The 52,700-nt window shown below is 68.4% G+C and carries 54 protein-coding genes and 2 tRNA genes; 33 read left to right on the top strand and 23 right to left on the bottom strand.

Annotation, left to right across the window (positions count from 1 at the left end; all coding sequences use genetic code 11):
• Positions 1-202: 202 nt before the first annotated feature.
• Positions 203-1,663 (bottom strand): helix-turn-helix transcriptional regulator, encoded by a 1,461-nt coding sequence (locus ACTJK8_RS23715; RefSeq protein ID WP_440761956.1) that lies wholly within the window; start codon positions 1,661-1,663, stop codon positions 203-205.
• 214 nt (positions 1,664-1,877) lie between these two features.
• Between ACTJK8_RS23715 and ACTJK8_RS23710 the strand changes: the two genes are divergently transcribed.
• Entirely contained in the window at positions 1,878-2,552 is a 675-nt protein-coding gene (locus tag ACTJK8_RS23710) for a sigma-70 family RNA polymerase sigma factor (RefSeq protein WP_063111458.1), read from the top strand.
• Positions 2,553-2,620: 68 nt separating this feature from the next.
• Here the strand turns inward: ACTJK8_RS23710 and ACTJK8_RS23705 are convergent, their stop codons facing one another.
• The gene (locus tag ACTJK8_RS23705; protein ID WP_012322534.1) at positions 2,621-3,118 is read right to left on the bottom strand and encodes a DUF6894 family protein; all 498 of its coding nucleotides are present in this window, start codon (positions 3,116-3,118) and stop codon (positions 2,621-2,623) included.
• Positions 3,119-3,905: 787 nt separating this feature from the next.
• Between ACTJK8_RS23705 and ACTJK8_RS23700 the strand changes: the two genes are divergently transcribed.
• Both ACTJK8_RS23700 and ACTJK8_RS23695 read left to right on the top strand, forming a co-directional pair.
• Positions 3,906-4,862 carry a class I SAM-dependent methyltransferase gene (locus ACTJK8_RS23700; RefSeq protein ID WP_059409951.1) on the top strand — a complete coding sequence of 319 codons (957 nt, stop codon included), beginning with the start codon at positions 3,906-3,908 and terminating at the stop codon, positions 4,860-4,862.
• Between the two features lie 362 nt (positions 4,863-5,224).
• Positions 5,225-5,908, top strand: a complete 684-nt coding sequence (locus ACTJK8_RS23695; protein WP_306419126.1) for a hypothetical protein — start codon at positions 5,225-5,227, stop codon at positions 5,906-5,908.
• 79 nt (positions 5,909-5,987) lie between these two features.
• Here ACTJK8_RS23695 and ACTJK8_RS23690 read toward each other — a convergent pair whose 3' ends face one another.
• Positions 5,988-7,640, bottom strand: coding sequence for a hypothetical protein (locus tag ACTJK8_RS23690; protein WP_440762601.1), 1,653 nt, complete (start codon positions 7,638-7,640; stop codon positions 5,988-5,990).
• Between the two features lie 1,321 nt (positions 7,641-8,961).
• Between ACTJK8_RS23690 and ACTJK8_RS23685 the strand changes: the two genes are divergently transcribed.
• Positions 8,962-9,102, top strand: coding sequence for a hypothetical protein (locus ACTJK8_RS23685; RefSeq protein WP_164891333.1), 141 nt, complete (start codon positions 8,962-8,964; stop codon positions 9,100-9,102).
• A gap of 313 nt (positions 9,103-9,415) precedes the next feature.
• On the opposite strand, the gene ACTJK8_RS23680 is transcribed toward ACTJK8_RS23685, so the two are convergent.
• Positions 9,416-9,491, bottom strand: a tRNA-Glu gene (locus ACTJK8_RS23680).
• A 103-nt stretch (positions 9,492-9,594) separates the two neighbouring features.
• Between ACTJK8_RS23680 and ACTJK8_RS23675 the strand changes: the two genes are divergently transcribed.
• Positions 9,595-10,599 (top strand): RluA family pseudouridine synthase, encoded by a 1,005-nt coding sequence (locus ACTJK8_RS23675; RefSeq protein ID WP_440762600.1) that lies wholly within the window; start codon positions 9,595-9,597, stop codon positions 10,597-10,599.
• A gap of 237 nt (positions 10,600-10,836) precedes the next feature.
• Complete coding sequence (rpoH, locus tag ACTJK8_RS23670) at positions 10,837-11,730, top strand: RNA polymerase sigma factor RpoH (protein ID WP_012322527.1); 894 nt, start codon at positions 10,837-10,839, stop codon at positions 11,728-11,730.
• A 91-nt stretch (positions 11,731-11,821) separates the two neighbouring features.
• Here the strand turns inward: rpoH and ACTJK8_RS23665 are convergent, their stop codons facing one another.
• The 9 genes from ACTJK8_RS23665 to hemB all read right to left on the bottom strand — a co-directional run bounded on the left by ACTJK8_RS23665 (position 11,822) and on the right by hemB (position 20,694).
• A complete protein-coding gene (locus tag ACTJK8_RS23665; RefSeq protein ID WP_059409950.1) occupies positions 11,822-13,312 on the bottom strand; it encodes a hypothetical protein in 1,491 nt (496 codons plus the stop codon).
• A 279-nt stretch (positions 13,313-13,591) separates the two neighbouring features.
• Positions 13,592-14,884, bottom strand: a complete 1,293-nt coding sequence (locus ACTJK8_RS23660) for an adenylosuccinate synthase (RefSeq protein ID WP_012322525.1) — start codon at positions 14,882-14,884, stop codon at positions 13,592-13,594.
• Between the two features lie 157 nt (positions 14,885-15,041).
• Complete coding sequence (locus ACTJK8_RS23655) at positions 15,042-15,344, bottom strand: hypothetical protein (protein ID WP_012322524.1); 303 nt, start codon at positions 15,342-15,344, stop codon at positions 15,042-15,044.
• Positions 15,345-15,457: 113 nt separating this feature from the next.
• Positions 15,458-16,315: a D-amino-acid transaminase gene (locus tag ACTJK8_RS23650; protein WP_012322523.1), complete on the bottom strand. Its 858-nt coding sequence runs from the start codon at positions 16,313-16,315 to the stop codon at positions 15,458-15,460.
• An 80-nt stretch (positions 16,316-16,395) separates the two neighbouring features.
• Positions 16,396-17,703 (bottom strand): adenylosuccinate lyase, encoded by a 1,308-nt coding sequence (gene purB / locus ACTJK8_RS23645; RefSeq protein ID WP_029360123.1) that lies wholly within the window; start codon positions 17,701-17,703, stop codon positions 16,396-16,398.
• Between the two features lie 119 nt (positions 17,704-17,822).
• Entirely contained in the window at positions 17,823-18,569 is a 747-nt protein-coding gene (locus ACTJK8_RS23640) for an arginyltransferase (protein WP_024827982.1), read from the bottom strand.
• Between the two features lie 124 nt (positions 18,570-18,693).
• Positions 18,694-19,182, bottom strand: a complete 489-nt coding sequence (locus ACTJK8_RS23635) for an RDD family protein (RefSeq protein WP_012322520.1) — start codon at positions 19,180-19,182, stop codon at positions 18,694-18,696.
• Between the two features lie 88 nt (positions 19,183-19,270).
• Positions 19,271-19,639: a hypothetical protein gene (locus ACTJK8_RS23630; protein ID WP_012322519.1), complete on the bottom strand. Its 369-nt coding sequence runs from the start codon at positions 19,637-19,639 to the stop codon at positions 19,271-19,273.
• Positions 19,636-20,694 carry a porphobilinogen synthase gene (gene hemB / locus ACTJK8_RS23625; protein ID WP_440762599.1) on the bottom strand — a complete coding sequence of 353 codons (1,059 nt, stop codon included), beginning with the start codon at positions 20,692-20,694 and terminating at the stop codon, positions 19,636-19,638. The genes ACTJK8_RS23630 and hemB overlap by 4 nt, the downstream gene beginning before the upstream one ends.
• Before the next feature lie 224 nt (positions 20,695-20,918).
• Here hemB and ACTJK8_RS23620 point away from each other — a divergent pair, with 224 nt between their 5' ends.
• Together ACTJK8_RS23620 and ldtR are read left to right on the top strand one after the other, a co-directional pair.
• Positions 20,919-21,377, top strand: a complete 459-nt coding sequence (locus tag ACTJK8_RS23620) for a DUF6163 family protein (protein WP_012322517.1) — start codon at positions 20,919-20,921, stop codon at positions 21,375-21,377.
• Between the two features lie 160 nt (positions 21,378-21,537).
• Positions 21,538-22,050: a transcriptional regulator LdtR gene (ldtR, locus tag ACTJK8_RS23615; protein ID WP_024827984.1), complete on the top strand. Its 513-nt coding sequence runs from the start codon at positions 21,538-21,540 to the stop codon at positions 22,048-22,050.
• A 7-nt stretch (positions 22,051-22,057) separates the two neighbouring features.
• Here the strand turns inward: ldtR and ACTJK8_RS23610 are convergent, their stop codons facing one another.
• Positions 22,058-22,660: an exopolysaccharide biosynthesis protein gene (locus ACTJK8_RS23610; RefSeq protein WP_210383480.1), complete on the bottom strand. Its 603-nt coding sequence runs from the start codon at positions 22,658-22,660 to the stop codon at positions 22,058-22,060.
• 293 nt (positions 22,661-22,953) lie between these two features.
• Between ACTJK8_RS23610 and bcsS the strand changes: the two genes are divergently transcribed.
• Positions 22,954-23,679, top strand: a complete 726-nt coding sequence (bcsS, locus tag ACTJK8_RS23605) for a cellulose biosynthesis protein BcsS (protein WP_063111453.1) — start codon at positions 22,954-22,956, stop codon at positions 23,677-23,679.
• Here bcsS and ACTJK8_RS23600 read toward each other — a convergent pair.
• A complete protein-coding gene (locus tag ACTJK8_RS23600) occupies positions 23,646-25,250 on the bottom strand; it encodes a cryptochrome/photolyase family protein (protein ID WP_063111452.1) in 1,605 nt (534 codons plus the stop codon). The two genes, bcsS and ACTJK8_RS23600, sit on opposite strands and share 34 nt — an antisense overlap.
• Positions 25,251-25,469: 219 nt before the next feature.
• Here ACTJK8_RS23600 and ACTJK8_RS23595 point away from each other — a divergent pair, with 219 nt between their 5' ends.
• Both ACTJK8_RS23595 and ACTJK8_RS23590 read left to right on the top strand, forming a co-directional pair.
• Positions 25,470-26,333: a formyltransferase family protein gene (locus ACTJK8_RS23595; RefSeq protein ID WP_029360117.1), complete on the top strand. Its 864-nt coding sequence runs from the start codon at positions 25,470-25,472 to the stop codon at positions 26,331-26,333.
• Between the two features lie 83 nt (positions 26,334-26,416).
• Positions 26,417-26,758, top strand: coding sequence for a hypothetical protein (locus ACTJK8_RS23590; RefSeq protein WP_024827988.1), 342 nt, complete (start codon positions 26,417-26,419; stop codon positions 26,756-26,758).
• 15 nt (positions 26,759-26,773) lie between these two features.
• Here the strand turns inward: ACTJK8_RS23590 and ACTJK8_RS23585 are convergent, their stop codons facing one another.
• A complete protein-coding gene (locus ACTJK8_RS23585) occupies positions 26,774-27,817 on the bottom strand; it encodes a hypothetical protein (protein WP_063111451.1) in 1,044 nt (347 codons plus the stop codon).
• Positions 27,818-28,233: 416 nt separating this feature from the next.
• On the opposite strand from ACTJK8_RS23585, the gene ACTJK8_RS23580 reads away from it, so the two are divergent.
• Complete coding sequence (locus ACTJK8_RS23580; protein ID WP_012322508.1) at positions 28,234-28,524, top strand: PilZ domain-containing protein; 291 nt, start codon at positions 28,234-28,236, stop codon at positions 28,522-28,524.
• 18 nt (positions 28,525-28,542) lie between these two features.
• Here ACTJK8_RS23580 and ACTJK8_RS23575 read toward each other — a convergent pair whose 3' ends face one another.
• Entirely contained in the window at positions 28,543-28,722 is a 180-nt protein-coding gene (locus ACTJK8_RS23575) for a hypothetical protein (RefSeq protein WP_024827990.1), read from the bottom strand.
• 251 nt (positions 28,723-28,973) lie between these two features.
• On the opposite strand from ACTJK8_RS23575, the gene ACTJK8_RS23570 reads away from it, so the two are divergent.
• Positions 28,974-29,912, top strand: coding sequence for an alginate O-acetyltransferase AlgX-related protein (locus ACTJK8_RS23570; protein ID WP_244413164.1), 939 nt, complete (start codon positions 28,974-28,976; stop codon positions 29,910-29,912).
• Between the two features lie 72 nt (positions 29,913-29,984).
• On the opposite strand, the gene ACTJK8_RS23565 is transcribed toward ACTJK8_RS23570, so the two are convergent.
• Positions 29,985-30,272 carry a hypothetical protein gene (locus ACTJK8_RS23565; RefSeq protein ID WP_012322505.1) on the bottom strand — a complete coding sequence of 96 codons (288 nt, stop codon included), beginning with the start codon at positions 30,270-30,272 and terminating at the stop codon, positions 29,985-29,987.
• A 1,461-nt stretch (positions 30,273-31,733) separates the two neighbouring features.
• Positions 31,734-32,876 (bottom strand): tyrosine-type recombinase/integrase, encoded by a 1,143-nt coding sequence (locus tag ACTJK8_RS23560; RefSeq protein ID WP_440762598.1) that lies wholly within the window; start codon positions 32,874-32,876, stop codon positions 31,734-31,736.
• 138 nt (positions 32,877-33,014) lie between these two features.
• Between ACTJK8_RS23560 and ACTJK8_RS23555 the strand changes: the two genes are divergently transcribed.
• From ACTJK8_RS23555 to ACTJK8_RS23465, 19 genes are all read left to right on the top strand, one after another.
• Positions 33,015-33,623: a hypothetical protein gene (locus ACTJK8_RS23555; RefSeq protein WP_440762597.1), complete on the top strand. Its 609-nt coding sequence runs from the start codon at positions 33,015-33,017 to the stop codon at positions 33,621-33,623.
• Between the two features lie 56 nt (positions 33,624-33,679).
• On the top strand, positions 33,680-33,880 hold the full coding sequence (locus ACTJK8_RS23550) for a DNA-binding protein (protein WP_440762596.1): 201 nt from the start codon (positions 33,680-33,682) through the stop codon (positions 33,878-33,880).
• Complete coding sequence (locus tag ACTJK8_RS23545) at positions 33,877-34,098, top strand: hypothetical protein (RefSeq protein ID WP_440762595.1); 222 nt, start codon at positions 33,877-33,879, stop codon at positions 34,096-34,098. The genes ACTJK8_RS23550 and ACTJK8_RS23545 overlap by 4 nt, the downstream gene beginning before the upstream one ends.
• A 372-nt stretch (positions 34,099-34,470) precedes the next feature.
• Entirely contained in the window at positions 34,471-34,698 is a 228-nt protein-coding gene (locus ACTJK8_RS23540; RefSeq protein WP_440762594.1) for a hypothetical protein, read from the top strand.
• Positions 34,698-34,820, top strand: coding sequence for a hypothetical protein (locus ACTJK8_RS23535; protein WP_440762593.1), 123 nt, complete (start codon positions 34,698-34,700; stop codon positions 34,818-34,820). The genes ACTJK8_RS23540 and ACTJK8_RS23535 overlap by 1 nt, the downstream gene beginning before the upstream one ends.
• A 53-nt stretch (positions 34,821-34,873) precedes the next feature.
• Positions 34,874-35,449 (top strand): hypothetical protein, encoded by a 576-nt coding sequence (locus ACTJK8_RS23530; RefSeq protein ID WP_440762592.1) that lies wholly within the window; start codon positions 34,874-34,876, stop codon positions 35,447-35,449.
• A 201-nt stretch (positions 35,450-35,650) separates the two neighbouring features.
• Positions 35,651-36,277, top strand: a complete 627-nt coding sequence (locus ACTJK8_RS23525; protein ID WP_440762591.1) for a hypothetical protein — start codon at positions 35,651-35,653, stop codon at positions 36,275-36,277.
• A 199-nt stretch (positions 36,278-36,476) separates the two neighbouring features.
• Positions 36,477-36,746, top strand: coding sequence for a hypothetical protein (locus ACTJK8_RS23520; protein ID WP_440762590.1), 270 nt, complete (start codon positions 36,477-36,479; stop codon positions 36,744-36,746).
• A complete protein-coding gene (locus ACTJK8_RS23515) occupies positions 36,743-38,014 on the top strand; it encodes a phage portal protein (protein ID WP_440762589.1) in 1,272 nt (423 codons plus the stop codon). The genes ACTJK8_RS23520 and ACTJK8_RS23515 overlap by 4 nt, the downstream gene beginning before the upstream one ends.
• Positions 38,011-38,553 (top strand): HK97 family phage prohead protease, encoded by a 543-nt coding sequence (locus ACTJK8_RS23510; RefSeq protein WP_440762588.1) that lies wholly within the window; start codon positions 38,011-38,013, stop codon positions 38,551-38,553. Before ACTJK8_RS23515 ends, ACTJK8_RS23510 begins: the two co-directional genes overlap by 4 nt.
• Before the next feature lie 8 nt (positions 38,554-38,561).
• On the top strand, positions 38,562-39,770 hold the full coding sequence (locus ACTJK8_RS23505) for a phage major capsid protein (RefSeq protein ID WP_440762587.1): 1,209 nt from the start codon (positions 38,562-38,564) through the stop codon (positions 39,768-39,770).
• 64 nt (positions 39,771-39,834) lie between these two features.
• Complete coding sequence (locus ACTJK8_RS23500; RefSeq protein WP_440762586.1) at positions 39,835-40,278, top strand: hypothetical protein; 444 nt, start codon at positions 39,835-39,837, stop codon at positions 40,276-40,278.
• A 474-nt stretch (positions 40,279-40,752) separates the two neighbouring features.
• Entirely contained in the window at positions 40,753-41,298 is a 546-nt protein-coding gene (locus tag ACTJK8_RS23495; RefSeq protein WP_440762585.1) for a head-tail connector protein, read from the top strand.
• Positions 41,295-41,693: a P27 family phage terminase small subunit gene (locus ACTJK8_RS23490; protein WP_440762584.1), complete on the top strand. Its 399-nt coding sequence runs from the start codon at positions 41,295-41,297 to the stop codon at positions 41,691-41,693. The genes ACTJK8_RS23495 and ACTJK8_RS23490 overlap by 4 nt, the downstream gene beginning before the upstream one ends.
• Positions 41,662-43,269, top strand: a complete 1,608-nt coding sequence (locus ACTJK8_RS23485) for a terminase large subunit (RefSeq protein WP_440762583.1) — start codon at positions 41,662-41,664, stop codon at positions 43,267-43,269. Before ACTJK8_RS23490 ends, ACTJK8_RS23485 begins: the two co-directional genes overlap by 32 nt.
• A gap of 11 nt (positions 43,270-43,280) precedes the next feature.
• On the top strand, positions 43,281-43,607 hold the full coding sequence (locus ACTJK8_RS23480) for a hypothetical protein (protein ID WP_440762582.1): 327 nt from the start codon (positions 43,281-43,283) through the stop codon (positions 43,605-43,607).
• The gene (locus ACTJK8_RS23475; protein WP_440762581.1) at positions 43,594-46,893 is read left to right on the top strand and encodes a phage tail length tape measure family protein; all 3,300 of its coding nucleotides are present in this window, start codon (positions 43,594-43,596) and stop codon (positions 46,891-46,893) included. Before ACTJK8_RS23480 ends, ACTJK8_RS23475 begins: the two co-directional genes overlap by 14 nt.
• A gap of 701 nt (positions 46,894-47,594) precedes the next feature.
• On the top strand, positions 47,595-48,269 hold the full coding sequence (locus ACTJK8_RS23470) for a hypothetical protein (RefSeq protein ID WP_440762580.1): 675 nt from the start codon (positions 47,595-47,597) through the stop codon (positions 48,267-48,269).
• Position 48,270: 1 nt separating this feature from the next.
• Complete coding sequence (locus tag ACTJK8_RS23465; RefSeq protein WP_440762579.1) at positions 48,271-48,717, top strand: hypothetical protein; 447 nt, start codon at positions 48,271-48,273, stop codon at positions 48,715-48,717.
• A gap of 516 nt (positions 48,718-49,233) precedes the next feature.
• Here ACTJK8_RS23465 and ACTJK8_RS23460 read toward each other — a convergent pair.
• The 4 genes from ACTJK8_RS23460 to aroA all read right to left on the bottom strand — a co-directional run bounded on the left by ACTJK8_RS23460 (position 49,234) and on the right by aroA (position 51,822).
• Positions 49,234-49,404, bottom strand: a complete 171-nt coding sequence (locus ACTJK8_RS23460) for a hypothetical protein (protein ID WP_440762578.1) — start codon at positions 49,402-49,404, stop codon at positions 49,234-49,236.
• Positions 49,405-49,660: 256 nt separating this feature from the next.
• A tRNA-Lys gene (locus ACTJK8_RS23455) sits at positions 49,661-49,736 on the bottom strand.
• Between the two features lie 92 nt (positions 49,737-49,828).
• Positions 49,829-50,467, bottom strand: a complete 639-nt coding sequence (gene cmk, locus ACTJK8_RS23450; RefSeq protein ID WP_012322504.1) for a (d)CMP kinase — start codon at positions 50,465-50,467, stop codon at positions 49,829-49,831.
• 5 nt (positions 50,468-50,472) lie between these two features.
• A complete protein-coding gene (aroA, locus tag ACTJK8_RS23445; RefSeq protein ID WP_053621804.1) occupies positions 50,473-51,822 on the bottom strand; it encodes a 3-phosphoshikimate 1-carboxyvinyltransferase in 1,350 nt (449 codons plus the stop codon).
• Positions 51,823-52,090: 268 nt separating this feature from the next.
• Here aroA and ACTJK8_RS23440 point away from each other — a divergent pair, with 268 nt between their 5' ends.
• Positions 52,091-52,477, top strand: coding sequence for a TIGR02300 family protein (locus ACTJK8_RS23440; protein WP_012322502.1), 387 nt, complete (start codon positions 52,091-52,093; stop codon positions 52,475-52,477).
• Positions 52,478-52,700 lie beyond the last annotated feature (223 nt).

Below are 52,700 nucleotides of genomic sequence, written 5' to 3'. Positions count from 1 at the left end.
CGCCGGCCCTCGGTCTGCGCCCGGGCATCGCCGGTCAGCTTGCCGATGGCCTCCTTCACCGAGCCCTTGAGGTGCTCGGCGGAGGGTGTCTTCCTGTCTTCGGTCATGGGCGCCCCGTCCTGCGTGAGAAAACCCTGGCCGACCGGAAGATGTGCGCCGGGCGTGGCCGATCAATGGTGTGGTTGTACCAGTATGGCGGTATCTATCCGTCAGAGATGTTCAGGGGAAAACCGTTCTCGCGCCCCCAGACGACCGCCTCGCTGCGCTTGTGGATGCCGATCTTGCGGTAGAGCGCGGCGCCGTGATTGCGCACCGTGTTGCGCGACAGGCCGAGCTTGCGCGCGATCGCGTCGTCGCTGAGCCCCGAGCAGATCAGGTTGAGGATCTGGCGCTCGCGCACCGTCAGGTTCGGCGCCACCGCGTCGCCCGCCTCCCGGCCCGGCCGGCGCAGGTTGGCCAGCTTCTCGATCAGCCCGCGGCTGAACCACGACGTGTCGGCCATCACCGTCTCGATCGCGTCGAACAGCTCCCGCTCGGTGTGCTTGCGCTCGGTGATGTCCTGCAGCACCAGCAGCACGAAGGCGGTCTCGTTGATCGTGATCCGCTCGGCCGAGACCAGGCAGTCGAGGTTCGCACCGCTCTCGTGGCGCAGGCAGACCTCGACGCCCAGCACGTAGCCCTGGCGCTCCAGCGCGGCCTCGACCTGCAGGCGCTGCTTGTCGGCGACCCACAGCCCGGCCTCCGCCAGCGAGCGGCCGACGACGCGGTCCTCGCCCAGGCCGAAGACCCGGCTGAACGCCTCGTTCACGCCCGTGACCTGGCCGTCGTCGGCGCGCACCAGCACGGTCGGCACCGGCGTCATCCGGAACGCCGTGGCGAAGCGCTCCTCGCTCTGGCGCAGCGCGGCCTCGGCTTTGCGGCGCAGCTCGAGGTCGGCGAAGGTGAACAGCATGCAGGGCTCGTCGCCCATCGCGATCGGCTGCCCGGCGACGATCACGAAGCGGCTGCCGCCGTCGGGCAGGTCGAGGCAGGCCTCCATCTGCGGGATCGTGCCGCCGGCGTTGAGGCGCGCGACGGCGAGGTCGCGGTTGCGGGCGCCGGCCAGGACGTCGACCTCGTAGACGCTGCGGCCGATGACGGCGTCGCGGGTGTGGCCGGTCATCTCCAGGAAGCCGTGGTTGACCTTGACGTGGCGCAGGTCGGACAGCCGCGTGATCACGGCCGGGGCCGGGTTGGCGTTGAAGGTGCGCTCGAACCGCTCCTCGGCCTCGAACTGGTCGGAGACGTCCTTGAGGATCAGGGCGAGGCAGCTCGGGTTGCCGTCGCGGTCGGTGGCCACGAGGCTGCGCAGGGAGTGGACGAAGTCCACGTCAGGTCTGTCGGCCCGCCGCACCTCGACCACGACGTCGTGGAAGCGCTCGCCGGCCACGACGCGCTCGATCGGGTACTGGTTGGGCACGATGTGGTTGCGGTAGCGCAGGCAGAAGCGGTCGCGGTAGGCGTCGACGGTGGGGCCGAGCTCGTCGAGGCTCTGGGCGCCGTGCATCGCCAGGGCGGCGGCGTTGGCGTAGGCGATGGTCTGGTCGGGCTCGACCAGGATCACGCCCTCGCTCAACCCGGCGATGATCTGCCGGAGCTCATGCCTGTCGACCCCCGCCGTCACAGCTCCCGCGCCCCCCGCCTGCCGTCACTGCCCTCGCGGCAGCGGGGCACAAACGGGTTGCGCACAAGCCGGTTCCACCAGATCCGCAATTTTCACTGGTATACCTGCACCATTGACGGCGTTGAGATCAACCAGAGATAAGTCCGCGTCCCTTCAGCGAGACATCTTGCCCGTCGCGGCGATGTCTCCGTCCCCACGAACCCAGAGCTTCACCGTGAAGCCCGCTGACGAAGAGTGCGATCCGACCGGCAGGTCCGATCCCGTCATCTCGCCTATCCACGCGCAGCTGGCTGAACGGCTGCGACAACACTATTCAGAAGTTGCACCGATCGAGATCGGCCCACGTCTCGCCGCCGTGCTGAACCGGCTGTCCGCGGCGCTGGATGCCGCCGAGGTCGGGCGGCAGGTGCCCCATGCCTTCAAGGACGATCTGATTGCCCTGGCGCCACGCCTGCGTCGCTACGCCCTGACGCTGACGTTCGACGGCGTCGAGGCCGACGATCTCGTGCAGTTCACGCTGCTCAAAGCCTGGGAGCATCGGCAGCGCTTCCAGCCCGGCACGAGCCTCGTGGCGTGGCTGTTCACGATCCTGCGCAACGGCTTCATCAACGGACGGCGCAAGCGACGCCTCGAGGTCCCGGATCCCGACGGCGTGCACGCCACGGCCCTCTCGGAACCAGCCGCCCAGGAACACTGCATGGGCTTGTCGGAGGTCCGAGCCGCGATCGACCGGCTCGAACCAGCCTATCGCGAGGCGCTGATCCTGGTCGCCGTCGACGGCCTTCCCTACGAGGCCGCCGCTTCCGTGATCGGGTGTCCCGCGGGCACCGTGAAGAGCCGCGTCAGTCGCGCCCGCGACCGGCTGCTTCAGGAGTTGGGCGAGCGCTGATCCGGGGCCGCATGCGTCGGCCGTGCCGGACGCTGCCGGGACGCGGGCGCCGTCAGATCACCCGATGATCAAGCCGACCGCCGATCGGACCGCGCCTGCACGGGCGCCCGCTCGATGGGCAGGCGTGCGACCGAGGTCCCTCTGGCATCGCGCACGACCAGCACCCAGTCCTCCCCGTAGCCTTCGTCGGCAAGCTCCTGCACCATGTCCCGGATGACGCTGCGGGCGTCGTCCAGCGCCTGATCGAGGCTCGTCGCCTCGATCCCGATCTCGTCCTTGATGATCTCGCGATCGTGCTCGATATCGAAGTAGAGCCGCCGCGGCACGAGCCGGAGGTCGCGGCGATCACCGCTCTGAAGGCCGGCGATAGCGAAGATCTTCGCGGGATCCTGCGCGTTTCGGGACGTTCCGATCCTCAGGAGCGCGAGTCCGCCACCCGCCAGCACGGCGGTCGCGCTGGCGACGCAGGGCGCCAGTACCAGAGTCTGGAAATCGAGCGATTGCCAGCCGAAAACAAGCACGGCCAGTCCGCTGCACAGAGCAGCCGAGATGACAACCAGCAGCATCCCCCCAGCCCCCGATCCCACGCCGGCTCAATCACATCGGGGTATACGCCAACATTCGGGTCCGCAAGAAGGGATAAGCAATAGGTGCGCACTCGTCCGATCCGCCTCGAAGAACCGCACAACCAGCAAATCGAACCTCAAGGCCCCGCAGCCATGACGCTGGCGCGCGTAAATTCCAGCCTCGGTCCTGCGCTGATCGATGGATCACCGACCGATTGGAGAAAAATTTAATATTCCACTCCCAGGGCCTCTCGCGCGCGTGCACACACTTTCGTGAACCCTCCGATCGACTGTCGCGATTGCGCGATCAGCGCTCCGTGCATCGCGACCCGGCGCCGGTCGGGATCCTGCGGTGAGCCGATCGAGCCAGCACGTGGCGCGACGATGCCGCGTTCAAGACCCAGCGGCCAGCGAATCATCGACATCACTCGCCACGACGGCAAAGCCCAATCCGCGCAGCGATGCGGTCGGAGTGTCGAAGGGAATCACAGTTGGCCACCTCAACAGTCGATTGACCCATCACGACGCCAGAAGACGCGGCGATAGGAGGCCGCATCAATCCCAGACGCGGCTGCAAGGCAACCACAATGCTCAGGTCTCGATTTTGATTGTCAACTTCTGAGTGAAAATTGACGAACAGGCAAGATTCCATTCACAGGCAAAGCAACCCAAGTCGTCGCGTAATTTTATGTTTTCCTCTGCTTGGCATGGTATCTTCTCGGACGCTGGACATATGCAACCATGCCTGTCGGCTCGATGGGCTCCGGCCCGGCAACGGAGAGAGTGAGTGGACAGCAGAGACGTGGCTCGTGAGCCGAGGTTCGAGACGCCCGACGACGCCCCCTTCGACCGTGTCGCGGCTATCGAAGCGAAGCTCGACGCGCTCGTAGAGCGGATCTCAGCGCTTCAAACGCACTTCTACTACGACGCACTCAATTGGAACGATTTCAGATCGCGCTTCGACCGATTCGTTCTCGAATGCGAGGATCGGCAGCGGGACATCTTGGAAGCCGTGATCAGGAGAAGCGAGGTGAAACCCGTGAACGTGCGTGTCGTGACCGCGAAAGCGCTGGCCGACGACACGCCCGATCATCTCTTTCCGAGAGGCACGGCCGTCGACAATACCCGGTCCCCGCGCTTCGTCGCAGCCTGCGAAACCCAGTTCGGCAGCCGCCTGCGTCACCTCGATATCGGTTCGGCCGGTGGAGGGCTCGTCTGGGATTTCACCCAACGCGGACATTTCTCGATCGGGATCGAAGGCTCGGACTGGTCGCGGAAGGAGCAGCGTGCGGAGTGGCGCACGATTCCGGATCGTCTCTTCACCGCCGACGTGCGCTTCCCGTTCCGCGTCGAAGACGAGGCCGGAGAGTGCCAGAAGTTCGATCTGGTCACGGCTTGGGAATTGTTCGAGCACATACCGGAAGCGGACCTACCCACGCTGCTGCATTCGATTTGCCGACACCTGAGACCGGGTGGGGTCGTCGTCGCCTCCATCGCGACCTTCGCGGATCGCGACGAGGCGGGCCACGACTTCCACGCGACGATTCGCGACCGTGCTTGGTGGGAAGACGTTTTCATGGCGTCAGGATTGATCCCGATCGAGAGCCCCTTCCAGCTTCGCGATTATCCGCGCGGATCAGGCAATCCCCGCGCCCACGATTGGGATGCGCGCGCCAATCCGGAACTCGGATTTCATCTCGTCGCGAGACATCGCCCGGAGCAAACACAGAGAATTTCCGAGTGAATCATACCGCCGTTTCGCGGTTCATCTGAATTAGTCAGACACTGCGAGAGAAAACCTTCCGCGCAAGGGCCGCGAAATCTGGTCCTCAGCGCGCTGCGGGATACGGGAACGGCACCCGATCTCGTGCTCGAACACGCACCCGATGAAGGCTCGGCGAAGCCACCGACACCTGACATCATCGGGGCAGCACACATGGCGCGCGTTTCCGGCGTCTATGCCGAACCGACCCAGCCGCCTCGTGCGGAGAGTCCGCGACACATATGGTGCTGCCACGCTCATGCCGGCTCGAATTCCGCGTGCCGGGCTTGCGACGTCACGCGCTATGGTAGACCGAGGACGATCGCTGGCTGCGCGGATTGCCCATGAAGTTTCGATTGCCGATCTCGTCCAATCAGCGCCGTCCGCTGTTTGCTAACCCGCTTCCCGGCTTCGATCCGGCCTACTACCTGGATCGTAACCCCGACGTTCGTAGGGCCGGTCTAGATCCACTTCAGCATTTTCTGAACCATGGGTGGACGGAAGGACGCGACCCCAGCGCCGGCTTCAGCACGGCGGGTTACCTCGCGGCGAACCCGGACGTCGCCGCCGCGGGACAGAATCCGCTGATCCACTTCTTGCAGAACGGCCTTGCCGAAGGACGGAGCGGTTACAAACCGGGCGCCCCGCCGACTCAGGTGGGGCAGAAAGAGACCTCACAGGCTCAGGGCGCGCCCGGCTCTCCGGAGTCGCACGATCACGTACCGCTGCAAGGCTTCATCGACGAGGCTGATCACAGCCGGATCCGCGGGTGGGCCTTCACACCATGTTCCCCGAATTCACCGACGGTGATCGCCATCGTCGTCAACCGATCACCCGTCAATACGGTCGTTGCTGGCAAATTCCGTCCGGATCTGCGCGAGGCTAATATCGGCAACGCGCATCACGGCTTCACATACGCGTTCTTTCCGCCCCTGAAAAAAGACGTGGAGCAGACGATCGTGATCCGCCGCTCCGCGGATGGCCAGGAACTGGCCCGGACGGTCCTGCCTCGGGAGAACCAGATTTGATAGACCAGTCATCAGTGCTCGGGGGAAACCTAGAGCTGGCCGGTCCGGCGTCTCTGACCGTCAGGAGATAGCATCGGCGTCAATCCTTGCATTCCAGATCGCCGGTGAGCAGCGGCTGAGCGTTGGCGCTCGCCGGCACTGTCCCGTCCATGCTGTAGATGTAGACCTTCGGATCGGCGAAACCGATCCGGCCCTGGACGGAGCGACCGGTCGCTCGGTCGAATCCAGTCAACACCGTGTCCTTGAACGGTTGGCAGGGAAGCGAGGCCGTGATGTAGCCCGAGCCGCCCGTGACTTTAATATCCAGCCGAATACCGAGGATCTCTCGACCGAATCGGCGGTAATCGGCCGTGGCCGAGACTGAGGCGGCGGCCGCACCGCCGCGTGCGACCGCGGGCGTGTAGACCGTTCGTGCGAGATTCGTCGTGAACCCAGTATTCCCGATGGACTGGCCGTTATCATCGGTGATGTTGACGCCCGCACCATCCTCCCATTTTGGCGGCGCCTCACCGCTCTCGGTATTGTACTTGGCCACGACATTCCTGACGCTCGGCCGTGGCCCGCCGCGCGCGACTAAGCCGCCCGTCGCCGAGATTGTCCCGAAGCGGTTGGCCCGGGCAGAGGACGGTGACGTCCAGACTCCGCCCTTCAGGTCGACCCCAATCCCGGTATGTCCTTCGCGATCGGCGCGTATGAAGATGAACTCGTTGGTATCCGCGTTGCCGATCTCGAACCCCGTCCCCTGTTGGGTCAATGTCAACACATTGATCCACTGGCTCGAGTTGGTGTCGAGCCACGGCGACCCCGGTCCGATGCGCACGCCCTGTGCCTTCAGGCTCGCTCTGCCTTGCTGCGTCACGCGGAGTTTCCACTCGTTCTGAGATGTGTCGAGGAACGAGGACGCGGCATTGCCGGAATTCGCGACGGTGATGGACACGTCCCGCGTTCCGCCGATGTCGGGGGGCTCGACGGTCAGGACGTCGCCCAGCACGTAATTGGCTCCCCCCTCCGTGACGTCGATCGCGGATACGGAACCGCCCTTGACCGTGATCGTCGCGCGGGCGCCCTCTCCGGCTCCCGCGCTCGCGTTCGCGAGGGGGACCCCGGTGTAGGTCCCGCTCCGTCCACCGGATCCCGGTGTGACCGCCGCCCAGACAGGTCCTGTGAGCGGGCCTTTCGCGAGAGGACCGCGGGCCTCATCGACATCGATATCGGCGCCCGGACCGGTCGTGTCCCGCACCATGATGTCGATTCTGGAATTTTTCAGCCCGCGCACGAACAATCCCGTCTTCGCGCGCCCATTCCCGTTGAGCGTCAGATCCGAAACCGCAACGGCGGTCACCGGTGTCTGAGCCGTCGTACTCCGCAGATCGACGATCACGGCTCCGGGCGCACCGACCCATTTCAACTCGGTTCCCGCGATGGAGAAGGCACCTGCACCCTGGCCGATAATCTTGATGCGGGACATGTTGGGCGCACGCAATGACGTCGCGCAGCGAGCCGCGCCGGGAGGCAGCACAAGGGTTCCTCCCCCGCGCGCGTTGAGGAAGGCGAACGCAGCGTTGAGAGCCGGACACACGTCGGCAGATTCCGTCCAAGCCTTGCCATCGCCGTGGGCGGCAAAGTCATCGTAGGTCGCCAGAACGGTTCTGAACTTCGAGACGAGCGGGCTGTTGATCGGGTCCGCGAGGTCGGCGCGACTAACGACGCCGCTCGGTGGCGTAAATCCCAAAGTCGCGTCTGAGCGAACGGCACTGGTCTCTCCCTGCCGATTGCCATCCTCGACGGGATGATTCTGCTTCGTTCCGGGCGTCGGCGGTGTCGTTCCAGAATCGACCCCCCCTGCGCAGACCGTGCCCTGAGCGAAGCAAAGAGCGATGAGAAGACCGCGACGCGTAAGTGAAATCCCGTATCCCAAGCGTCCCTCCGTGCGGCCTCGCGCGCCGCGTGGCGAGTCTTGCCGATCCCAGAGCGGCCCACCCATGATACGACGGGCCGCGGCGGTGCGACGAGGACTGGGTCGACCTGCTGACAGGACGCTGCCTTCCGTGAACAGCGTTCGACCAGCCGAATCGCCTCGGCAGACCGGCTGCGGTGGATTCGCCCGTCGAAGAGCCAGGCTGAGCCTCTCGCGTCGGGACGCGGAACCGGGCGATTTCCCGGTGACAAGGATGAGCGCGAACGGCGTCGCCGGGGAGGACCGCAGGCACTGGTTGTACGATAGCCGCCTGCTGGTCTGCGGCTTCTGCTTGGCCGCGTGTGTCGCCATCACTGGCAGGTCAGCCAGTTCGAGGCCCCCTGCCGCTCCTCTCCAGCGCCCACAGGGACGACACGGACGGTCAGTCGGTGCGCCTGAGGATGAATGCCTACATGCGCGACGCGCGCTCCCGGTCGACACGCGAGGGCTGCCCTCGGACCGCCTATGGGCTCACCTGCACGCACGAGCGGAGGATTAGATCGGCCAGGCAACGGACCCGAGAACTCTTCGGAGAGCTGCGTCGGAAGTGATCGCCTACAGGAGGCCGCTCGACGCTCCACCACTGAGCGAACGGCTAGCCCGCGCGACCAGCTCATCGAAGGCCAGGGCCGCCGCGAGGGCCTATGTCCGAGAAAGGAACGGCCGATGAGATTCGGCTACCGTCATCTCGGTCTCGTCGAGCACTTCCCAGGTCCAGAAATGCTGTCCGACGGCTTGGATCTCGAAGTGCGCGGTGATCGCGCGGGTTGAGGCACCGTGCAATCACGCCCGACGGAAACCTACTCGACACAGTAGGGTACGCCGCACAACATCCCGTTTTTGAGGCGACCCCGATTGATCCCTGATTGCGTCGCTGATCGCAGGCCGTGCAGCCTCGCGGCCGTCGGCGATGGACCCGCGCCACCGGCGCGACCGGCGGCCGGCCTCACCGCAACGCATCTTTTGATGGGGACATCGACGGCGGATGTTGGTCGTAACGCGCCGTTGTCGCCGATTGCAACCACGGGGGCCTCCCGGGCTCAGGGCGAGGAGCCTCCGTGCTTACGATCGGCAGGGGATGCCGTTCGCCACACCCATGGATCAGATCACTCACGTCCGCCCTAGCCGCACGCGCAGGAGGCCCCACGCGGCCCTCGTCGTGGCATCGCTCATCTTGGCCGTCGGGCTGTGGTTCGTCATCTACGCGGTGTCGGGCCGCGTCATCTGGTTCTGGTAGGCGGAACACCGATCCCGTCTCGCAGAGCGTGACCCCATCCGTCGGCTGCGCCGCGTGCTCGGCCCACGCCAAGTTAAACCCTCATCCGCGCCCTGATCACCACCATCGGGCTACATCGGCATGGCGACGGTTCGTGACTCGAGACCTCGCGGTAGAGCCAGCGCGATCGTTCGACCGGTAGCGCCAGCTCGGCGGTAGCCCGCGAAACGACGAGCAGACACCGAAGGCGCAGAGCGCCGGCAATACACCGGCCCATAAGCCGCTAGCAATTTCTGATAAAACGATGCGCAGCCCGCGACGGCTGCCAGCGCGCTGGCGCTCCCAAGGGGAATCGAACCCCTGTTTTCGCCGTGAGAGGGCGACGTCCTAGACCGCTAGACGATGGGAGCTTTCCGGCGGCGCGGGGCTGCTATAGCCACCACCCGGCGGCGGAGCAAGTGCCTTTGTCAGGAAATCCGCCGCGGCGGGTCAGATCGGGAGCGAATAGGGGTCGTGGTGGATAACGCGCAGGACGAGCGGGCCGGGATCGTGGCCGAGGGAGGCGTGCGGCTGGATAGGGCACTGGTCGCGCTGTTCCCGGATCTGTCCCGGGCCCGCCTGCAGGACCTGATCCGCACCGGCCAGGTCCAGCGGGACGGCCTCCCGGCGCTCGACCCGTCGGGCAAAGTCGCCGCCGGCGCGCACATCGTGCTCAGGGTGCCCCCGGCCGCTCCGGCAGAGCCGGTGGCCGAGGCCTTGGATCTACCGATCGTCTACGAGGACGACGACCTGATCGTCATCGACAAGCCGGCCGGCTTGGTGGTCCATCCCGCACCGGGTCACGAGAGCGGCACGCTGGTCAACGCGCTGATCGCCCATTGCGGCGCCAGCCTGTCGGGGATCGGCGGCGTGCGCCGCCCCGGCATCGTCCACCGCCTCGACAAGGATACGAGCGGCCTGATCGTCGTCGCCAAGAACGACACGGCCCATCAGGGCCTCACCGCCCAGTTCGCCGATCACGGCCGGTCCGGACCGCTGGAACGCGCCTACGCCGCCGTGGTCTGGGGCCTGCCCCAGCCGCGGGCCGGGACGATCCAGGCCAACCTCGCGCGGTCGCGCTTCCATCGGGAAAAGATCGCCGTCGTGTCGGACGCGAGCGGGCGCCACGCGGTAACCCACTACGCCGTGGCCGAGGCGTATGGCGAGGCCGCCCTCGTGCGCTGCCGCCTGGAGACGGGCCGCACCCACCAGATCCGCGTGCACCTCGCCCATCGCGGACACCCCCTGCTCGGGGACACGGTCTACGGCGGCGCCTTCCGGACCAAGGCGGCCCGCCTGAGTTCGGAAGCCCGCGCCGCCCTCACCGCGCTCGGGCGCCAGGCGCTCCACGCGGAACTGCTCGGCTTCAGCCACCCGCGCACCGGCACGACGCTGCGGTTCGAGAGTCCGCTGCCGTCCGACATGACCGCGCTCGTGCAGGCACTGAGGGCGGAAGAGAACGGAGCGCCGCGCCTGTAACCGCCCCGTCGCGGCGTGCGAAAGATCACCCCGTACCGCGTCACATCGTGACATGGTACGACCAAAATCGCCGGTGGCGCGTTGTTGACGACGTGGGTGTCATCGACCGCGACCGGCTCCCCGGCGTCCCTTACGAGATGGGGGGCCGGCAGGGTCGGCTCAAGAGCGGCCCGAGTGGACGGCACTGTTGTCCGTCGCGTCCGCCCGACAGGGGGACATTAGGTCCAGGAGAATGCCATGGCCGGTACGCTGCCCGTGCTCGCCAACGAAGGTGGCCTCTCGCGCTACCTCGACGAGATTCGCAAGTTCCCGATGCTGGAGCCGTCGGAGGAGTTCACGCTGGCGAAGGCTTGGCGGGACGCCGGCGACCGCGAGGCCGCGCACCGGCTCGTGACGTCGCATCTCCGCCTCGTGGCCAAGATCGCCATGGGTTACCGCGGCTACGGCCTGCCGATCGGCGAGGTCGTGTCGGAGGGCAATGTCGGTCTCATGCAGGCGGTCAAGCGCTTCGATCCCGACAAGGGCTTCCGTTTGGCCACCTACGCGATGTGGTGGATCAAGGCGGCGATCCAGGAATACATCCTGCGCTCGTGGTCCCTCGTGAAGATGGGCACGACCGCGAACCAGAAGAAGCTGTTCTTCAATCTGCGGAAGGCGAAGGGCAAGATCTCGGCCCTCGACGAGGGCGATCTGAAGCCCGATCAGGTGAAGCAGATCGCCACCCGCCTCGGTGTGCCTGAGCAGGACGTGATCGACATGAACCGGCGCCTGTCCGGCGACACGTCGCTCAACGCGCCCCTGCGCGAGGAGGGCGAGGGCGAGTGGCAGGACTGGCTCGTGGACAACAGCCCGAGCCAGGAGACCGTGCTGGCGCGGGAGCAGGAGGGCCAGAACCGGCTCTCCGCGCTCAAGGACGCTCTCGGCGTACTGAACCCGCGCGAGCGCCGCATCTTCGAGGCGCGGCGTCTCGCCGAGGACCCGATCACTCTCGAGGATCTCTCCGGCGAGTTCGGCGTCTCCCGTGAGCGCGTCCGGCAGATCGAGGTTCGCGCCTTCGAGAAGGTGCAGGAGGCGGTCAAGCGCAACATCGCCACCCGCGAGTTGCCCCGAACCGGCATCGAGGCCCGCTGACCCGCACGCCCGGCGCTCGCGAGGCGCCGGGCTCGCCCAGCCCGGTCAGGGCTCGGCGGTCAGGGCTCGAACGAATGCCGACGCCGCGCGGTCACTGCCAGGCGTCGAACGCGTTCTGCATCACTTGGGCGCCGGCTGCGCCCTTCTCGAAGGTCAGCACCGCCCGGCGGCCGGACGTGTAGCGCAGTGCGATGTCGAACCAGTTCCGATGCAGGAGCAGGTCGGTGTTGCGCTCGACGTCGTTCTGCAGCGACGACAGGCCGATCAGGAACAGGTTGTCGCGTACGCGGACGGGCAACCCCGAGACGGGCGAGCCGCGGGCGCTCTGCTCGTCCTTGGCCTGGAGCAACCCGACATCCTGGACGGTGCGGGACGCGCCGTTGCTGCCGGTCTGGCTGAACGCCAAGCTGACGGTGTGGGACGCCGGCAGCGTGGCGTCGAGATTGCGCTGGATCGTCATCACCAGCGTCAGGCCGGCATCCGGAATGGTCACGGTGGCGATCACGGCGTTCTGAACCGGCTGCCCCTGATCCCCGTTCACACTCTCGAGCCGCCAAGTCACACGCCCCGGCGTCACGGTCGGCTGCCCGCCCTGGGCGCCCGTCGCCTCCTCGACCAGTTCCGCCCTCTGCGCGACGGCGACGCCCGCATCGGCGGGCGCGGGCGTGGCCGCTGCCCGCGGCGGCGCGCTGTTCTCGACACGCGTCGGGGCCTTCGGGGCCGGCGCGGCGTCGCCGCCGACCCGGTCGCCGAACTTGGTCTCGCCCTCCGGCTGCTGCGTATCCCCGGCCTCCGTGCCGCTCGACGGCAGGTTCTGCGGCCTGTCGCGCAGCAGGAAGGCCGCGACGGCGATCAGGCCGATCACCACCGCCAGGACGCCGCCGACGAAGACGTTGCGCAGCACGCGGGACCGACCGGTCCGGGGCGGGACCACTTCGATCCGCGGCCGCTGACGCCCGCCGGCGCCCTCGGCGGCCTCGGCGTCCGGATCCTCGACGGCGGGCGCCTCCGTGGCCGATGTCTCGGCGACCGGCGGCGCCGCGTCGGGCGCGGCCGGCGGTGGCGTCCCGGGACGCGGCGGCGCGATCGGGATCGGCGGCTCGCGCGGACCGTCCTCAGGGTCCCGGTCACCCTCTCGGGCCGTGACCGCGAACGGCGGCCTCGCGGGCGGCAGGATGGGCGCCGGCACCGGTCCGGGTCCCGGTTCGGGGGGGGATGGCTCCGGGATCTCCGGCTCCGTGGCCGTGGGCACGATCGGCTCGGGCGCGGCGGGTACGGGCACGACCGGTGCCGCAGCGGGCGTCGGAGCTGGGGCCGTGGCCGGTGCGGGCTTCTCGGGCGCCCGCGCGGCATCGTTGGCGGGGGCCGGAAGACCGCCGTGATCGACCTCGAGCCGCTCGATCGCCGCGTCGAGCGCCCGGCGCTCGAGATCGATGTCGGCCTCTGACAGCGGCGGATCGAGGGAGCGCAGCTGGCTGATCAAGGCATTGCGCGCGCGGTCGTAGACCGCCTTACGGAGGGCGGGCGTTCGGTCCGGCAGCGCGTCGAGCGCGCGGGCCAGAAGCGGGTAGTAATCGGCCATGATACTCTGGTCCGCCCCTTCGGCCGCCGTCCGGCAACGCCGGTCGGAGGCCGGGGACCGAGGTCCGCGCCCGCCCGACAGGTCCGGTCGCGGCCGTCGGCCGGTTTGTCGTGTCCCGCGCGCGAGATCAGGGCCCGCGCGCCGGCTGCCTTCGAGGCGGCGGGCGGATCGCGATACGGACCGCCCGGCCGCCAGCCCGTTCTAGATCAAGCCCGCGCGGACTGGATACAGGCAGGGCCGCCGAAAACACGCGTCGTCAACGAGATAGCGCGCGGAGGGTCAATCCTCGAACGGGTTGTGCATGAGGATCGTGTCGTCGCGCTCGGGGGAGGTCGACAGCAGAGCCACCGGCGCCCCGATCAGCTCCTCGATCCGGCGGACATACTTGATCGCCTGCGCGGGCAGATCGGCCCAGGACCGGGCGCCCGCGGTCGTCTCCGACCAGCCCGGGATCACTTCGTAGACCGGCTCGATCCGGGCCTGCGCGGCCTGGCTCGCCGGGAGATGGTCGACCGGCTGGCCGTCCAGCATGTAGCCGGTGCAGACGCGGATCTCCTCGAACCCGTCGAGGATATCGAGCTTGGTCAGCGCGATGCCGTGGATGCCGGAGGTCCGGACCGTCTGGCGCACCAGCACGGCGTCGAACCAGCCGCAGCGGCGCTTGCGCCCGGTATTGACCCCGAACTCCCGCCCGCGGCTGCCGATGGTCTCGCCGATCTCGTCGAACAGCTCGGTCGGGAACGGCCCCTCGCCGACGCGGGTCGTGTACGCCTTGGCGATGCCCAGGACGTAGCCGATCGCCCCCGGGCCGAGGCCCGAGCCCGTCGCCGCCTGCGCGGCCACGATGTTGGAGGAGGTCACGAACGGGTAGGTGCCGTGATCGACGTCGAGCAGCGCGCCCTGCGCGCCCTCGAACAGGATGCGCTTGCCGGCCCGGCGCTCCTCGTCGAGCAGCGACCAGACGGTGTCGGCGAACGGCAGGATCTTCGGCGCGATCGCCTTCAGCTCGGACAGCAGCGCCTCGGCATTCACCTCGTCGATCCCGAGGCCGCGCCGGAGGGCGTTGTGGTGGGTCAGCACGCGCTCAATCTTGGCGGGCAGCGCGTCGGGGTCGGCGAGGTCGACGACCCGGATCGCGCGGCGGCCGACCTTGTCCTCGTAGGCCGGTCCGATGCCGCGCTTGGTCGTCCCGATCTTCAGCCCGGCATTGGCGGTCTCGCGGAAATGGTCCAGCTCGCGGTGGAGCGGCAGGATCAGCGTCGCGTTGTCGGCGATCCGCAGGGAGGACGGCGAGACGTCCACGCCCTGCGCCTTGATCCGCTCGATCTCATCGATCAGGTGCCAGGGATCGACCACGACGCCGTTGCCGATGACCGAGAGCTTGCCGCCGCGGACCACGCCCGACGGCAGCAGCGCCAGCTTGTAGGTCACGCCGTCGATCACGAGCGTGTGGCCGGCATTATGGCCGCCCTGGAAACGGACCACGATGTCGGCCTGCTCGGAGAGCCAGTCGACGATCTTGCCCTTGCCCTCGTCGCCCCACTGGGCGCCCACAACGACGACGTTGGCCATGCCTGCCTGCTTACCCGCGACGGAAACCGGGACGGCGCCGCCCACGGGTGCAGGCGGCGTACGTCGTGAGCCGTTTCCGCGATCCGGGCAGCGAAATCAAGCAAGGGGCCGCATGATCGGACCGCATGGCGGCCAGCCGGGGCCCGTCGCGACCGGCCTACTTGGCCTCGGTGCCCGGGTCCCGACCGGGAAGTTCGTGGGGCTTGATCACCGGCATGGAGCCCGACTGATCCGGCTTCACAACCGTGCCGGTCGTGCCGGAATCCGGCGGCTTGATCACGCCGTCGTTCTTCTGGAGCTTGTCGCTGAGCGACTGGTCCTGCGGCGGCGCGTCCGCGTTCGGGCGCACGCGCTCGGGCGGCGTCGGGGCCGGTCCGGTCGTCTGGGCGCGGACGGGCACCGCCGCGACGGCCGTCGCCAGGGTCGTCGCGAGGGCGACGAGCAGGGTCTTCTTCGGCATGAGGGCCTCCCCGGTTCGAGACACGAATTCGGGGAGGAACAGTCGGAGACGGGATCCGTTCCTGTCCGGCTGTCGGGCCCGATGCCCCAGCCTGTGGACGAGATACGACGGCCTCAACCCTGGCGGGCGGCCTCGATGTAGAGCTCCCTCAGACGCCGGGTCAGCGCACCCGGCCGCCCCTCGCCGATCGCGCGCCCGTCGATCTCGACGACCGGCATCACGAAGGCGGAGGCGCTGGTGTAGAAGGCCTCCTGCGCCGCGTAGACCTCGTCCACCGGGATCAGCCGCTCCTCGATCCGCAGGTCGGCCTCCTGCGCGAGGCGCAGCACCGAGGCGCGGGTGATGCCCGGCAGCAGCGCCGTGGAGAGCGGCCGGGTCACGAGCACGCGGTCGCGGCTGATGATGAACGCGGTGGAGGAGGAACCCTCGGTGACCGCGCCGTCCTCGATCATCCAGGCCTCGGCGACGCCGGCCTCGGCCGCCTGCTGCTTGGCGAGGACCTGCGCCAGCAGGGCCACCGATTTGATGTCCCGGCGCTTCCAGCGCAGGTCTTCGACGGTGATCACCCGGGCCCCGGTCTCAGCGAGCGGGTTGGCGAGCACCGTCTTGGCCTGGGTGAACATCACCACGGTGGGCTCGGTGCCGGCCTTCGGGAAGGCGAAGTCGCGCTCGGCCACGCCGCGGGTGACCTGCATGTAGACGAGCCCCTCGGCGACGCCGTTGCGGGCCACGAGCTCGGTCTGCAGGCGCTCCCAACCCGCCGCGTCGTGCGGGTTGCGGATGCCGATCTCGCCCAGCGAGCGGTCGAGGCGCGCGAGGTGCGCGGCGTTGTCGACGAGCTTGCCGTCGATGATCGCCGAGACCTCGTAGATGCCGTCCGCGAACAGGAAGCCGCGATCCATGATCGGCACCCGCGCCTCCTCGTAGGGGAGGAACTGGCCGTTGAGGTAGACGATGCGGGGAGCGGTCACGGGGAGCTGTCCTGTGTTCGTCGCGGGCCCGAGGTCTCAGGTCCGCGGTCGCGGGCCAAAGCAGGAATCGTGCGGGACCCTCAGCGGTCGCCGAAGACCCGCCCGAAGATCGTGTCCACGTGCTTGAAGTGGTAGCCGAGATCGAAGCACGCCTCGATCTGCTCGGGCGCGAGCGCCGCGGCGACCTCCGGATCCGCTTTGAGCAGCGCCAGGAAGTCGCCCTCGCCGCGCCAGACCGGCATCGCGTTGCGCTGGACCAGCCGGTAGGAATCCTCGCGGGAGACCCCGGCCTGGGTCAGCGCCAGCAGCACGCGCTGCGAGTGGATCAGGCCGCCGAGCCGGTCGAGGTTCTTCTGCATGTTGGCCGGGTAGACCAGCAGCTTCTCCATCACCCCGGTCATCCGCGCGAGGGCGAAGTCGAGGGTGACGGTGGCGTCGGGGCCGATCATCCGCTCCACCGACGAGTGGGAGATGTCGCGCTCGTGCCAGAGGGCGACGTTCTCCAGGGCCGGGGTGACGTAGCCGCGCACCATCCGGGCGAGCCCCGTGATGTTCTCGGTGAGCACCGGGTTGCGCTTGTGCGGCATGGCCGAGGAACCCTTCTGCCCCTCGGAGAAGAACTCCTCCGCCTCCAGGACCTCGGTGCGCTGCAGGTGGCGGATCTCGATCGCCAAGCGCTCCAGCGACGAGGCGACGACGCCGAGGGTCGCGAAGAACATCGCGTGCCGGTCGCGCGGGATCACCTGGGTCGAGACCGGCTCGGCGGTCAGACCCATCTTCTCGGCGACGTACTGCTCCACCCGCGGGTCGATATTGGCGAACGTGCCGACCGCGCCGGAGATCGCGCAGGTGGCGACCTCCTCGCGGGCCGCGACGAGGCGGCGGCGGTTGCGCTCGAACTCGGCGTAGGCCTGGGCGAGCTTCAGACCGAAGGTCACCGGCTCGGCGTGGATACCGTGCGATCGGCCGATGGTCGGGGTCATCTTGTGCTCGAAGGCCCGCGCCTTCAGGGCGGCGAGCAGCGAGTCGACGTCGGCGATCAGGATGTCGGCGGCGCGTACCAGCTGCACGTTGAGGCAGGTGTCGAGGACGTCCGAGGAGGTCATGCCCTGGTGGACGAATCGCGCCTCGGGCCCGACGATCTCGGCGAGGTGGGTCAGGAAGGCGATGACGTCGTGCTTCGTCACCGCCTCGATCGCGTCGATGCGAGCGACGTCGAAGGCCGCGTCCTTGCCCTTGCTCCAGATCGTCTCGGCCGCCTCCTTCGGGACGACGCCGATCTCGGCGAGCGCCGTGGTGGCGTGGGCCTCGATCTCGAACCAGATCCGGAAACGGCTCTCGGGCGACCAGATCGCCGTCATCGCGGGGCGGCTGTAGCGGGGGATCATGGGGGCCTCGGCACGGTCCGGATTGCGTGCGAGGCCGGTAGCATGCGCCGGCCCGGCCGCTCAATGCGCATCGGCCATGTCAAGGCGGCAACGGATGTGGACGCGGGCGGACCCGCGGCTTAGTCGATCCGGACCCAGCCCTGACCCATCAGGCGCTCCTGCGGGCGGAAGCGGGACTTGTAGTCCATCTTCCGCGAGCCCTCGACCCAGTAGCCGAGATAGAGATACGGCAGACCCAGCCGGCGGGCCCGGCGGATATGGTCGAGGATCATGAAGGTCCCGGGGGAGCGCGCAGCCTCCGCGGGGTCGTAGAACGAGTAGACCATCGACAGCCCGTCGGAGAGCACGTCCGTCAGGCAGAAGGCGAGCGGCGGGCCGGAGCCGCGGCCGGTGATCGCCGTATCCGGCCCGTGCCGGCGATACGACACCAAGTGCGTGTCGACGTGGCTGTCCTCGACCATCATGGCGTAGTCGAGCACGGTCATGTCGACCATGCCGCCGTCGCCGTGCCGGGCGTCGAGGTAGCGGCGGAACAGGGCGTACTGCTCCGAGGCCGGCCGGTTCGGTTCCGGCGTGCCGACCCAGTCGGCGCCGCGCGCCAGGATGCGCCTCTGGCTGGCGCTCGGCTCGAACTCGTCGACCACGACGCGGACCGAGATGCAGGCCCGGCACGTCTCGCAGGCCGGCCGGTACGCGATGGTCTGCGAGCGCCGGAACCCGCCCTGCGTCAGGATCTCGTTCAGGTCGCGGGCGCGACGACCGACCAGGTGGGTGAAGACCTTCCGCTCCTCCTGCCCCGGCAGGTAGGGGCACGGCGACGGGGCGGTGAGGTAGAATTGCGGTGTGTCGCGCGGATGGCTGGTCACGCTTCTCACAGACCCTGCGCCGGGTCCATCCTCACGGCGCCGGCGTGCCAGTGTACAGGCGACCGGCCGAGGCTCAATGGCCCGACCGGTCGCACCGTCGGATTTTCATCAGCGGAATCGTCGCTCAGCGCGCGTGGACGACGGCCAGACCGAGGAGCAGGTCGTGCCCGAGGCGCCGGTCGGCGCGCATCAGCCCGAACGCGATGTCGACGCACCACAGCAGGAAGGTCGAGATCGCCACGTAGAACAGCAGCGCGTGGACGGCGGCCGTGACGACGTCGACCCGGGCGCCGCTCTCGGGCGCGACGGTCCGCAGGCCCATCATCCGCTGGCCGATCGTGCTCTGTTTCGGCCCGCCCACCGTGATGGCGCTGTAGATGATGCCGCTCGCCGGAAGGACCGCGAACAGGGTCCAGCCGAGGCCGAACGTGACCACGCCGATGACGGTGATCAGCAGCGTCAGCAGGGCCGTGAAGCCGAAGATGAACACGATGTCGAGGAGATAGGCGACCGTCCGGCCGCCGAGGCTCGCCCGCACGAACGGGATCGGCAGCGAGGTGGCGTAGCCGGGCGCTTCGAAGCGCTGCGCGTATCCGGGTTGAGGGTTCTGCATGGTGTCGCGTCCTGCAAGCGAGGCTGCGGACGTGAAGGTGGGTGCAGGCGGCGAGCCCCGCAAGAGGAGCCGGATGCGCGGCCGCTTCTCAGCGCCCGGCCGGGTCACCGGCCGCGGCGTCGGGCGTGTCGAGGTAGAAGCGCTTCAGCATGTAGAGCGCCGGGCCGGACAGGGTGCTCGCCTCGGTGGCGAGGGCGACCAGGGTCGTGCCGGCATCGAAGCGGCAGGTCAGCCAGTGCTGCCGGTTGCCGTCGGCGTAGTCGACCCGCACCGAGTTTGCCGACGGCCCCGGCGCAGCGCGCAGGAGCCGGATGCCGTCCCGCGGCGCGATCGCCGGGAGCGCCCGGCGGCAGGTGGCGACGCGATCCCGGCGCAGGGTGTCCTGACAGGCGGCGAGGCCGCCGAAGAAGCCGACCACGACCGCCGCCCCGAGGAGCCAGCGGTGCCCGCGCTTCACGGATGGGTGCGCAGGCGCTCCGCGACCCGCGGCGCGTGGTAGGTGAGCACACCGTCGGCCCCGGCCCGCTTGAAGGCGAGGAGCGCCTCGATCATCGCGCGGTCGCCGTCGAGCCAGCCGTTGCGGGCCGCCGCCTCGATCATCGCGTACTCGCCCGACACCTGGTAGGCGAAGGTCGGAACCTGGAACTCGTCCCGGACCCGGCGGATGACGTCGAGGTAGGGCAGGCCCGGCTTCACCATCACGGAATCCGCGCCCTCGTCGAGGTCGAGCCGGACCTCGCGCAGGGCTTCGGCCGAGTTGCCCGGATCCATCTGGTAGGTGCGCTTGTCGCCCACGAGGGCCGCCTTGGTGCCGATCGCGTCGCGGAACGGCCCGTAGAAGGCGCTGGCATACTTGGCCGCGTACGCCATGATCTGCACGTCGAGGAAGCCGGCCTTGTCGAGGCCGGCGCGGATCGCGCCGACGCGCCCGTCCATCATGTCGGAGGGGGCGATGATATCGGTCCCGGCCTCGGCCTGGATCAGGCTCTGCTCGACGAGGACCGCCACGGTCTCGTCATTGAGGATCGCGCCGTCCTTCATCAGGCCGTCGTGACCGTGGCTCGTGTAAGGATCGAGGGCCACGTCGGTCATGATCCCGATCTCGGGCACGGCCCGCTTCACGGCGCGGACCGCCCGGCAGACGAGGTTGTTGGCGTTCAGCGCCTCCGAGCCGGTCGGGTCGCGCAGCGACACCTCCGTGTAGGGAAAGAACGACACCGCCGGGATGCCGAGCTTCGCGGCGCGCTCCGCGTCGCGGACGATCTCGTCCACCGAGAGGCGCTCGACGCCCGGCATCGAGGCGACCGGCTCGCGGCGCCCCTCGCCGTCGATCACGAACATCGGCCAGATCAGGTCGTCGACCGTCAGGGTGTGCTCGCGGACGAGGCGGCGCGACCAGTCGGCCTTCCGGTTCCGGCGCGGACGCTGGGTGATCTTCAGACCCTCCACGCGGGCGCCCTCGCGGGCGGCCTCCACGGCGAGAGGGCGCGGCTCTGGCAGGGTGTCTGACATGCGGCTTCGCTACCGTTCGCGCGGACCACGCCGCGGATCGCGCGGCGCCCGTGCGCCGGAGGCGTCCGACTACCACACCGGGCTGGCGCAACGAAACCCGACCGTTGACGCAGGGCGGCGGAACCGCTTCAACCCGGCGACCCCCGTCCGATCGATCAGGATCCCGGCCCTTCCCGCATGAACCGCCGCATGAACCGGCCCCTCACGCCCGCGAGCCCTCGATAGTGCCCGGCTACCTTCCGATCCGGCGCAAGACGCCGAGGCCGGGCGGCATCCCGAGCGACCGCATCGAGCGCGCCCAAGGGCCGGCGCCCGGCACGTGGGACACGGTGCTGATCTGGTTCATGCGGCTCACGGCCCTGGTCTGGCTGCTTAAGAGCGTCTTCGCCTGGGCGACGATCCTCGACGTCCTGCCGGGCGTCCGCCCCTTCGAGGCCGAGCCGTTCGGCCGCCAGTCCGCGATCGTCTACTTCGCGGTGATCGACGCGGCGGCGGCGATCGGATTGTGGCTGACGAGCGCCTGGGGCGGCGTGATCTGGTTGCTCGCCGTCACCTCGGCGATGACGCTCGCGGTCCTGACACCGCAACTCTTGCCGTTATCGGTGCCTCTGCTCGTATTCGGGGGCTGTGTCGTGACGTTGTACTTCCTGCTGTCCTGGCTGGCCGCGCAGGAAGCACGGTGAACGAACCGTTCTTATCTTCATTCAGTTTGTCTTTACCGCGAAGAGTAAATCGCGAATTCATCCTGTCGCTTAAATCGCCTTTCATTCCCGAGCCCTAGCTTAGCCATCATCAACGGCGCCGCATCGAACGGGCGCCGGATCATCGGATGGCGAGGCAGAGATGAAGACCCAGAACGCCCGAGTCGCGCAGATCGAGGCTCCCGAGGAGGCCGCCTCCGCCAAGGGCTCCTACCTCGAGGCGCTGCACCTCGTGGAGCGGCTGCATCGCCGGCTCCTCGACGTGATCAAGGACGAGTTCGAGCGCCGCGGCCGCGAGGACGTCAACAGCGTCCAGGCGCTGCTCCTGTACAACATCGGCGACAAGGAGCTGACCGCGAGCGAGCTGCGGACTAAGGGCTACTACCTGGGCTCGAACGTCTCGTACAACGTGAAGAAGCTGGTCGAGGCCGGCTACCTCCACCACGCCCGCTCGAAGACCGACCGGCGCTCCGTCCGGATCAGCCTGACCGACAAGGGCCGCCAGGTCCACGAGATCATCCAGGGGCTGTACGACAAGCATGCCCGGACGATCACGCCGATCGGCGGGATCTCGGAGGAGGACTTCAACCGCCTGAACCAGGCTCTCACCCGCCTGGAACGCTTCTGGACCGACCAGATCCGCTACCGCCTCTGAGGCGCCCTCAGAGGTTCAGCAGGCCGACGATCCCGGCGATCACCGCGTAGGCGAAGCCGGCGTTGATGGCGACGCCGAACATCCCGATCACGAGGCCGCCCAGCACGACGAGACCGTCGCGCTCGACGAGACCGAGCCCGACCAGGCAGACAGCGAGACCCAGCGGGATCTGCCCGACGATGGGCGCGGCCACGATCAGCGCCAGCGCCAGGGCGAGCAGCACGATCCCCATGCCGCGCATGCCGAGCGCGGTCTCGAACACGCTGACGCGGGGGCGCGACCAGCGCTCCAGGCGGCGCAGGATCGGCACCGCGCGCGTGACGGCGCGCCGGACATCCGCCAGGGCGATCGACCGGCCGAGGAGCATCCGCGGCAGCCACGGCGCCGACATCCCGGCGGCGATCTGGATCGCCACGAGGAGCAGGAGCAGGCCGCAGATCAGCGGGATCGGCGGCGGCATGGGCAGGCAGTTCGGCAGCCCGAGCAGGACCACGAGCAGCGCGAAGGCACGGTCCCGCAGGACCGCGACGATGTCGCCCACGGTGAGGCGCTCGCCCTCCTGGCTCGCCAGCACGGTGAGGACGTCCGACGTTCGTGCACCGGAGGTCAAGGATCTGCCAACCTTCGCTTTCCCGCGGCGGCTCTAGCCGAGATCATCTGGCACGCCAAGCACGGCAGATTCGCGACAGCGCGATGGCGCCCGCCGGGCGGGCTAGCAGCCGCGCGCCCGCGAGGATCCGGCAAGCATCGCGCGACGCTTCGCGCGTTCTCTGACAGCATCGCTCAAGGTGACCGGCAGTCGATCGTGATCAGACAGGACAAAACCGGGGAGAACGACGCGACGCCAGGTGCAACACAGTTAATTTTATCTTACCGCTATCCTCCGATGCCGGAGGATCGACTGTGTCGAGCCAGCGCCCCGCCCCGAAGCTTGCTCGTAGCGGCCCCTTCCTCGCGACGCTGCTCTCGGGCCTGGTCGGATCTACGAGTCCGGTCGGCGCCGGCGAGATCGACACGCTGCTGTTCGGCAGTCTCGACGCGGGCAGCGACACATTTCTCACCGTCGGCGCGAAAGCCGGCCTCACGTCCCTCGAACAGGACGGGTTCGCCGCGCTGGCGAGCGTCGGCGGCGGACGGCGCGCCGAGCGCGGTCCGGACGGCCCGCGCGCGCGCTACACCGTCGCCGCCGCCGCCCTCGCCGGATACCAGTGGTTCTTCGACTGGGGCGCGGTCGCGGCCTTCGCCGGGCCCGAGACCGCGCGGGAGATGCTGATCGCGGGGCCGCAGTTCGATTCCCTGTCGACCCGCTACGGCCTCCGATTTCACGGCGAGGTCTGGGCACGCCCGACCGAGGCGACGCTGCTGCAGGCGAGTGCCGTCGCGGGATCGGCCCGCGACAGCCTGTGGGCGCGCCTCGCTTGGGGCTACCGGCTGTGGGAGACCTATCTGGGACCCGAGGCCGCGCTCTACGCGGACGGGAGCGGCTACGCGAAGTGGAGCCTCGGCCTGCACGGCACCGACTTCGCTCTCGGCCGGTACAGCTTCCGGGCGTCGGCGGGCCTCCAGTCCGAGAGGGGCCGAGGCCGGGCCTGCCCCTACCTGACCCTGTCGGTCTGGTCGCCGCTCTGATCGGGTCCGGGGCGGGCCTGAAGTGAGTCGAGGAACGCGGCCGCGTCGCGGCGGATCTCGGCGCGGCGCCTGTCGCCCAGGCCGCGGAGCGTGCGGTACGGCATGGCCATGCGCTGATTGCCCGCCAGCCGTTCCTCGTTCTCGATGAGGAAGTTCCAGTAGAGATAATTGAACGGACAGGCCTCAGGCCCGGCCTTGACCTTCACGTCGTACGCGCACGACGCGCAGTAGTCGGACATCCGGTCGATGTAGGCGCCCGAGGCCGCGTAGGGCTTGGAGCCCATCACGCCGCCGTCGGCCCACAGCACCATACCGTGGACGTTGGGCAGCTCGACCCATTCGTAGGCGTCCGCGAACACGATCAGGTACCATTCCTCCACCTGCGCCGGATCGAGGCCGGCGATGAGGGCGAAGTTGCCGGTCACCATGAGGCGCTGGATATGGTGGGCGTAGGCGTGGGCGCGCGTCTCGCCGACGACCTGCGCGACGCAGTTCAGCGCCGTCTCGCCTGACCAGTAGAACCACGGCAGGTCGCGGCCCGCGCCGAGGGCGTTGCTGTCCCGGTACCCGGGCATCCGCGCCCAGTAGAGCCCGCGCACGTACTCCCGCCAGCCGAGGATCTGCCGGATGAAGCCCTCGACGCAGTGGAGCGGCGCCGCACCGTCGCGGTACGCGCGCTCGGCGGCCCAGCACACCTCCTCGGCGGTGAGCAGCCCGGCGTTGAGGGCGGGCGACAGGAGCGCGTGGTAGAGGAACGGCGCGCCGGTCTTCATCGCGTCCTGATAGTCGCCGAAGGTCGGCAGGGCGTCGGCCAGGAAGTGCCGGAGCGCCGCGAGGGCATCGGCCCGGGTCACCGGCCAGGAGAAGCCGGTGAGATCTCCGAAATGGTCGCCGAACTCCGCCTCAACGAGGGCGATGACTTGGCGCGTCACGGCATCGGGCTGGAAGCCGATCCGGTCCGGCGGTTGCTGGCCCTTGGGCAGGCGCTTGCGGTTCTCGGGATCGTAGTTCCAGCGCCCCCCCGCGGGCTCGTCGTCGTCCATCAGGAGGCCGGTCCTGCGCCGCATGCCCCGGTAGAAGGTCTCCATCCGCAGATGATGCCGGCCCTCCGCCCAGCGAGAGAAATCCTCCCGCGGGCACAGGAAGCGGTTGTCGGCGCGGATCTCGACCGGGATTGCCAGGGTCTCGCGCCAGTCCTGCATCATCTCCCAGACCCGCCACTCGCCCGGCTCGGTGACCACGACTCGATCCGGCCGGTGGCGCGCCACGGCGCGCTCCAGCTCGCCGGTGAAGCTGCCGGTGTTGCCCGCGTCGGTCAGGCGGACGTAGTCGACCGCGAGGCCCTCCGCCTCGAGCTCGGCCGCGAAGTGGCGCATAGCGGCGAACAGGAAGGCGATCTTCTGCTTGTGATGGCGGACATAGGTCGCCTCGTCCCGGACCTCGACGATCAGGACCACGTCGCGCTCGGGATCGAGGTCGACGAGGCTCGACACCCGGCGGGTCAGCTGATCGCCGAGGACGAAGCGCAGCGTTCCGGCCGTTGCGGCACTGCCGCGGCGTTTCCCGGCCATGCTTCAGCCCGCGCCGTGAAGGGCGGAGCGGCAGCCATTCGCGGCGCGGGCGCGGGTCGCGGCGCGGCCGATTTCTCCGGTCCAGCCGTCGATGCTCACCCGAACCACGCTGTCCCCCCCTTGCCACCGTCATCGGCCCAATCAAGGTAAGGCCGGGGACGCCGCCGGGCAGGCGGCGGATCCGCGCCCTCCACGTGCACAAGGTCGCAGGCGGCAAGCATGAAGTTCGCGTTCGCCGGCATCGACTTCCTCGGCGGGGTCTTCGAGGGGCTGCTCGACGCCGGCTGGACGCCGGTGAAGCTGTTCACGCGCCCCTGCGACGGGGTCTACGACCACAACGAGGTCATCGTCGCCCGCGCCCGGTCCCTGAAGCTGCCGATCCAGCTGTCGCGGATCCGCGAGCGGGACATCGAGGCGCTGCAGGCCGAGCACGGCCGGGACTGGGCGCTCGTGGTCGCGGGCTATCCCTGGCTCATCAAGGGCTGGAAGGGCCGCGCCGCCTACGGCCTCAACTTCCACCCCTCTCCCCTGCCCACGGGCCGAGGGCCCTACCCGCTGTTCCGGGCCGTGCTCGACCGCTACGAGACCTGGGGCGTCACCGCCCACGTGCTGGCCGACGGCTTCGACACCGGCGATATCCTGGCACAGGAGATCTTCGCCCTGAGCTCGCGCGAGAGCCACGAGACGCTGCTCGCAAAGTGCCAGATGGCGGCGCGCCGCCTCGCGGCCGGTCCCCTCGGCCGGGAGTTGCCCAACCGCTGGCGGCGCTCCGAGCCGCAGGGGGACGGCTCCTACTGGCCGCGCGCCACCGATACCGACCGGACGCTCGATTTCCGGCAGGACGTCGAGACGGTCCTGCGCCGGGTGCGGGCCTTCGGCACGGTCGAGACGATCGCGCGGCTCGGGGACGCCCGGGTCTTTGTGGCGGAGGCGCAAGGGTGGCAGGAGCGCCACGCGCACACGCCAGGCGCGGTGGTGCACCGCCACCGCCGCCACGTCGTGGTGGCGGCCCTCGACGGGTACGTTCAGCTGACCCGCTGGTCGCCGGTCCCCCTCGCGGAGGCCGGGCAGATCGGCCGCTGACCGGCCGGGGCGGGAACCGAAGCGCGGACGCTGATGTTTCCGGCGGCCCGGCGATTCGCGCCCGGGCATCACGGGAGTCCGCCATGTCGACCCGCGCCAGCCTCGCCGCAGCCCTCGGGTTTGCCGCGCTGTTCACCGGCTCCGCCTTCGCGCAGGCGGTGATCGTCACACCCGACGAGTTCGGCCCCGACGACGACGTCGTGGTGCGCGACTACATCGTCCGCCGGCCAGTCGGGCCCGGACCGATCGTCGGATCGATCCCACTGCGGCCGGGCAGCATCGTGCCGCCCGACGTGCGGCTCGCGCCCTTCACGGACGCCCCGAATCCGCGCCTGCGCCGCTTCGGCTACTTCGTCGCGCCCGGCGACAAGATCGTGGTCGTCGACCCCGACACCCGCGCGGTGGTGCGCATCCTCGACCGCTGACGACGGGCGGGGTGCTCACCAGTCGCTGAGCGTCGCACGCTTCCAGCGGTCGGGCGCGACGCACCGGTACTCGTAGGCCTCGTCCCAGGCATGGTCTCCGGGGGTACAGGGCGCGCGGCTGCTCGCGGGCGGCAGCGGCAGGCTCTCGCGGAGGGAGGCGGCCTCGATCCGACCGCTATCGGTCACGCGCACGACCGGCCCCGCCCCCGTGCCGTAAACCAGATCGCGCCCGTCGAAGCCGAGGCTGCGGGAGAAGCCGCCCTCGCGGTTGCCGTCGAGCCCGATCGCCTGTCCGGCCGCGAGCAGCATCGGGACACCGGTGAAGCGCGCGGCGGCGGCGTCGATCCCGATGCCGTAGGTGCCCTCTCCCTGGAACGAGATCGCCCGGTCGGTGATCGAGCCGGTGAGGTTGCCCATCAGGATCCCGTAGCCGGTATGGGCGCCGGGCACCCCGCCGGTGGAGATCTGCAGACCGACCCGCTGCCGGTTGCGGTCCGTGGTCGGCGACTGCGCCGAGACGTCGATCTCGGCGCCGATGCAGGAGGCCACCGGATCGGCCTCGTCGGTCATGTCGACACAGTTGAAGTTCCCGGCCCACGACGGCCCGACCGGCCCCAGACCGTTGGACTCCTTGAAGATCGTGCCGTTGACGGCGACGTTCTGCGCCCCGGTGCTGGCGAGGGCGCGGTTGTGCAGTTCGCCCGTGATCGTCCACTCGTAGCCGGCATTGTGCGGTCCGGTAGAGCCGAGCGCCCAGAGCGCCTTGTAGGTGTGGGTCGCCTCGCCCGACCCTTCCGGCACGTGCCGGTCGACCCGCAGGGTCGAGACCGGATCGAAGCCCTGCGGCCTGTTCCAGAGGAAGACGTGGCCGCCGTCCAGGCCGGGCACCCCGGTCCCTTGCACGCTGCGGGAGAAGTTCGGCGGCCAAGGCTGCGCCGCGGAAGCCGGATCGGTCGCGGGTGCGGCGCGGGGCGGTTGGACCGGCGCCTCGGCAGCGGCGAGCGTCGGTAGGCCGATCGCGACGGACGCCAGCAGGGCCGTGCCGGGGCGGTTGCGCATGATCGTCTCCGATGTCCTCTCAACGCGGCCCCGCCCGGGAACCCACTGGCAGAGGCCGCCCGCGGGACCAGATAGGTTTCAGGATCGCATCGGCGACGCCGGCCCCGGATGGTCGCGCACGGCCGCGGATGCGACACCCGCAACGCTGCCGGAGGGAGCCGATGACCGCCCTGCGATTCCTGCGCACATGGTTCCTGGTGTCGATCCCGCTCGGCCTCCTGATCGGCCGGTTCATCAAGGCGGGCGAAGGGCCGCCGAGAGAAGACCGGCGGTGATTACCTGAGATCGATCTTATAAACCGGACGCGACTTGCCATCTCTCGGCGCTGCGACCGATTATCAATAACATGTTAGCGAATCCGGCGCATTTTTACTGATATCGCGCCATACCGGCCGACCTGGGCAGGAACCTCGGCCGTGTCCCGCAACGCCAGCCCCGCTGCCGCCTTCGTGGAACGCCGGGCTTCCGACCGGAAGCCCACCGCCCTGCTGGCCTTCGCGCAGAACCGGGACGGCGCGCGTTTTCCCTGCCAGGTCAAGAACATCTCCGATCGCGGCGCGATGCTCGAATTCCTCGGTTCCCAGGCGGTGCTGCTGGAGGACGTGTTCGACCTTGTGCTGGCGAGCGCGGAGATGCGCTACGCGGTCCAGCTCGTCTGGCGCAAGGAGCGGACGGTCGGCGTCCTGTTCTGCGGCGACGCGGTGTGAGACGGGAGTCCCGTGCGCTCAGACCGCGAGCGTCGCCATCAGCGTGAGCCCGACGGCCGGCAGTGCCAGGGCCAGAACCGCGAGGGTGTCGAGCGGCGCGGGCCGGCTCGCCGCGAGCCAGCGATGCTCGGCAAACTTCTCGGCCGCGAACCCCGCGAGAACGAGGCCGCAGCCGATGAACGTGACAAGCGCGGACATGGACCGGCCCTTTTTCGCGACGCCGCGCGGAGTGGTGCGCATGACGGAAGTACCCGCGGCGCGGCCATAAAGTTTCACCGGGAGGTCGGTCCGCGGGTGAAAAAGGCCGCGCACCGCGGTGTGTCCGCCCCTCCCGCGGCGAAGGGGTTGCAATCCCGCGCGGATCCGTCGAGGCGGGACGTCCAGCGTCATCGACGGGGATTGTCGCGGGCAGTGGGAGGCCTGGAGCTTTGAGGACGAGCGGCAACGGCGTGGCCGTGGGACACGATGGCTGGCTCTACTGGGTCGGACGCGCCCGCGAGGTCGAAGCCTTCTACGGCGAGACTGCGAGGTCACGACGGATCCTGAAGCGCTGGACGCGGCTCATCGGGCGGCGGGCGCGCCGCCTGGACGCCCTCGGGATCCGGCACGTCCACACCGTCGTCCCCGACAAGCTCGCGATCTATCCGGACCTCCTCGGCCGCCCCTTCCCGGGGCTCGACGATCCGCCCGGGGTCCGGCTCGCCCGGCTGGTTGCCGGCGACAGCGGGGCACCGATGGTCGACCTGCAGACGCCGCTCCTGAAAACGCGGGGCGAGGAGCCGGTCTACTTGCGCACGGACACGCACTGGACCTACCGGGGCTACCTGACGGCGTACCGCGCGCTCTGCGAGGCGCTGGACGCGCCGGCGGCCGCGCACGTCTTCGCCGGAACCAGCGTGACCGAGCGCTTCACCTTCGACCTCGGCGAGAAGCTCGTTCCCCCGGTTGATGAGGCGTACGTCGCCTACGATTTCCCGCGCCGCGCGGCGCGGATCGAGGCGAACGCGCTTGTGGCGGTACGGGAATCGGGACGGGCCGCGCGTCCGCGCGGGCTGTTCGTCGGATCCCGCGTCGTCCTTCAGAACAAGGAAGCGCCGGATCCGCGGCGCGTGGTGCTGTTCGGCGATTCCTACATCTACAGCCCGGGGGCCCGCCTCACCGCGATGCTGGCCGAGACCTTCGGGGAAATCCACGCGATCTGGTCGGCGAACATCGATTGGGCCTACGTCGAGGAGGTCCGGCCGGACATCGTGATCTTCGAGATCGCTGAGCGGTTCCTGCGGCAGGTTCCGAATGACCGGATCCGGATCGATCGCTTCGCCGCGGCGCGGGCGCGGCGGGCGGTCCGCCCGACACTGCGGGAGCGGATCCGGCGCTGGCTGCGCTGAGCCAGGCTGCCCTCATAAAGGAGAGTCCCGCCGCGGTGGCGGCGGAACTCTGCTCCGTCAGACCGCGACGGCTCAGTAGCCGCGGCCGTAGTAGCCCGGGCCCCGATCGAAGGCGCCCGCCGCGGCAGCGCCGGCGGCCGCGCCCGCGATACCGAGGCCGATCGCGGCCCCGGTCGACAGGCCGCGGTGCCGGCGATAGCCGAAATCGCGCCGGTGGCCGTAACCGCGATCGTAGCCGCGGCCGTAGCCGTAGCCGTGATGGCCGCCGTAGCCGTAGCCATAGCCCTGCGCCTGGGCGCCGGTGGCGCCGAGCGCGCCGAGGGACAGGGTGACGGCTGAGATGAGAGCGAGCTTCCGCATCGGTGATTCCTTCGCAGTTGCGTTGGGAGCCCAACCCAAAGCGCAACCAGGGGTTCCGATCTTCGTGCGGGCGGAGGGGTGACCGCGCCGGCTGTCGGGAACGACGGTCGAGGATTTAGTGAGCGCGCCGGGACTGATACACGAGAGCTCGATATTAGCCGTCCGTGCGCCGTGACACCGCGGCACCCTTGTGCATCGGGCATGTCTGGACCGCGGCGTCGACGCGGACGCACGGGAAGCAGCACCGATGCCCGCATTCATCCTCGCCACCTTCGCCCTCGTCGGGGCCCTGGCTGTCGCATCAACCCTCCTCACGCTCGTCCAAGCGATGGCATAGGTTTCGACCGCGAAGCGGCAGACTTCAGGCGGGCCTCGGCGAACTCCCGTGCGGCGCGCCAGGACGGCCTGCGCGCTGTCATCCTGCACAGTGCCGGGGCCGACTTCGATGACGGCGTGCGCCGCGCGATTGCCGACAGGCGTCGCGTGATCGAGCTGCGGTCGCGGGATCGCACGTCGCTGTGGCGTCAGCCAGCCGCTCGCAAGTCGCATCCGTGCGGGGCGGCAGGGTCTCCTCGGTGGACAGCGGTCACATCGGCCGGCAGCAGCCGGAGCCCGAGCCGGCGGTCCGAGTCCGCGGATCAGGGCGGCGGTCCGGGCAGAGGCGCCATCTGCCCGCGCCCGCTGACGATCCCGGCAACGTGGTGGCGCTGAGGTCCTGCCCCACCATCATGCCTTCGTTCGAGCCCAGTCGAACTTCGCGACACCTCGGCCGTTCCAGTGCCGCAGCAGCAGCATGGACAATCGCATGAACCGCACCACGATGGCGCTCGCCGGCGCTCTCAGTCTCGTCCTGGCGGGCCCCGCCGCAGCCCAGGTAGTCACGGGAGGTGCCGGCAACACGGGGGTGAGACCCCCGACCAGCACTGGTGGGGCGCCTCCTGGCGCTCGAGATCTTGGCCCGAGACCGTTCACTCGCGGCAACGAGGCCAACTCTAGCAACACCCCCGTGCCCGGCACCACGCCGGGCGTGAACATCGGCGGCACGCCCACAAGCGGGCCGCCTGGGACTGGCGGCACCTCCGGTGGTCCGTCGCTCGGCAGGTGAAGCGCTCCGCCCCGGTCAGATCTCCTCACAAGCGGGCGAACCTGTTCTCACCCGCGCGAGACCCGACGCGGTCCATGACTATGGTGCCAGGCTCGGTCAGAGGGCGATCACCGATGGCAGGCCGGCGCTGTCACGGGCCAGGGCTGTTCCGTGCCGATCAGTGATACCCGCGTGAACCCCGGGCTTCGCGCGGGGCAGCAGCGGATTGTCGAGCTACTCTGAGAAACTGATCGTGCTGGCAGAATGGTGAGCGCGCTGGGACTCGAACCCAGGACCTACAGATTAAAAGTCCAGAAATATTCTTTTCGAAACAACGGCTTATGAATGCCGTGTTGCATTGGCGTTGCTGTCGGTTTTCAGAGCAGGCCCTTTTCCACGCCCGCCATCATGGCCGCTTCGTCATCTCGCGCCTCGAACAGGTAGCCATACTGGTCGAAGGTTTGGGCGATTGAGGCATGGCCCATCAGGGTCTGGATCCGCTTCGGCGAGAGCCCCTGTTCGATCCAGAGCGCCGCCGCGGCGTGCCGCAGTGCGTGGAGCGAGAACTTCGCCTCCGGGATCTTGATCGCCCTCCCCTGCTCGTCCTGACCATCCTTGAGCACCGTGACGCCGGCCTTCACCTGGAGCGGCCAGAAACAACGGTGGAGGATGTTGGCGTGGCCCTGCACCGTCCCGTCGACCGTCGGGAAGACGAGGCCAAGCGGCCCGTTCGGACAGGCGAGCTTCCAGGCCTTCAGCGTGGTCAGGAGGTTCGGCGGCAGCGGGATGTCCCTGGTGCCGGCCTTCGACTTCGGCGGCCCGAAGGTGTTGAAGCGGTCGACCCGTTGGCGGACGCTCAGCACGCCGCGTTTCAGATCCACATCGCCCCACGTCAGCCCGCGCAGCTCGGATCCCCGCAGGCCGGTGAAGATCGCCGTGAGGATGAGCGGCCGCCACTGGTCGGGAGTCGCCTTGATGATCGCCTTCAGCTCGTCCCGGCTGGGCATCTCGGGCCGCTTGTCCTCGCGGGCCGAGCGCCGCACCGGCTTCGCGCTCCGGACGTTGTTCGCCGTCACCAGCCCGCGCCGCTGCGCCTCCGTCACGATCGACGACAGGCTCACCATGACCCGGGACACCAGCACGCGCGAGCGGCCGGCCGTGAGGAGCTGATCGGCAAACTCGTTGATCAGCGGCACCGTGAGCCGCGAGAGCTTCACTGCGCCGAGCCGCGGGCCGATGTGGTGGGTCAGGTGCCCGCGGTACTGCAGCAGCGTAGTTCGCTCGAGCTTGTCGCGCTCGCAGCGCTTGAGCCAGAGCTCGGCCGCCTCGGCGACGGTCGGCGAGACCGAGTCGGGCGTGTGCACGCCGGTCGCGACCTGGTTGCGCGCCTGGACGAGGAAGGCATCCGCCTCCCTCTTCGTCTCGAACTGGCGGAAGCGGCGCTTCCCTCCGCCGTCGGAGTACCCGGCCAGCCATCGGACCTTCCCCGATGGGAGTGTTCGCTTTCGGATCGTTGCCATTCCATGCCTCGCGAGCCGATGCCATACCGGCTCCCGAGAGCGTATCACGCTTCTTTCGGAATTTTCCAGATAGTGCTTGACGCTCTATCGGAATTATCCTTATTGTCGGTTCTTGCAATGGCGCTCTTTCGAGACCTAGTGGCAACGGTTGCTGAGGCCGAAGGCCTGAGCGAAATGGCTGTCACCGGTATTGGTCAGTATCTTCGAGATGCTGGATTTATCTCCAAGCATGGTCGAGGAAGAGCGGCAGCGCAAATGACGAGCCTCGATGCCGCTAATCTCCTGATCGGCGTCAACGCGAGTGACTTAGCCAAAAACGCTGTTGCTGCTGTGTCAGCGTATGGCGATCTGAAGATTGCGTTTCCAGAGAGAAACGAAATCCAACACTGGGCAATAGCGCGGGTCTTCGAAAAGGAGGTCACCTTGCAGGAGGCTATTGGCATTCTCGTCGAAGCCTTCACCCCGCAGCAAGACGGCACCACAGCGTTTGCGCGTGACGCTGGCGCCGACCAATGCACCATTGAAATCGGCTTCGGGAAACCCACCGCTTCAGCATACGTGAGCCTTGCTGAAGAGGGCCCTCCGTCTCCGGCCAATCCATTCCGTTGGCTGCAGTATCAGAAAACCAAAGCATTCGGCCATTACTGGGATGGATCACATCTCTGGCCATCCTCTCTTGGTCGGAAAGACTTGACTATAATCGACGGACGCACACTCGCCGCCGTCGGTAGCGTACTAGCAAAATAAAGTAACGCCAAATGACATCGACTGCAACGCGCCCGACCGGCGCGAACGATACCGGCTTGTCTCTCGCCCAGGACTTATTGTCGGGCGCCGAGGCAATCGCCCTCTTCATGTTCGGAGAGGCGACCGAGGCCAACAAGCGCAAGGTCTACCACGCCGCGCAGAAGCTCGGCCTGCCGACGTTTCGGATCGGTGGGACCCTGTGCGCCCGGCGCTCGACGATCCTGGCGTGGATCGAGCGGCAGGAGAGCGCGGTGTGACGGGCGCGATCGTCGCCCCGACCGGCGTCCAGGTCTTCGCGGCGGTGTGCCGTGAGGATCCGGCGTCGAGCTTCGTGAAGCTGGTGGCCGATCTGCCGGTGGGACCCGCCAGCCTCAACCTGTCGCTCGACCGTGAGACGGCACTGCTGCTCGCGCAGGACCTCTGCGGAGCCGTGGCTCAACTGGAGAAGGCCGAGCGCGGCCGCGACGACGGCTGACGGGTTTGCGCCGCCGCGGGGCAAACCTGGGTCCCGCCCAGATTTAGCGCGCCACGGTGGCGCGCCAATCAATCACCCGCGCCAGCGTGGCGCGCGTGTCCCGGACCCGTGCCGGAAATAGAACGGCCGAGGAAGCGGCTGCAACCGCTCCTCGGCCTCATCACCAACCCTGCGAGGGCATTCGATGACGTGCCGTTCCTATAGCACAACGAGTGAAGCAAGTGTGAACGTGGTCGACGTTCACGACGGCCGGCGATGCGTGGGCCACCTCTACCGCCGCCGCGGCGCCTGGGCGGCGTTCCGGACCACCGGCGAGCGGGTGGGCGTGTTCGTCACGCTGCGCGAGGCCTCGGCATCGCTGGGAGGCCGGGCATGAACGCGGCAAGCTGCGAGACTGTCCGCTCCGAGTTGAAGGACCTCGACCGGACCCTTGAGCATCTCGACGGCCTCGGTTGCGTCGTGGGGCTCCTCAGCGAGGTATCAAGCAGGGTCTCGCCCGACGCCCTGGCAGCACTCGGCGACGCGATCGAGACTCTTGTGGCTCGAGCGAAGCGGTCCTCCCTCACCGCGAATGCCGCCGCCCGGGAGGTGCTTGCCTGATGGACCGCTCGAAGCTGATCCTGCTGATCCTGATCGGGATCCCGCTGCACTACGCCAATCGCACCCGGCTCGGCCGGCCGGTCGTCGGCCGCCTGATGCGCGCGCTCCGCCGCTTCGCCTGACCCTCGCCGCGCGGTGGTGATCCTGCCGCGCGGTTTCCCGCATTGGAATCGTCATGCCCGGCGCATCAGAGCTCGAGGATCGTATCACCGGCTTGCTGTTCTTCGCGCGCGTGAAGAATGGGAAGAAGGACGCCATCGAACTGTGGTCGCAAAGCGTCCTGAAAGACGCGAAGCTGTCGCGCTCGGCCGTCATCGTTGCCTGGGGCCTGACATACCGCCTCGACGATAAAGCCCGGACCTTCGAGCGCCGCGAATTGCTGGCGAAGCGGATCGGCCTGAAAGGCAACACCGTCGACAAGGCGCTTAAGCAGCTTCGCGAGCGCGGTCACATTCTCACCCGGCTGGAGCGGGTCGAATTCGAGGGTGGTAACTCGCGAGTCCTGACGGTCACTCGGCCGTGTTTCTCGTGGCTCACAGGTGGTGGGTACTGTCCCCACCCTGTCAGCAGAAGTGGTGGAGACAGTGCCCACCCTACTGGTGGAGACACTCCCCACCCCGGTGGTGGGCACAGTCCCCACCCATGTAACCTGAACCTGAAACCAAGACTGAAACCACTCCGCGTCGAGGATGTCAGAACCGGCCTCGAAGACGATTGGATCTACGATCCAGAGATAGACGAGCTTCCGTAAACCGTAGCCCATCGGAAACCGAGAAAGGGGCTACCGAGGATCAGCGTCTCTGAGCCGTCGAGATCATCCGGCCAGCCGCGCGTCAGCCAGTACCGAAGAATCCCACGTGCCGAGCCGGGCCGATCGATAGCTGGCACCTATGCCGCAGACCTCATTCATTGACGAAAGCTATCGATCCGCCTATCTTCATTGACGCCATCAATGGACGGGCAGGATGCCGTGGCCACTTTCCCGACCCTTTGCGACCACCTCAGCCGCGTCGACGGCCGCACCGCCTCGAGCCTGCGCGTGGTCGGGATGGCCCTTCGCGATGCTGGCCTGATGTCCGTCGGCAACTTCGGTCGCGGCGCCACCCACGTGAGCCCGGAAGACGCGGCAGCCCTGGTCATGGCCGGCCTCTGGACGGATTCGCCTTGCGCGTCGGCCCGCGCCGTCGAGCTGCTATCGACCCTGAAGCACCGCCCCGCCCCGAAGGCGGACTGGGCACCGCGACACCTCTTCCTGATCTCGGAATTCCCGACGTTCGGCGAAGCGCTGGCCGCCCTGATCGAATACGGCCCGCTGATCCGCCGTCAGCTCGAAGGCTTCAGCCTGGAGGTGACGGTCCGGCGTCCCGTTCCGGTGGCCACGATGCGGCTGCGCGACAGCCTCAACCGGCAGCGCGTGCTCCGTGAGTGGATCGTCGACAGCACGAAGCTGATGGACGGCTTCTATCGGCCGGAGATGGCACAGGCGGTCGACCGGCAGCACGCCACGACCGTCACCGGCGCCACGCTGTTCGCGCTCGGCGATCTGATCCAGCCGTTGGCGGAACGGGTGTCGGCATGAGCGCGCCGGGCCGCCCCGATCTCGAAGCCTGCCGCGCGTCCGCCGACAGCCAGATGCACGCCTATGCCGGTCGGAGGATGATCGGGACCGTCCTGCGATGCGGGCGCTCGTTCATGGCCTTCGGCATGGATGATCAGCACCGGGCGACCACCGCCTGCGTGCGATCGGCGATGCGCGCTCTATCGTCAGGAGCGAGCGCATGAACGCCGCCGAGACGTTCGATGCTGCACGCGGCGCTGTGCAGGCTCAGCAGCGGCACGCCTCGATCGCGCAGCTTCTGGAGAAGAACCGGCGGCTCAAGCGGGACAACCTGCGCCTGACACGCGCCTTCGAGTCCATGCGAGCAGACCGGAATGCAGAAACTCAGCGTGCGGATCGCGCTGAGCGCCAGGCCCGCGACATGCGCCGCGAGCTCGATGCGATCCGGGACCGCATGCGCGATGCTCGACGGGAGGTCGGCGCGGCATGATGTGGCCATTCTCTGCCCGCGAAGAGAAGGCAGCCCCGCCCGCGGTCGAGCGCGCCACGCTGTCGAATCCGGATGACGAGCTCTTCGCGCTGCTGACGGGCGGCTACGGCGTCGGCACGGCCTCGGGCGAGAACGTCGGCCCGCAGTCGGCGCTGCGGGTGCCGGCGGTCCTGGCCGCGGTGCGGGTCATCGCCAACACGGTCGCCAGCCTCGACGTGCGCGTGATGCGCCTGCAGGCCGACGGCGTGGAGCTCGAGGACTACGCCCATCCGGCGAACGCCATCCTCGCCTCACCGGTGCCGTGGCAGGGCCGCTTCACCTATTTCCAGCAACTCGCCTTCGACGCGCTAAAGCATGGCGTCGCCTACGCCGTGGCCAACCGGATCCGGGGTGAGGTGCGCGAGATGATCCGGCTCCGGCCGGGATCGCTGGCCTGTGACCTGAACCTAGACACGGGCGAGCCGTCCTACCGCTATGGCGACCGGGTCTATTCCTGGCGGGACGTCGCGCACATCCAGCCGATCCCGTCCGACAACGGCGAATTGACCAGCGTCGTCGGCCTCGCCCGAGAGGGGATCGGCTTCGCTGGCACCCTGCAGAAGCATGGCGCCCGCCTGTTCGCCAACGGCGCCAAGCCCGGCGGCATCCTCAGCATCAAACCGGCGGACGGGGAGAAAACCGTATCGGCCACGGTGCTAAAGCGCGTCGCCGAGGTGTGGAACAAGACGTTCGGCGGCAGCGGCGCGGGAAAGACCGCCGCCCTTCCGGCCGACGTGTCCTATCAGTCGCTATCGATGAACAGCGTGGATGCGCAGTACGTCGAGCTGTGGAAGCTGGCCATTCTGGAGATCGCGCGCGCCTTCGGTGTGCCGCCGCAATTCCTCCAGGATCTGGAACGGACGACACATAGCAACGCCGAAGAGCTCGGACTCCAATTTGTCCAGTTCTGCATCGCGCCGTTCTGTGAGCTGTTCACGGAGTCTCACGAGCGCGTGCTGTTCACGCCGGAAGAGCGGCGCACCCATTACATCCGTTTCGATTACTCGGATCTGCTCAGGCCCAACACGCAAGCGCTGTTCGACGCCATGACCAAGGGTGTCGCCGGTGGCGTGCTCAGCCCGAACAACGCCCGGCGCCGGATCGGTGAGCAGCCGGTCGAGGGCGGCGACACGCTTCTGGTGCCGCTCAACACCCGTCCCGTGAACGAGCCGCAACCCATCGCGCAGACGGCGAGGCCGCCGGCGCCAACTCCGGAGCCGATGCAGTGACCGAGACCAAGGCCGGTGCCGTGCTGCCGATCGAGGCGAAGGCGATCGGAGATACGGGCGAGTTCGAGGGCTACGCCAGCACCTACGGCGTCGACCAGGGCCGCGACCGCGTGCTGCCCGGGGCGTTCGCGGCGAGCCTGAGCGCCCGGCCGGCCGCTCGGGTGAAGATGCTCCGTGACCACGATCCGCAGCAGCTTATCGGCGTGTGGATCGCGGCGGCGGAGGACAGCCGAGGTCTTCATGTGAAGGGTCGCATCATCACCGAGACGCAGGCCGGCCGCGAGGCGCACGCGCTGATGAAGGCCGGCGCGCTGGATTCGCTGTCCATCGGCTACCGAACGATCCGGCATCGGATGGATCGGAAGAGCGGCGAGCGCCTCCTCGAGGTGGTCGACCTTCGGGAGATCAGCCTCACGGGCTTCCCGATGAACGAGGCCGCCACGGTCTCGCACGTGAAGAACACCCTCCACGACCCCGCACAGGCGCGCCGCCTCGTGCTGGCCCTCAACCGCGCCGCGGCGGCGCTCGGAAGGAATTGACGATGGACATGCGAGGCGCTTTCGACCCCGACCTGATCGGGCTGGAGTTCAAGGACGAGACCGGCGGCGCGGGCGGCGACCAGGGCGGCGGTGGCGATACCGACGTGGCTGCGGCCGTCGAGCGGCTTCAGACCGGCTTCGACACGAAGATGGCCGAGATGGGCCGGGACCTGAAGGCCGCGAACGACCGCGCCGACGCGCTGGAGCTGCGGATGAATCGTCCCGGCGGCCAGGGCTCGGCCGGCGGCCCGCCGCCCCTGACCAACGAGCAGAAGGCGTTTTTCGGGCTCATCCGGTCGGGTGCCGATTCGCTGACCGCGGAGGAGCGCAAGAACCTCCGCGTCGCCGAGGGCCCGTCCGGCGGCTATCTCGCTCCGCCCGAGTTCACGACGGAGATGATCCGGAACCTCGTGCAGATGAGCCCGGTGCGCGCGGCGGCCCGCGTCGGCAACATGTCGGCGGCGAGCCTCTACATCCCGCGCCGGACCCAGAACGTCACCGCGCGCTGGGTCGGTGAGATCGAGCGCCGGCAGCCGACCGAGCCGCAGTTCGGCCAGATCGAGGTGGTGGCGCACGAGGCCGCGGCCTACGTCGACGTGAGCAACGCCCTCCTGGAAGATGCCGCGATCGATATCGGCGCCGAGCTCGCCTTCGATTTCGGTGAGGAGTTCGGGCGCCTGGAGGGCGAGAGCTTCATCTCCGGCAACGGCGTGAAGAAGCCGCTCGGCCTGCTGAATGCGCCGGACCTCAAGACGCTGCCCATGACGGCGGCCGAGTTCGCCGGCACCGCGACGGGCTCCACCGCGAAGAAGCTCGACACCGCCCTGATCTCGGTGCTGTACGACCTGCCGGCCGTCTACCGCCGCAACGGCGCGTGGATGATGGCGGGTCCCACGATCGCTCTCGTGCGGAACCTGCGGGACGGCACCGGCCGATTCATGTGGCAGGAGTCGCTGTCCGCGGGCGAGCCGCCGACCCTCCTGGGCTATCCGGTGGTGGAAGCCGTGGACCTGCCGTCCGGTGCGACGTCGGGCGATGTCCCGATCCTGTTCGGCGACTGGAAGCGCTCCTACCGGATCTACGACCGCGTGGGAGTGAGCTTCCTGCGGGATCCCTACACGCTGGCCACCGTCGGCCAGACCCGCTTCCACGCCCGCATGCGCGTCGGCGCGGCGCCGGTCCAGACCGAGGCCTATCGCGGGCTGAAGATCTCCTGACCTGGCTCGGCGCGGTCGCCGCGCCAGCCCTCACCCGCAGCACCGCAACAGAGGAGATGCGCACATGCGCGATCAGCAGAGCATGATGGCCACCGTCGCGGCCATCGCCCCCGGCACCTACGCCGACGATCCCGCCACCATCACCGTGGATCGCTCGAGTTTCGATGCGCTCACCTTCGTGCTGAGCATCGGCGCTGGCGGGATCAGCTTCACCAACACGAACCGGATCGACGTGGTGATGGAGCACAGCGAGGACGGAACGACCTGGGATCCGGTCGGTGCCGACAACGTGCTCGGCGCCACGCCCGACGCCAATGGGATCGTGCTGAGCCAGCGGACCGCGCATCCCGGCGCCACCGTTCACCGCATCGGCTATGTCGACGGCACCGTGGGCGATCGGCCGTACGTGCGCCTGCGGGCCGACTTCGCCGGCACCCATGCGACCGGCACGGCGCTGTCCGCCATCGCCATCCTCGGGCACGGGCGCGACCTGCCCGCCGCGGCCTGACCATGCAGCGCGCGCCTCGACGCTGTGCCTGCGGCCATCGCATCGAGCCCGGTGCGCTGTGCCCATGCCAGCTTAGGCGCGCGGCTGCGGCTGACGCTCGCCGGCCGACCTCACGCGAGCGCGGCTACACCTCGAAATGGGAGCGAGAGAGCAAGGCCTTCCTCGCCCTCCCTGGCAACGAGCGCTGTGCCTGCGGCTGCGGCCGGCCTGCCGACATGGTGGACCACAAGCGGGCGCACCGTGGCGATCAGCGCCTCTTCTGGAGCCGGGACAACTGGCAGCCCATGGCCCGCGGCTGCAACAGCCGGAAGGCCGTGCGCGAGGAAGGCGGCTTCGGTCGCGCGCCCAAGCCACCCCCTACCCGGGGGGAGGGTCCGAACCAGCGACCTGGGGAGCCCGAACCGCATGGGGTCCGCAACGCGACACACGCGACGTTTTTTCCGGCGGCGGAATCGTGAAATCGAGGGCAGGGAAATGGACCGGCTGACGCCGCTTTCGAAGCCCGATCCGGTGGTGACGCTGGAGGAGGTGAAGGCGAATCTCCGCATCCGCCACTCGGAAGAAGACGAGCTGCTCACGCGGTTCATCGCCAGCGCAACCGCGAGCCTAGACGGGCGCGACGGCGTGCTCGGCCGGGCACTCGGATCGCAGCGCTGGCGGCTGGAGCGAGACCGGTTCTGCTACGGGATCGAGCTGCCCTTGCCGCCGCTCTTGAGCGTCGAGGCGGTGCGCTACATCGATCCGGCCGGCGTTGAGCGGGCGCTCGACCTCGCCGACGTGGTCATCATCGGCACCGATCCCGCGGTGCTGCGCGCTCGTTCGGTATGGCCGACCGTCCTGGCTGCGCCCGGCGCCGTCGCGATCGAGTTCACGGCTGGATATGCGGAGGTGCCCGAGCCGATCCGCACGGCCATCATCCGTAGCGTCGGCAGCCTCTACACCAATCGCGAGGCGTCGGCGGGCGAGGCTGTGGTCGACCTCTCGGGCCTCGACACCTATCGGACATGGGCCTTCGGATGAGTGCTGCGCGCATCCTCACCCTCGTTCCGAAGACGGCCGCCGGCGGGCCGCCGCGCGGTCTCAGCAAGGCAGCCCGGGAAGAGTGGAAGCGTCTCGCGCCGGTCCTGCGGCAGCGCGGGACCCTCACGGCCGAGACCGAGCCGCTTCTTGCCGCTTACGTCGGCGCCATCGGCATGATCGCGGAGATCGATCGCGAGTTGCGGGGCGCGAAGCTCACGATCAAGGGCGCCAACGGGATCCCGCGCGTCCATCCCCTGGTCGGGGCCCGGAATCGCGCATCGCAGAACGCTCTCCAGTTCGCGAAGCGTCTCGGCATCATCGGCAGCGGCGCGCCGGCCCCCTCCAGCCCGAAGGGAGGGGAGGATGCCGACCCTTACGCCGACCTGGGCGTTTGATTCCTCGCCGATCCCGGATCCGCATGGCCGCGCGGAGCGGATGCTGCGGTTCGTCGATCTCCTGACCCACGCCGCGAGCGAGGGGGATGATCGCCGACCGCTCCCGCACCGCTGGCAGCGTCGCATCCTCGAGCGGATCTACGGGCCGTCCGATGAGATGGGCGAGCGACAGGTCCGGACCGTGTTCATGCTCCTGCCGCGGGGCGCTCGGAAGACCACGCTGACGGCGGCGCTCGCCCTCGGCCACATGATGGGCCCGGCGCAGCGGCCGCGCGGCCAGGTTCTGGTGGCAGCGTCGCAGCGATCTCAGGCCCGGGAAGCCTTCGATGAGGCGGCGGCGATGCGCGCGCAGAACGCCCGCTTGATCGAGGCGACGCACCTCACCGACGCCAAGAACCGGATCCGGCACAACCGGTCCGGCTCCACCTACACCGCCATTTCGGCCGACGGCGACGCGCAGCACGGAAAGACCGTCCACTTCCTGCACGCGGATGAGCTGCACGTCTGGCGCGGCTACGATCTGTGGAACGCGCTGCGGACCGGCGCCTCGAAGACGGCCGGCTCGCTCACGATCATCACCACCACCGCCGGCGAGCGGTCGCAAGGCGTGTGCTGGGACCTCTACCAGTACGCGCTGCGGGTGCTGGCCGACCCCGGCCGCGATCCCTCTTTCCTGCCGGTGATCTTCCAGGCTGACGAGAAGGCCGACTGGCTGGACGAAAAGCTCTGGCACACGGTCAACCCGGGCCTCGCCTCAGGCTTCCCCGACCTCGCCGCGCTGCGATCGGAGGCGATGCAGGCGCGGGAGATTCCCTCGTTGGCGGCGGGCTTCCGGCAGACCCACCTCAATATCTGGAGCGATGGCACGGCCGCCGGCTGGATCGAGGCGGCCGTCTACGACGAGGGCGCGGCCGAGATCGACGCCGATGCCCTGATGGGCCAACGCTGCGCCATCGCGGTCGACATGAGCCGCACCTACGACATGACGGGGATCGCGGCGGCCTTCCCGGATGATGATGGCGGCTACACCGTCCTGGCCTTCGCCTTCCTGCCGGAGACGGCTTTCCGGCGCCGCTCGGCCGCCGCGCCGGAGTACGATTGGCAGGGCTGGCGCGACAGCGGCGCGCTCACCGTCATGCCGGGAGACATCATCCCGGAAGACGTGATCGAGGCGAAGGTCCGCGAGCTGCACGGGCTCTACGGCGCGACCGCCATCGGCTTCGACCCGAAATTCGCGGGCTCGATCATGGCGCGGCTGCATGCCGATGGCCTGCCGACGCTTGAGTGCCCGCAGACGCCCGCGCACCTGGCTCCGATGTACGTCGAGATGCAGCGGGCGATGATCTCCCGCCGATTTCGACACGGCGGGTCGCCGGTCCTGCGCCACGCGGTGCTCAACGCCGTGCCGCGCACCTTCGAGAACAACCTGTTCTTCCTGTCGAAGACGCGCAGCTCGGCGGCGATCGATGTCGCGGTGGCCTGCGGGATGGCGGTCGGCCTCGCGTCGGCCCCGGCCTCTGAGCCCAGCTACTTCGAGGCGGACGACTTCGACGCCGACCTTCTCGTGCTCGGATGAGGGAAAGCGCCATGACGATCCCGCTGCGCACCCGATCCGATCTGAAGGCCGCCGGCCGCAACATGGCGATCGAGTCCGTGGATGCGGTAGCGAGACACCTCGCCGGCCTGACGCCTGAGGAGATGGAAGACACCGCGCGCATCGACGCCATGACGGCGCGCATGACCGATGCCGCGGTGAAAGTGGCCCGCACCTACCTCGACTCCGGCATCCCGGCCGATTGGGTCCGCGCCTTCCTCAACGCCTTCCACCGCACCGCGACCGCGCGCCTCGACGGCTACTCGCTGGCGGCCCGCACGGCCAACACCAACGCAGGGGCGTCCCATGCCGTCGATTGAGACGATCCGCCGTGTCACGGTGCAGTACAGCTCCCAAGGCGCGGACAAGGTTCGCGCCGATGCGGAGGCCGTTGCGGCGGCACAGACCCGCATGGGCGCGGCGGCGGAGGCGGCCAGCGTCACGACCGAGGCGGCCAGCCGGCGCACCCTGAGCGTCGCGGGGGCCTATGACCGGCTCTTGGCGAAGATCGACCCCACGGTCCGTCAGCAGCAGTTGCTGGAGCGTTCGACGCGGACGGTGGACCGGGCATTCGAGCAAGCGGCCATCTCGGCGACGGAGCACGCGCGGACCCTCGACCTCCTGCAGGTGCGCTACGGCGGCGTCGCAGCGGCGGCGCAACGTTCCGCCCGGGACATCCAGGCGGCTTGGCGCGGGCTCGGCGACCAGGGCGCGAAGGTCCTGGAGAACATCGAGGCCAGCCGGCGGCTCGGCGCTCTCGGTGGCACCGGCACCGCCGCGGCAGCGAACGAGAACCGGCGGCTCCGGGCCGACCAGGTGCAGAACCTCGCCTATCAGGCCAGCGACATCGTCTCGTCCCTCGGCAGCGGGAGCAACCTGTCGACCGTGGCCTTCCAGCAGGGGCCGCAGATCGCGCAGGTTTTCGGCGGCCCTGGCGGCGCGAGCCTGCGGGGCGCGTTCACGCAGGCCGGCGACGCGGCGGCGGGGTTGGCGGCCCGGGTGGGCCTTGTCGGCGGGGCGGTCGGCGTCGCGACGGCCGCGATCGGGACCGGCATTGTCGCGCTAGGCGCCTACCGGGACCAGCAGAAAGAGCTCTCCCTGTCCCTCGCCGGCATGGGCCGCGCGAGCGGGACCACCGTCGGCCAGATCAACGCTATCGCCGCGGCGGCGGCCGGGCCCGCGGGGCTCAGCGTGTCGGCGGCGCGCGAGATGGCGGGCGAGTTCGCCTCGACCGGGCGCATCGGCTCGGAGATGTACGGCAAGCTCCTGGGCGCCGCCCGGGACTATGCCGTCATCACCCGGCAGGAGCTCCCCGACGCCGCCAAGGCGCTGGCGGAGGCTTTTGCGGCTCCCGCGGCCGGCGCCGAGACGCTGAACAAGCAACTCGGCTTCCTCGACGCGGAGGCGCAGGAGAACATCCAGCGTCTCGACGCGCAGGGGAATCGGCTCGGGGCACAGCGGGCGCTGTTCGAGGCCTTCGCCGGCAGCGTCGAGAAGGCGGACGCGCGCCTGGGGTTCTTCTCGCGCCAGTGGCAGGAGTTCAGCCGCAACACCTCCAACGAGTTCGACGCGATCGGCGCGTTCATCGATCGTGGCCTCGGTGGCGGTGCCGCTGAGGAGCGTCTGAAGGCGCTCCAGGGGCAACTCGACTTCCGGCAGCGGAACAAGGGCACAGCCGGCGGGCTGTTCGACTCGCTGCTCGGGTTCGATGAGAACCAGATCCGGGCCGACATCGCGAAGGTGCAAGCCGAGATCGACCAGGCGGCGCAGCGCAGCCGGACGACCGATCTGGCGCAGCGCAGCCGCGAGGTGAACCGCCTCGTGCAGGGCGCCAACCCCGAGGGCGAGGCGCTGAAGAAGGCGCAGGACGCCGCCACGAAGATCCGCACCGACCTCGCCGCGGGCGTGATCGACCCGAACGGCGAGAGCCGGCGGACCATGGAGGGGTTTGAGGCCTCGGCGCGCCGGATCGCGGAGGATCTGCGGAACGGCGGCTCCGCGCTCGCGGATGGCCTCCGCCGGGCGCAGTTCGATGCGTCGCAGGTCGGCCGCTCCGGGCTCGGCCGGACCTCGGCAGAGATCGAATTCGAGTTCGCCGACCGTCAGCGGAAGCTGGAGGCTCAGAACCTGGAGCCGTCGAAGCGCTTCGAGCAGATGCAGGCGATGGAGCTCGAGCGCGTCACCCGGCTCCAGACCGCGCAGCGCGAGGCCTCGTTCTCGGAGACGGGGCGCAGCGGCCTTATCAACCGGGTGCCGGCGAACCTCCGCCAGCACTACCTCGACGCGGCCTCACAGACCGGCGTGCCGCTCGACCTGCTCTTGGGCGTCTCCTACGCGGAGAGCCGCTTCAACCCGACCGCGGCCGCGAACCGAAACTTCCCGACCTCGCACGCATACGGGCTGATGCAATTGCAGCCGGGCACTGCTCGGGAATTGGGCGTCGATCCGACCGACCCCCGTCAGAACGTGCTCGGCGGTGCTCGTTATCTGCGCGCCCGGCTCGACCAGGCCAACGGCGACGAGGCGCTTGCCTATGGCCTCTACCACGACGGGCCCGCTTCCTCCGGCACGTCTGCGGCCGCGCGCAAGGCCTTCGCGGAGGTGCAGCGCTTCCGGAACATGCCGACCACCGGGCAGGAGATCGCCGGCGACGATGCCCGGTCCCGTGCCCTGGAGAACGAGAACCGCCTCGTTCAGCTCAACAGCCAGTACCTCGGCCGGAACGGCGAGGCGCTCGACGCCGCCACCCGGCAGCAGCAGCTCCTGAACGACGCCATCAGCCAGGGCCGGGAGATCACCCCGCAGCTTCGGGACGAATTCGCCAAGACGGCCGCGGCGATGGCCAGCGCCACGCGGACGCTCGCCGGCACCCGCGCCGGCCGGGATCTGGAGTTCGAGCGGGATCAGCTCGGCCGGGACCGCTACGACCAGGGCGCGTTCAGCCGTGCTCGCTCGACCTTCGGGGACACCACCAGCCCGCAGGCTCAGGCGTTCATCGGCGAGGCCCGCCAGAACGCCATGCTCAGCGATGCCCGCACCACCCTGACGGACGCCGCTACGTCCTTCGCCACCAGCCTCAGCCACGGCGAGAACGCCGCGAAGGCCTTCGGCAGTGCCCTGTCCCGGATCGGAGACAAGATCCTGGGCGGCGCGATCGACAGCCTGATCGGATCCGCGTTCAAGTCCGGCGGCGGCCTGGGCTCGCTGCTCGGCTTCGCGGACGGCGGCTTCACCGGCCACGGGGCGAAATACGAGCCCGCCGGCATCGTCCACCGCGGGGAGTACGTGATCGACGCGGCCACGGTCGGGCGCGTCGGGCGCGGGTTCTTTGATGGCCTCCGCGGCTATGCGGATGGCGGATTCGTTTCGATGCCGGCGACTTCCGGGCCCGTCCCCCCGGTGCCCACCGCGCCCGCTGAAGGGCAGGGCACCCCGGGTCAGATCGCCATCTCGATCGACGCTCGAGGCGCGCAGGGCAACGCCGAGGTGCAGGCCGCCATCGACCGCGGCGTGGCGACCGGCATGTCGCGTGTCCAGGGTCACATCGAGCGCAACATCAACGCGATCGCGGCGAATGGCGCGCGGCGCTACCGCAAGGCCGGCTGATGGGCCGCGCGCGCCTTCCATCGCCGGCCGAGTTGAAGCGGATCCCGGTCGGCGATCGCTGGCCGCGTCTCCGCGCCCGCGCGCAGCACCACCGGGCGCAACTCGCCGCTCAGGATCAGGAGCCGTGTGGGGTGACTGCTGCTCGACGGCGGGCACACCACGTAAAGCAGCTCAGCATCATCGCGAACTTGGCGAGCGCCGTAGGTCTGCCGACGGCATGATCTTCAACGTCGAGGCGCTGAGTCGTTGGGTCGCAGATGCGGTTTCGCGGAGCACGTCATGCCGGTGTTTCTAAGAACGATCAGGATCTGGAATGAAGGGGAAATCGCGAGGATCGGATCTGGGTTTGGTCGGCGCTACGTGACCCTGTGCCAACTCGCCTTCACGGGTAGAAGAGAGGAAATGGTGGTGGTCGTGGGTTGATGCCCTAGATCGCCAGCAATCCGCCACACTGCTTTGAAGATCATGTCAGATTGGCCTCAAACCAACGACGATCGAGCTTTCCCTATGCGCCGAGTTGGCTCCTTCCCTCCCACCACTTAGCCACCCTTCGTTTCATGTTGTAAAAATGCACCAACGGTAGTAAAAATGTTCATCGAGCATAGGCGCCTTAATGATGCCTGAGAGAGCTTGGCTGTTTCATCAAGTGCCTTCGCTCGCCAACTTGCGCGGCCGGCGCGCGATCTGGGATCGTTGAACCGATGGACGCTCTGCCAATCTCCGAAGCTAGAAGTAGGGAATTTACCGAGCTTACCAAGCTGGGCGCTGCTCGGCTGGATTTAGTGAGGAACAGACTTTCCAGTTGTGGCGAAAAATTTTTAAAGCTGGAACAGCTCTCTGAATTCCTAAGTGCATTCCTTGAACAGGATGAGGCTCTCCGAGTCGCATCTAGCGCAATTTCTTTACGCCGCACCGCCGATCGGTTGCAAGTTTCAGTTGATGAACTTTTAGACGCCCTTACCAACGGCTTGCATGAAGCAGGGTGGAGCAAAGAGAATCTTGATAACTGGGCTCAAATATTACCACAACTTAGAGCGATCATCACCGATTCTAACATCGAACTAGCTGTAAAAACTTCGGATCTATACTACAAGCACAGGTATCATGTTCACGAGGCGCGTGTTATAACCGATGTTCGGCCGGTCCTGAATGATGAACGGACCGATCTTGAGGTCGCAATTATAAAAAACACGTTCATGGTTGAATACTCCGACGGGAATGAGGACGATCTTTATTTTGAAGTTAATCTTTCATATGAAGATCTCAAAAGACTTCGAGGGGAAATAGAACGAGCAATAAGCAAAACAGAACTAATCCAACGCCTTATCGAAAAGAAAATGAACGTACCTTCAATAATTTACAGCTCGGAATGGTGACATGCTGAGCGCTGTACCGAACTCAAGCCGGCATGATTTCGAAGATCGTTGCCTTGACGACGTATTCGATAATACGTCATGCCGTGCTCCGAACCGAGAGAACCGTGAGGCGCGGCGATCCCGTGAACGTGGTGTCGAGAATAGATTGCACGTTCATACTCAAATTCTTTTTGATCGCACACTACGTTCACAAGAACGAGCCGCCCTCATGCGTGGGTTGACGGCTGCGCATCCAACGGAAAACAATGATGCAAGGGAATATACAACAACAACAAGATTGATTTTTGCTTTATCACTGCTTGCAATCATTGCCGGCCTTGTACTCGGCGTGAAATTTCTGATTGGCGATCAGTTTACGTATTTCGTGGCCTGCTCCGGGATTCTTTCTGTAGGATTCGGCCTGCTCAGCATTGCTGCCAGGAGAGGTTCTACAGAGGTACGGACTTAGCAGAAATTAGATATCGTGGCCGTCAATCCGCTCGCGCTACTCGATAAAGGCCTTCGCCTTATCGAAAAATTCAAGCTCGGCCGCGCGGCAGAGTATTACTCAGCCATATTTGCGGGCGTCTTTCTATTAGCTCTCGGCCACGAATTTTCTCCCGGATTTGAAAATACATGTCTCCGCATCTGCGGAGTTCTATTGATTGCAGGCGCAACGGTTGGCTGGTTTATCCGACTGGTCAAGATCGGGAGAGCAGACGACACTAGACCGCCAGCCGTTCCCGTGCCGAGGAATAGACCTCGAATTGGCAGGCAGACGCGACTGCCGAGGCCTGGAACACGAGAAGATGCCTAAACCGGCAAGCCTGCAAGAGATGCAATTTCTTCAAGTGAAGAGCCAAGACATCGCATTATATCAGCGTAACGCTGAGCGAAGCGCCCGAATGATCATTGGCATCGGATTGGAGCCTTAAGGGCGGTCGATCACAGACTGCCTTGCGAATGCGGCGCGGGATCTGCCGAATCAGCTTTCTAAAGTCCGGCCGGTTCGCCGGTCGACATGATGGCGCCGGTCCAGAAAGGCTTTTACGGCTGGCCAGTAGCGTCCGCCGAACTGCGGATCGACACGCGGAAAGCCTCCGCGCTCCAGCACCACGGCAAGCCCGGTCCAGCCCTTCGAGCGGGCCGGCCCCATGATGAGCTCGGCGAGCTCCTTCTCATCCGGATAGAGGCAAGAAGGCGCAGGACCGTCGAACCGAGATGCTCGCGGCATACGTCAGAACCTCATCAGCACACGAAACGTGTTTCATCCGTGTTGCTCGGAGCAGCCTACGCTCTGTTGTAACCCGTTGTAAAACCTCAACCTGTGTTGCGGCGTGTTGCAAGCCTACCGCGACACGTTTCGGGCAATAGAAAACCCGCTAAGTCGCTGACCTAGCGGGTGAAATCTGTGGTGAGCGCGCTGGGACTCGAACCCAGGACCTACAGATTAAAAGTCCGTTGCTCTACCAGCTGAGCTACGCGCTCGCGTCCCGGGCCGCGCGGCGGCCCGTCGGGGACGGCGCGTCCGCAATAGGTGAGCGGGCCCGGGGGGTCAACACGACGGAGGTGGACAACCCTCAGGCCGCGTCGCCGCGGGTCCGTTCGACGATGTCGCGGGCCTCGTTGAAAGCCGCGTCCGCGTCGAGCTCCGTGGTGTCGAGCCGGACCGCGTCGTCGGCCATGCGCAGGGGCGCGGCGCTGCGCGACGCGTCCCGAGCGTCGCGGGCCTCGATATCGGCCAGGATCGCCGCGAAGGTCGCGGCCTCGCCGCGGCCAGCCAGTTCCCGGTGGCGGCGGCGGGCGCGCTCCTCGGATGAGGCGGTGATGAACAGCTTCACCGAGGCCTCGGGGCAGACCACCGTGCCGATGTCGCGCCCATCGAGCACCGCCCCCTGCGGGTCGGCGGCGAAGCGGCGCTGCCACGCGAGCAGACCGGCGCGGACCTCGGGCACCGACGAGACGCGGGAGGCCGCCTCGCCCATCGCCCGCTCGCGCAGTCGCGGGTCTTCGAGCCGGCCGGCGTCGAGGGCCTGGGCAGCCCGCGCCGCGGCCGCGGCATCGTCCAGCGACAGGCCCGCATCGATGACCGCCAGCGCAACCGCCCGATAGAGGAGTCCGGTGTCGAGATGCGGCAGGCCGTAATGATCGGCCAGGCGCTTGGCGAGGGTGCCCTTGCCGGACGCGGCCGGTCCGTCGATAGCGATGACGAGCGGCATGGCGGTCACGCCCCGATCCGGCCGCCGAGGGCCTGCATGGTCGGAAGGAAGCTCGGGAAGCTCGTGGCGATCATCGCGCCGTCATCGACTGTGACCGGGTTCCGCGCCGCGAGTCCCATCACCAGGAACGCCATGGCGATGCGGTGATCGAGATGGGTCTCGACCGTCCCGCCGCCCGGCGCCGCGGCGCCGTCGCCCTCGACCACGAGGTCGTCGCCCTCGACCGTGTGGCGGACACCGTTGGCCGCCAGCCCGGCCGCCACGGCGGCGAGGCGGTCCGATTCCTTCACCCGCAGCTCGTGCAGGCCGCTCATCCGGGTCCGGCCCTCCGCGAAGCTCGCCGCCACCGCCAGCACCGGGTACTCGTCGATCATCGCGGGCGCCCGCTCGGCCGGCACGTCGACGCCGTTCAGGCGGCTCGCGCGCACGCGCAGGTCGGCCACGGTCTCGCCGCCCTCCTCCCGCTCGGCCACGCGCTCGATCTGCGCGCCCATCTCGAGGAGCGTCGTGATCAGCCCGATGCGCAGCGGGTTCATCATCACGCCCTCGATCACCACGTCGGAGCCGGGCGCGATCAGCGCCGCCACCAGCGGGAACGCCGCCGAGGACGGGTCGGCCGGCACCACCACGTCGGTGCCGCGCAGGGTCGGCTGACCGGTCAGCGCGACCTTGCGGCCGTGGCCGCCCGGACCGTGCGGCTCGACGCTGACCGCGGCGCCGAACAGGCGCAGCATCCGCTCGGTGTGGTCCCGGGTCGCGGCCGCCTCGATCACGGTGGTGACGCCGGGCGCGTTGAGCCCGGCGAGCAGCACCGCCGACTTGATCTGCGCCGAGGCCGCCGGGGTCTCGTAGGTGATCGGGATCGCCTCCCTGGGGCCCCGCAGGGTAAGGGGAACCCGGCCGCCCTCGGCCTCGGACAGGACCTGCGTGCCCATCCGGGTGAGGGGGTCGAGGATGCGGCGCATCGGCCGCGAGCGGAGGGAGGCGTCGCCGTCGAAGGTCGCGGTCACCGGCTGTCCGCCGACCACGCCCATCATCAGCCGGGAACCCGTGCCGGCATTGCCGAAATCGAGCACGTCGGCCGGATCGCCGAGGCCGCCGATACCGACGCCCTGGACCCGCCAGCGGCCCGGACCGAGGCGCTCGACACCCGCCCCGAGCGCCTTCGCGGCGGCGGCGGTGCGCAGGACGTCGTCGCCCTCCAGCAGACCTTCGACCCGCGTCTCGCCCTGGCTGAGCAGGCCGAGGATCATGGACCGGTGCGAGATCGACTTGTCGCCGGGCGGGCGCAGGCGTCCGCGCAGCGGAGCGCCCGGCGCGGCGGTGAGGGGCTGGGGACTCGAATCGTGCGACACGGGACGTCCGTTCGGGCTCTGAGACGTGGGCCTGGATCCGGCGCGTCGCGCGGGCCTGCCGCGGCGCTGCAATCGGACGGTGAGATCGCCGCGCGGTTAACACGGGCACCGCCCGCCGTCATCCACCCGTCGCCCGCGCCGATCCCAGGCCGCGGAGCGCCGGCGCGCGCCGCCCCGAGCGCCCTGCGCGGGGTCGATTGACAGGGGCCGCCACCGCGACTAACGGGGCCCCTCCCCCGAGACAGTACTGACGACGAGGTGTCCGCCCGTGGCCCGACCGGAACTTGGCTTGAAGCGCCAGTGCATGAGCTGCGGCGCGAAGTTCTACGACCTCGCCCGCGATCCCGCCGTCTGCCCGAAATGCGGCGCGGTCTACCAAGCGGTCGCCACGTCCAGCCGTGCGGCGCCCCCGGCACTGTCGCGGGGGCCGGCCAACAACGACGATGAGGACGAGACGGACGAGAAGGGGCCGGAGATGGTCTCCCTCGACGAAGTCGAAGCCGCCGAGGACGACGCGGATCCGACGCCCGAGGACGACTCGGTCGAGGACGGGGACTCTTCGGACGACGACACCTTCTTGGAGGAAGAGGACGCCGGCGACGACGACGTCTCCGACCTGATCGACGGCGATATCGAGAACGACGAGGAGGGTTGAGGCGCCTCCATACCCCCCGACCCAGCCCCCCGCAGAAACCTCGGGCGGCAGCGAAAAAGGGGGTTGAGTCCGCGAGGCGAGCCGCCTATAGAACCGGCCTCGCCGGCCGCGACCCGGAACGGCGAGACCCCGCGGGACCCAAACCGCGGCGGGTGTTAAAGTGGGGCCTTAGCTCAGCTGGGAGAGCGCTTCCATGGCATGGAAGAGGTCATCGGTTCGATCC

It is taken from the genome of Methylobacterium sp. 22177, from assembly GCF_052045615.1.
GTDB classification, from domain to species: domain Bacteria; phylum Pseudomonadota; class Alphaproteobacteria; order Rhizobiales; family Beijerinckiaceae; genus Methylobacterium; species Methylobacterium radiotolerans.
This window is presented reverse-complemented; position numbering and strand designations above follow the sequence as displayed.

Excerpts from the sequence above, each read along its gene's own strand:
- ACTJK8_RS23705 (WP_012322534.1), bottom strand. The coding sequence starts at position 3,118 with ATGCTGCTGGTTGTCATCTCGGCTGCTCTGTGCAGCGGACTGGCCGTG.
- ACTJK8_RS23695 (WP_306419126.1), top strand. The coding sequence starts at position 5,225 with ATGAAGTTTCGATTGCCGATCTCGTCCAATCAGCGCCGTCCGCTGTTT.
- ACTJK8_RS23685 (WP_164891333.1), top strand. The coding sequence starts at position 8,962 with ATGGATCAGATCACTCACGTCCGCCCTAGCCGCACGCGCAGGAGGCCC.
- rpoH (WP_012322527.1), top strand. The coding sequence starts at position 10,837 with ATGGCCGGTACGCTGCCCGTGCTCGCCAACGAAGGTGGCCTCTCGCGC.
- ACTJK8_RS23665 (WP_059409950.1), bottom strand. The coding sequence starts at position 13,312 with ATGGCCGATTACTACCCGCTTCTGGCCCGCGCGCTCGACGCGCTGCCG.
- ACTJK8_RS23660 (WP_012322525.1), bottom strand. The coding sequence starts at position 14,884 with ATGGCCAACGTCGTCGTTGTGGGCGCCCAGTGGGGCGACGAGGGCAAG.
- ACTJK8_RS23655 (WP_012322524.1), bottom strand. The coding sequence starts at position 15,344 with ATGCCGAAGAAGACCCTGCTCGTCGCCCTCGCGACGACCCTGGCGACG.
- purB (WP_029360123.1), bottom strand. The coding sequence starts at position 17,703 with ATGATCCCCCGCTACAGCCGCCCCGCGATGACGGCGATCTGGTCGCCC.
- ACTJK8_RS23635 (WP_012322520.1), bottom strand. The coding sequence starts at position 19,182 with ATGCAGAACCCTCAACCCGGATACGCGCAGCGCTTCGAAGCGCCCGGC.
- hemB (WP_440762599.1), bottom strand. The coding sequence starts at position 20,694 with ATGTCAGACACCCTGCCAGAGCCGCGCCCTCTCGCCGTGGAGGCCGCC.
- ldtR (WP_024827984.1), top strand. The coding sequence starts at position 21,538 with ATGAAGACCCAGAACGCCCGAGTCGCGCAGATCGAGGCTCCCGAGGAG.
- ACTJK8_RS23600 (WP_063111452.1), bottom strand. The coding sequence starts at position 25,250 with ATGGCCGGGAAACGCCGCGGCAGTGCCGCAACGGCCGGAACGCTGCGC.
- ACTJK8_RS23595 (WP_029360117.1), top strand. The coding sequence starts at position 25,470 with ATGAAGTTCGCGTTCGCCGGCATCGACTTCCTCGGCGGGGTCTTCGAG.
- ACTJK8_RS23590 (WP_024827988.1), top strand. The coding sequence starts at position 26,417 with ATGTCGACCCGCGCCAGCCTCGCCGCAGCCCTCGGGTTTGCCGCGCTG.
- ACTJK8_RS23585 (WP_063111451.1), bottom strand. The coding sequence starts at position 27,817 with ATGCGCAACCGCCCCGGCACGGCCCTGCTGGCGTCCGTCGCGATCGGC.
- ACTJK8_RS23575 (WP_024827990.1), bottom strand. The coding sequence starts at position 28,722 with ATGTCCGCGCTTGTCACGTTCATCGGCTGCGGCCTCGTTCTCGCGGGG.
- ACTJK8_RS23565 (WP_012322505.1), bottom strand. The coding sequence starts at position 30,272 with ATGCGGAAGCTCGCTCTCATCTCAGCCGTCACCCTGTCCCTCGGCGCG.
- ACTJK8_RS23560 (WP_440762598.1), bottom strand. The coding sequence starts at position 32,876 with ATGGCAACGATCCGAAAGCGAACACTCCCATCGGGGAAGGTCCGATGG.
- ACTJK8_RS23540 (WP_440762594.1), top strand. The coding sequence starts at position 34,471 with ATGAACGCGGCAAGCTGCGAGACTGTCCGCTCCGAGTTGAAGGACCTC.
- ACTJK8_RS23535 (WP_440762593.1), top strand. The coding sequence starts at position 34,698 with ATGGACCGCTCGAAGCTGATCCTGCTGATCCTGATCGGGATCCCGCTG.
- ACTJK8_RS23530 (WP_440762592.1), top strand. The coding sequence starts at position 34,874 with ATGCCCGGCGCATCAGAGCTCGAGGATCGTATCACCGGCTTGCTGTTC.
- ACTJK8_RS23525 (WP_440762591.1), top strand. The coding sequence starts at position 35,651 with ATGGACGGGCAGGATGCCGTGGCCACTTTCCCGACCCTTTGCGACCAC.
- ACTJK8_RS23520 (WP_440762590.1), top strand. The coding sequence starts at position 36,477 with ATGAACGCCGCCGAGACGTTCGATGCTGCACGCGGCGCTGTGCAGGCT.
- ACTJK8_RS23515 (WP_440762589.1), top strand. The coding sequence starts at position 36,743 with ATGATGTGGCCATTCTCTGCCCGCGAAGAGAAGGCAGCCCCGCCCGCG.
- ACTJK8_RS23505 (WP_440762587.1), top strand. The coding sequence starts at position 38,562 with ATGCGAGGCGCTTTCGACCCCGACCTGATCGGGCTGGAGTTCAAGGAC.
- ACTJK8_RS23500 (WP_440762586.1), top strand. The coding sequence starts at position 39,835 with ATGCGCGATCAGCAGAGCATGATGGCCACCGTCGCGGCCATCGCCCCC.
- ACTJK8_RS23495 (WP_440762585.1), top strand. The coding sequence starts at position 40,753 with ATGGACCGGCTGACGCCGCTTTCGAAGCCCGATCCGGTGGTGACGCTG.
- ACTJK8_RS23490 (WP_440762584.1), top strand. The coding sequence starts at position 41,295 with ATGAGTGCTGCGCGCATCCTCACCCTCGTTCCGAAGACGGCCGCCGGC.
- ACTJK8_RS23485 (WP_440762583.1), top strand. The coding sequence starts at position 41,662 with ATGCCGACCCTTACGCCGACCTGGGCGTTTGATTCCTCGCCGATCCCG.
- ACTJK8_RS23480 (WP_440762582.1), top strand. The coding sequence starts at position 43,281 with ATGACGATCCCGCTGCGCACCCGATCCGATCTGAAGGCCGCCGGCCGC.
- ACTJK8_RS23475 (WP_440762581.1), top strand. The coding sequence starts at position 43,594 with ATGCCGTCGATTGAGACGATCCGCCGTGTCACGGTGCAGTACAGCTCC.
- ACTJK8_RS23470 (WP_440762580.1), top strand. The coding sequence starts at position 47,595 with ATGGACGCTCTGCCAATCTCCGAAGCTAGAAGTAGGGAATTTACCGAG.
- ACTJK8_RS23465 (WP_440762579.1), top strand. The coding sequence starts at position 48,271 with ATGCTGAGCGCTGTACCGAACTCAAGCCGGCATGATTTCGAAGATCGT.
- ACTJK8_RS23460 (WP_440762578.1), bottom strand. The coding sequence starts at position 49,404 with ATGGGGCCGGCCCGCTCGAAGGGCTGGACCGGGCTTGCCGTGGTGCTG.
- cmk (WP_012322504.1), bottom strand. The coding sequence starts at position 50,467 with ATGCCGCTCGTCATCGCTATCGACGGACCGGCCGCGTCCGGCAAGGGC.